Origin of the sequence: Faecalibacillus intestinalis (assembly GCF_015097455.1) — a bacterium.
Classification (GTDB): Bacteria; Bacillota_I; Bacilli_A; order Erysipelotrichales; family Coprobacillaceae; genus Faecalibacillus; species Faecalibacillus intestinalis.
Genome location: NZ_AP024085.1, coordinates 634,388 through 692,058, shown reverse-complemented (window position 1 = coordinate 692,058; position 57,671 = coordinate 634,388). Strand labels below are relative to the sequence as shown.

The window sequence follows — 57,671 nt, the reverse complement described above, 5'->3', positions numbered from 1 at the left end:
TCACTACAGTACTGATCATCGTACCGAGTTCTTTTATAAAATTAAAAGAACTTATTGCCTTTAGGTTATATTCCATCTTTAAAGGCAATACTTCTTTGACATATACTTCATTTGTTTCTCTTCCTTTTGATGTATATCTTTCAAGTATTTCATCTTCATCTTTGAATTCTATGCTTGCCAGGCTTGTTACTCCCGCTGGTAATAACAACGTTGCATACATTTCAGGTGTATATTGATTTACATATTTTTGAACTTCTGGTCTTGTTCCTACAAATGACATTTCTCCTATTAATACATTGAATAGCTGTGGTATCTCATCTATTCTGTATTTTCTTATCTTTTCTCCTACTTTTGTAATTCTTGAATCATTCTTTGATGTGACAAGATTTCCAATCTTGTCAGCATTATTGACCATTGTTCTGAACTTGAAGATTCTAAAGACTTTTCCATATTGCGTTATACGCTCTTGTCTATAGAACACTGGTCCCTTAGAATCTAATTTGATCCAAATAGAAAAGAGCAAAATAATTGGAGATAATAAAACAATCAACACTAAAGAAGCACATATATCAAAGATTCTCTTTAGTATCAATTGTCCTTTTTTCTTTCTTAATACTTTATAATAAGGTTTTACTTCTTCTACCTGCATGAATTCAGGTAATTCATTCCACTCTTTTACAAGCATGAAATGATTTCCTTAAAGTTATCAATGATATAATCTACATCTTCATCACTTAGTTTAGTATGAAGAGGTAAGGTAATTTCATTAATGAATTGATTATAAGCATTTGGATAATCTTTGATATCAAATCCTAGATTCTTATAAGCTGTAAGCATCGGTAATGGTTTGTAATGAACATTACAAGCTATTCCTCTTTCAGCCATTTTTATAATAATTTCATTTCTTTGATCACCTGTAATATTTGGCACTCTTGTAATATAAAGATGCCCACTTGATTGATGATTTTCATCATAATGATTCAATACTTCTATTCCTAATGGTTTAAATGCTTCATTGTATCTTTCAATGATTTCTTTTCTTCTTTTTAGCATTTCAGGGTATCTTCTCATTTGAGCAAGTCCAATACCTCCCATAATATCAGTCATATTGCATTTATAAAGTGGAGCAACGACATCATATTCCCATGCTCCTAGTTTTGTCTTAGCTAAAGCATCTTTAGATTGTCCATGTAATGATAATAATTGAAGTTGTTTATAGATATCTTCATCATCTATTCCTTCGATTGTTCTCCAAGTAAGTGCTCCACCTTCAGCTGTAGTCAAATTCTTGACTGCATGGAAACTAAATGAACTGAAATCAGCAATCGAACCACACATTTTTCCATGCCATGAAGCACCAAAAGCATGTGCTGTATCAGCATTAACTGAAATTCTTCCCATTGCTTCTTGAATCTTATTACTTGGTTTAAATAAGTGTTTTTTCTTTTCTATGATTTCATAAATTCTATCATAGTCACAAGGAACGCCACCTAAATCAACTGGAATAATAACTTTAGTTTTTTCAGTAATTGCCTTTTCTAAAGCATCATAATCCATTTCTAAGTTATCCTTTTGTACATCAATTAAAACAAGTTTGGCACCAACATGACATACAACGGATGCACTTGCTGTATAAGTATAAGCAGGAACAATAACTTCATCACCTTCACCTACACCTAATACTCTAAGCGCCATTTCTGCACAAGCAGTTTGTGAATTTAAACAAACTGCTTTATTGACACCAACAAATTCAGCAATTTGTCGTTCAAATTCTTTTACTTTTGGACCTGTTGTAATCCATCCATTTCTTAATGTATCTGCAACTTCATTTATTTCATCTTCACTCATGTCTGGTGGTGAAAATGGTATATTTTTATGTTTCATATTTTTCCTCCCCTAAATATATTTATATACTAAAAAAGGCATAACAAAGTTATGCATAAAAAGTGTATATAAAAAAGCACAGAAATGTGCTTTTTATGATTTACTAATAATTTCTAATCCTACTTGAACTCTTGTAAGCTTTCCAAGTAGTTCTACATCAACATAAGCAATACGTTTATGTCTGTCTATTTTTGTAATAAGTCCTTCTAAACCAATGAGAGGACCTTCATTAATAATGATTTTATCGTTTTCAATAATACCATTAGAAATATCAACAACATGATCTTTATTTGAAAATTTTGTTAGAAACATAGCTTCTTGTGGATAGATGGGATAGATTTCTTTCCCATCGTTTCCAAGGAGTTTTGTAAGATCTGGTACTTTTTTTAGTTGTGTATAAAGTTGTTCTACTTGATTGGTGATCATAAAGATATACCCTTTAAATAAAATATCATCAACAATATGCCATGTACCATGATACTTCTTTTTCTTTTTCGTGATAGGAATAAAACAATCAATTAAAATATCATGGTCTATATAGAATTGACATTTCTTCACAATTTCTTCTTCTTTTCCTGTTCTTACTTGAACTACATACCAATTATCAAACATAAAAAACCTCCATTTGAGTATGCTTCGCCTATCCAATAGATTTATTGGACTCTTTTCATATATGAGATAAAGTAAACGAACGCGACAAAGCGACGATTCGTTTAACTCTTTATCCTTTGTTTTTTTATACCATGTGTTGTATTTTCATCGTAATGGTAAGTATCTACCATATGTTGAACATCTTTTCTAATATCACTATCTTCATCAAAAGCACTTTGACGTAAATCTTCTAATTGATCAAAGAAATCATCAGGTAATTGAATTGGTTGTCCAATATGAATCATCTTATTAGGCGTTGTTTTCATTCCTTCTTCTTTCATCAACATTTCTTCATAAAGTTTTTCACCAGGTCTTAACCCAATGAATTCAATTTTAATATCAACATCTGGTTCTAAACCAGAAAGTTTAATTAAGTTTCTAGCCATATCTAAAATCTTAACCGGTTTTCCCATATCTAAAATAAAGATTTCTCCTCCTTTAGCATAGGCACCTGCTTGTAAGACAAGAGAGACAGCTTCAGGTATTGTCATAAAGTATCTGATGATATCTGGATGTGTAATGGTAATTGGTCCACCTTCTTTAATTTGTTTTTTAAATAAAGGAATAACGGATCCATTAGAACCTAATACGTTTCCAAAACGTACAGCAACAAATTCTGTTTTTGAAATCTTGTTATAAGATTGTACAACCATTTCACATAATCGTTTTGAAGCACCCATAATATTTGTCGGATTAACTGCTTTATCTGTAGATATCAAGATAAATTTCTTAACACCATATGTATGACTTGCTTTTACGACATTGTATGTACCAAAAACATTGTTTTTAATCGCTTCATGTGGCGCATCTTCCATTAATGGTACGTGCTTATGAGCTGCTGCATGATAAACAATATCTGGATGGTAATAAGCAAATAAATCATTGATTTTAACAGCATCTCTTACGGAAGCAATCATGGTTTCAAGATTTAAGTTTGGATATTTATGTTGTAATTCTAATTGAATGTTATAAGCATTATTTTCATAAATATCTACAATAATCAATTGTTTTGGATTACTTGCAGCAATTTGTCGACAAAGTTCAGATCCAATAGATCCTCCTCCACCAGTAACCATAACTACTTTATCTTTTACATAACCCATAATTTCTTTTAAGTTTACTTGGACAGGATCTCTTCCAAGTAAATCTTGAACTTCAACATCTTTTAGTTTTTCTAAAGTAATTTCATCGTTCAAGAATTGATACATACCAGGTAATTTTTTTATTTTACATTTGGTTTCTTTACAAATATTTAAAATCTTAGATGTTTCTTTATCATCTATTGATGGTAAAGCTACATAGATTTCATCAATTTTATATTTTTCAACTTGTGTAAGGATTTCATTTCTTCCCCCTACAATAGGAACATTGTGAATGCATCTATTGTGTTTTGTTGCATCATCATCAATGAAACAAACAACTTTTTTATGAAGTTTTGTCGAAACAAGTGTTTCTCTTAAAATCTTTTCACCTGCTGAACCAGCACCAACAATCATGACTTTGCTTTCATTATCATCACTTCTACCAAACAAGTAATGTCTTGAAGCATAAAGACGAACAAACCGATAACCAAATCGGCTTCCACCTATGAAAACAAGTAATAATAATAAATATAAAAATATTGTACTTATCGGCGGATGGACTGGAATGAGTAAACATAAAATACAGTATAAAATTGAACTGCACATTGAAGCAATAATAACATTTAATAATTCATTAATGGAAGCATAGCTCCATAAACTATCATAAAGCTTCATTATAATAAAGAAGAATAGACTTCCTATGAGTAAAATAGGTATAAAAAAATAAGTATATTTTAAAAAGCTTAATTCCATAGAACCGTCATATGCAATAAATGCTGATAAGAAGAAAGATAAAATAATACTTATTATATCTACTACTATCAAACATAGTCTTCTAAATAATAATTGACTCTTATTTTTGTACATATTTGTACCCCCCCCCCTCAATTTTTAAAGTTAATACGACGTATTTTGGAGTTCATCTATAATCAAACGTATTATACCGTGATTTTTTAAATTATCAATAAATAATTACTGAACGGTCGATTTTTATAACCAAACGATCAAATTTATGACTTTTCCTTTCCATATATAATAAGACTTCTATAAAAAAATCTAATTCTGTTGATTTTTAAAGGCTTTTGTTAGATAATGAGCCTCGACGTAGTATCTATAATTGTTTATAAAAATATGTATTAAAGGAGATTAAGTAATGGATAATCAAGAAATCCAAAATGAAGAGATTGAAATTAATTTAGCTGAATTGTTTCAAGTATTAAAAGAACATTTACATATCATTATTATTTCAACACTAATTTGTGCGATTTTAGTGGGAGCTTTTACTATTTTCTTTGTTAAAAAACAATATGCTTCTACAGCTAGAATCTTCCCAAAACCAGAAGTTAACGAGGGTGTTGTTGATTACTCACAAATTAACTCAAATAATTCGATGACTAAAAACTATGTAGCTTTACTTGGAGGAAACAATATTCAAAGTAAAGTTGCTAAAGAATTAAACGTTGATACAAATGTTGTTTCTTCTGCTTTATCTATTTCAAATGAAACAGATACCCAAATTATTTCTATTTCAGCAACAACAACTGATCCACAACTCAGTAAAAAAATTGTTGATACAACAGTTGATGTCTTCACAAATGAAGTAAAAGAAACTTTAAATATCAACAATATTACAACAGTTGATGATGCAAAACTTCAAACATCACCTGTTTCACCAAGTGTTCCTAAAAATATAGTTATTGGTGGTTTAGTAGGTGCTATTTTAAGTATTGGTATTATCTTTATTAGATTCATGTTAGATAATCGTTTACATACTAAAGAAGACGTTGAAAAATATTTAGAAATTCCAAATCTTGGCGTTATTCCTTATTTTGAGGATTAGTTATGGCTTTTATTGATATACATGGTCATTATGCATGGGATATAGATGATGGAATGCCATCACTTGAAGATGCTAAAAAGGCTTTAGAAAAAGCTAAAAATAATCGTATTTCTACGATTGTCGCAACACCTCATGTTGTTTCTGGAAAACATACTTTAAAAGATTTAGAAATTATTAAAGATAGAATTCATGATTTAAAAGAGCTTGCTAGAGTTTATAATATTGAAGTTTTAGAAGGGTGTGAACTCTTCTTAAATCATGATTATCTAGAAGCACTTGAACAAAACATCTTTATACCTATTGAAAATACCCATTATTTACTTGTAGAATTTGATGTTAGAAAAGAATTAGGAAATGAAAATGAAGTAGAAGATCGTCTTTATGAAATTCAATATAAAAAATATACTCCCGTTATTGCTCATGTTGAAAGATACTTTAAAGATTCTTTAGATATCGAAAGAATTCAAGATTTTATAGATAATGGTTATCTTATTCAAGTTAATGCAACAAGCTTTTTGGGATATCATGGTAAACATGCTCAAAAGTTTGCTTATCAATTATTAAATCAAGGATTACTTCATGTAATTGCAACGGATACTCATCGTTGTGACGGACATCGTTCTCCTTGTTTGCAAGAAGTCTTTGATTTACTTGTAAAGAAATATAGTTATGAAGATATTCATACATTAATGTATGAAAATCCTCTACATATCATCAACAATGAAGAAGTTGATCCTATTGAAGGAAAAACATCCTTCTTTAAAAAAATATTTAAAAGGAGATAATTATGGCAAAAAAAACAAGTAAAAGAAAAACATTAAATATTTTAGATAAAAATAAAAAACATAGCCAATTTGATTATACTGAAATCTTTCGTCATATTCGTACAAACATTGAATTTTCTACAGTAGACAAAGACATTAAATCAATTTGTATTACTTCATCACAAGCTGGTGAAGCAAAAACAACACTATCTATTAACCTTGCTTATATTTTTGCAACAAAATATAATAGAGTTTTATTAATTGATTGTGATTTAAGAAAAAATACTTTACATAAATATATGGGATTATCAAACAAACATGGTTTAACAGATGCTTTACTTGAATATCGTCAAACTAAAAAATTAAATGTTGAATACTTCCAAAGTGTAAAAGATCCTTCTTTTGCAGGTACTATGGCTGTTTTAACAAGTGGGATTCATATTCCTAATCCTTCTGAATTATTAGGATCACATGTATTTAAAGATTATATTAATGAATTAAAGAAATCCTTTGATTTCATTATTATTGACTGTGCTCCTGTTGGAATGATATCTGATGCCATTCCTATAGGAAATGCCGTTGACGGGACTATTTTTGCTATTTCTTCACAAGATACTAATAAAAAAGATGCTGCAAATTGTGTAAAACTACTTCAAAGAAATAATGTAAACGTTTTAGGAAGTGTTTTAACAAAAGCAAAATCTCTATCTGGTAGTCATTACTACTATTACTAATATGAAAAAAGTTACTTTTTCTATTACTGTTGTTATTTTACTTGCTATGATTGTTGGTTTAATTGGTTATGACCGTTTTTCAACAAGTCAAAACGCTAAAAAATACCAATCAGAAGAAAAAACAACAACTACAACAAAAGAAGAAACAACAAAAACAAAAACAAAAAAGAAAAAAAATAGTCAACGTATTTATTGTATCGGTGATAGCTTTACCTTGGGAAGTGAATTTGCTAGTTACCCACTTAATTTAGAATCACTTACAAATAGTGAAATTATTAAATTCGGTGGAAACCAAGATACAACTTTTGATTTATCTATTCGTGTAGGAAGAACAAAGATTTTCGCTAATAATATCACCATCCCTGGTGATAAAGAAGCTGTAGACCTTACTTTCTATAATGAAAAAGGTGAACAAGTAGAAGCTTTAAAAAATAGTGGATCAAACTTCGATGAAGTTACCATTCAAGGTATTAAAGGAACTTTAGCTTACGATTCATCTCGTAATATTCATACATTTACAAGAGACAAATCTGGAAAAGCTGTTACCCTAACAGCTCCTGCACAAATCGAAGCAACACTTCCTGAATTCAATGAAAATGATATCGTTATTATCTTTTCTGGAAACTATGATAAACAAAACAACCAAGATGTTTATCGTACAATCACTTATCAAAGAGCTATTTTAAACCAAATTAAAACACAAAAATATATTGTTGTATCAATGACATCAAAAAGACAAAACAACCTTGTAAGAGACGATAATAACATCTTAAAAGAAGAACATAAAGATCACTTCTTAGACTTTAGAACTTATCTTCTTACAAATGGCTTAAAAGATGCAAATATTACAGCTACTGAACAAGATCAAAAAGATCTTACAAATAGCTATATCCCATCAAGTCTTCTAAAAGAAGACAAATTCGCAGGTAATGATACATTCAATCAATTACTTGCAAACCAAATCTATCAAAAATTACAAGAACTACAATATATCAAATAGAAAATACCTCCACTGGAGGTATTTTTATATAAAATAAAAGCTCTAGTCTCCCTGAACCCTTATAACGAGAGGTTACTACTAAAGCTTAGTTAACAACTTGTGTACTCATTAAGTACACTTTTATATTATGCTCATTCTTATAGCTCGATATTATCAAAGAAATAATTCTTCATATATTCATCTTTTATTACAACAAATCTTGGACAATCTGTCCAATGATTTTTAGTTTACAACAATATATAATTTAACTAATTAAAATTATATTAAACATAAGGAAATGAATAATTTATGAAATTAGTACCTATAGGAATTGAAAAATTTAAAGAAATGATTGATAAAAATGCTTATTATGTAGATAAAACAAATCTTATTGAAAATGTATTAAACGAACAGAGTGTCTTTTTTACAAGACCTCGAAGATTTGGAAAGACTCTTAATATGTCGATGCTTTATTATTTCTTTTCTATTAAAGAAAAGGAGAATGCTTATTTATTTAATGGATTAAACATTTCTAAAAATAAAGAAGCTATAAAACATCAAAATCAATATCCAACACTTTTCATTACTTTAAAAGATATGAAAAATAGTTCCTATGAAAAACAAATGAATCGCTTTAAAGAAGTTATTTGTTTGTGTGCAAAAAGTCATCTTGAATTACTTAATAGTGAGAGATTATTAGCTTCTGAAAAGAAACTTTTTCAAAAATATGTTGATAATGAAACAGAAGATAATGAATTAGAAAAATCATTATTCAATATCTCATATTTTCTTTATAAACATTATCATCAAAAAGTCATCATTCTTATTGATGAATATGATGTTCCTTTACAAGCTGCTTATCAATATAACTACTATGATGAGATGGTAGAATTTCTAAGAAGTGTCTTTTCTTCAGCACTTAAAACCAATGATGCTTTAGAAAAAGGAATCATGGCAGGTTGTCTTCGTATTTCTAAAGAAAGTATCTTCACCGGTTTAAATAATTTTAAAGCCTATTCTATTCTTTATAAATCAAAAAATGAGTAAAAAGAAATCTTACAATTATTAAAAGATTATAATCTATCAGATTATGTAGATGAGGTTAAAGAATGGTATGATGGTTATTTATTTGGAAACATCGAAATCTATAATCCTTGGAGTACACTTATGTATGTTGACTGTAAATTAAATAGCTCAGATAACAAACCTATTTCCTTCTGGGCAAATACCAGTGGAAATGATCTTGTTGTCAACTATATTCAAAATGGCAGTGATGAACTTCATGAAGAATTTGAACAACTCATTCAAGGAAAGTCTTTAACGAAATATATCAAACCTGAACTTACTTATCGAGAAATGGATAATATTAATAATATCTATAGTTTTCTTTTACTTACAGGATATTTAAAGATAAAAGAAGATTTAGGAGAAAATAAGTATAAACTGATTATTCCCAATAAAGAAGTCTATGAAATCTATAAACAAACATTCATGTCTTATTTTGAAGACTATACTTTTGTAAGAAAAGAAAATCTTTATCAAAGTCTTGTTAAAGGAGACGTTGATCATGCAAATGAAATACTAGGAGATATCTTATCTAGAAGTATTAATTACTTTGATAATGAAGAATCTTTTTATCATGGTTTTCTATTAGGACTCTTTAGTGGTAAAAAGATCAAATCAAATCGAGAAGCGGTGCATGGAAGATTTGATCTATGTATCTTTCCTAAACAAATCTTTCAGACAGCACTCATCTTAGAATGTAAACATTCTAAGAGTGTTAAGGATTTAATTAAGGATTCCAGTGAAGGAGCCCAACAAATCATTGATAATAAATATGAAGAAGAAATCATCAATGAGGGATATCTTCATGTAAAAGGATATGGCATATCCTTTTATAAGAAATATTGTTATATTGTAAAAGTGCAAGCTTAAGCCTGCACTTTTATTTATTATGTAAAGATATTTCATTAATTACCTGTTTATATGTTTTTCCTTGTCGATCAACAAATAAAACAGAACCATCATCTAATAGCTTTTGAAAACAAACTTCTCCATAATCACCATATTCTACCCATTGATCTTTTAAATAAGAAATACTATTAGCGTATTCTAAAACCTTATGAAACTGATTTGTTTGATATAAATTATAATAAATCAACATAAATGTTTTCAGTCCAATAGCAAGTTTAGATATTTTATACTCTTTATGAGTAATTTGTTTCATTGATTGAAAATCTTCATTATTAACATTCAATCCTATTCCTACAATGACTCCTTTTAAATCAGGATCTAAGATCGTTTCTACTAAAATACCACAAATCTTTTTTCCATCGACATAAATGTCATTCGGCCATTTAATCGTTGCTTTAATACGATAACGATCAAGTAAACCAACAACACTACATGTTGTTAATTGTGTCATTTTCCAAGCATCTTCTATTTTATGAAAATCTTTAAATAAAAAACTCATAATCAAATTCTCATTTGCATGACTTTCCCAAACATGACCATTTCTACCTCTACCTTTTGTTTGATATTTGGCAGTGACACATGTTTGCATAGGTAAATTTTTATATTCTCTTTTTAAATAATCATTTGTTGAATCAACTTCTTCAAGTTCAATCAGTTTCATAATGTCACCTCTTTATCATGATAAAATAAAAAAATTTGCAATTCAAGATTATTGAATTGCAAATGTAAGTTCAGCTTTGCAAACAACTTTACCATTTACTTTTGCAATAGCTTCACCAATTCCTACGGGTCCTTTTTGTTTAGTAAGAACACATTCCATTTCTAAAACATCCCCTGGTGTTACTTGTCCTTTAAAACGACAATTTTTAATACCACCAAAAAAAGCAATTTTTCCTTTATTTTCTTCTTTTGATAAAATAGCAATACATCCTACTTGTGCCAAAGCTTCAACAATCAAAACTCCTGGCATGACATGATGACTTGGAAAATGTCCACAAAAATGCATTTCATTAACACTGACACATTTGATTCCTTTAGCATACTCACCTGGTTTATAATCTGTAATTCGATCTACTAAAGCAAAAGGATAACGATGAGGATTGATTTCTTGTATTTGATTACTATTAAGTTCCATTACTCTTCTCCATATTTCTTAAAAATAATTGAGGCATTATGCCCTCCAAAACCTAATGAATTTGACATTACATAATTTAATACTTGTTTTCTTCCATGATTTGCAACAATATCTAAATCGCATTCTTCATCAAAATTTTGATAATTAATAGTTGCTGGAATAAAGTTATCTTCTAATGCTTTAACACATAAAACAGCTTCAATTCCACCAGCAGCTCCTAAACAATGACCTGTATTTCCTTTTGTTGAAGATACAGCTACTTTATGAGCATGATTTTTAAAAGCTTTTTTGATTGCAGCCGTTTCTAACTTATCATTCATCGGTGTTGATGTTCCATGAGCATTAATATAATCAATTTGATTAGCTTCAAGAGAAGCATCTTGAAGTGCATTAATCATGGCTTTAGCACCTCCAATACCTTCAGGAGCTGGAGCTGTCATATGATAAGCATCACAACTAACACCATAACCTACCATTTCGCAATAAATATGTGCCCCTCTTGCTTTAGCATGTTCAAGTTCTTCTAAAACAAGCATTCCTGCTCCTTCACCCATGACAAAACCATTTCTTTCTTTATCAAAAGGAATGGAGGCACGTTTGGGATCATGTGATTCACTTAAAGCTTTCATTGATGTAAAACCACCAATACCAAGAGGTGTAATGCTTGCTTCACAACCTCCAGCAATGGTTACATCTAAATAACCATCACGAATATTTCTAAAGGCATCACCAATAGCATTTGTTCCTCCCGCACAAGCTGTTACAGGACATGTAGCAAGTCCTTGTGCTTTAAAGGCAATGGCAATTTGACCAGCTGCTAAATTAACAATGGTCATAGGAATAAAGTATGGAGAAACACGATCAAATCCTTTCTTTAAACCACGTTGATGATTTTCTTCAATAGATCCTAATCCTCCAATACCACTTGATACTACTACCCCAAAACGATCATGATTTATAGAATCTATCTCTAATTTAGAATCTTTAATAGCTTCTTTAGCTGCAATCAGTCCATATTGAATAAATTTATCCATTTTACGAACATCTTTTTTATCTAAGTATTCAGTAGCTTCAAAGTTCTTTAATTCACCTGCTACTTTTACTTTCATATTTGAAGTATCAAATGATTGAATCAAATCAATCCCACATTGATGATTTAAAATACCCTTCCATGTATCATTTACATTATTTCCAATAGGTGTTAAAGCACCTATTCCTGTTACGACAACTCTTCTTTTCATATGCTTCTCCTTTACATAGCCATGCCACCATCAACATGCAATGTTTGTCCAGTAATGTACTTTGCTTCATCACTTGCTAGAAAAACAACTGCATTTGCAATATCTTGAACACTTCCAAATGTTCCTAAAGGAATTTGACTTTTCATTTGTTCTTTAATTTCATCACTTAAAACATCTGTCATTGCTGTTTGAATAAAACCTGGTGCTACTGCATTAACAGTAATACCACGACTTCCAACTTCTCTAGCAAGAGACATTGTCATTCCAATAATTCCTGATTTACTAGCAGCATAATTGACTTGTCCTGCATTTCCCATAACACCTACAACAGATGACATGGAAACAATACGTCCATATTTTTGTTTCATCATTAATTTTGTCGCATGTTTCATACAATTCCATGTTCCTTTTAAATTGACATCAATAACTGTATCAAAATCATTTTCTTTCATGCGTAACATTAAGCCATCTTTTGTAATTCCTGCATTATTAATTAAAATATCCAATCTTCCATATTCATTTTTAATTGTTTTAAACATCTCTAATGTTTCATCATAACTTGCTACGTTTGCAGGTAAGATTTCACATTTTCCTCCAAGACTTTCAATTTCATTTTTTGTCATTTGAGCAATTTCTTGATTATTCCCTAAATCTATATAATTAATTAAAACAAAAGCACCATTTAAAGCTAATGTTTTAGCAATTTCTTTACCAATACCTTGTCCTCCACCTGTAACAAGAGCAATTTTATTTTCTAATCTCATTTTATTCTCCCTTCAAAGCTTTCACTGTTTTTTTCAATGATTCCATATCTTCTATTTGATAAAGCTGAATACTTCGATCTATCTTTCTAACAAAACCACTTAATACCTTTCCTGGTCCTACTTCAATGATCGTATCAACACCTTGATTTATCATATAGCGAATACTTTTTTCAAAGTAAACAGGTGACATCACTTGTTTTTCTAAAATTTCTGGTATTGATTGATCTTCGATTTCATGACCTAAAGTATTAAAAATAACAGGTATTTTCATTTCATGAAAAGTTTCTTTTTTAAATCTTTCTTTTAAAGCAAGTGACGCTTCTTTTAATAAAGACGTATGAAAAGGTCCTCTCGTATTTAAAGAAATCACTCTTCTTGCTTTATTTTCTAAAGCTAATTCTTTGACATTTTCCACAGCCTTCTTTTCACCAGCAACAACAAGTTGACCAGGACAATTATAATTAGAAATAGAAACAATTCCTAATGAACTTGCTTGATGACATAAATCTTGTAAAAGTTCTTCCTTCATTCCTAAAACAGCAATCATTTCACTTTCAATTCCTGATACTGCTTCTTGCATGACTTTTCCTCTAAAGCGTGCAAGATCAATAACTTGTTTCCTTTCAACAACACCTGCACAATATAATGCTGAATATTCCCCTAAAGAAAGACCAGCTGTATAGTCAGGAACAATCCCTTGTTCCTTTAATAAATCTGTAATGATTGTTGCAACCATCACCATACATGGTTGGGTATATGGTGTATAAGATAGTTTTTCAAGTGGTCCATTAAAACATAATTCCTTTAAATCTTCATTTTGATCAAAGATTTCACGAGGATAAAATGATTTTCCCATTCCCACAACTTGACTTCCTTGACCAGCATAAATAATTCCTAATTTCATTTGTCATCCTCCATTAATTCACGAATCACTTCATCAACATGTATCAAATGATCTTGCCTATAACCATGAGCTCCTGTAAAAATAAGACCATCTTCTAAATTTCCTTTAACAGCTTCTATTAAAGCTCTTGAAATACAATAAGGTGTATTTTTAACATCACAAGGAATTAAACATTGATAACATTTTTTAACAGGTATTTTTTCTTTCTTGGTTTTTTTAACAAAACTATTTTGCATTGCTCTTCCTGGCATTCCAACAGGAGAAGAAACAAAACCAATATCTTCCTTTATAGCTTTTAAGAAGGCTTCTTTATATTTGATAGAAGCATCACATTCATACGTTGTAATAAAGCGTGTTGCTACTTGAATACCATCGACACCTAGATCAAAGAAATGCTTAACATCACTTCTTTGACTGATTCCTCCTGCTACAAAAATAGGAATGTTCAATTTATTATTTTCTACAATTTCTTCAACATCTTTAAAAATTTCTTCTAAACTTTGGCATGTTTGATTTTCTAAGTCTTCTTTTTTAAATCCTAAATGTCCTCCTGCTTGACTTCCTTCAATAACAATAAAATCTGGTGTACGTTGATATTTTTTGAGCCAATGTTTTATGATTACCTTACAGGCTTTACCACTTGAAACAATTGGAGCAATTAAAACATCATGATCTTTTACCAATTCTGGTAAACGTAAAGGAAGCCCAGCTCCTGAAATAATAGCATCAACTTTACTCTCTAATGCTGCATTGATCAATTCCTCATAATCTTTTAAAGCAACCATCGCATTGATGGCTACTAAACCTTTTCCTTGAGAAAGCTTTTGTGCTTTTAAAATTTCTTTTTTTAAAGCACGAATATTTGCTTGACGATGATTACTTTCAAAATCATCTTCCTTGTATCCTGGATGCGCTGTAGAAATAACTCCCATCGCCCCACACTTAGCAACATGTCCTGCCAAATTTCCTAGAGAAACACCAACACCCATTCCTCCTTGAATTAAAGGGACAGTTAGGCTTTTTTGATTGATTTCTAACATTTTAAATCTCCAAATTTGAATAAGTTTCTTGTAACTCACTCATCATTTCTTCTAAAATTTGTTTAACGGGTTTAATTTCATGAATCATTCCTGCAACTTGTCCTGCCATCAAAGAACCTTCATCAACATTTCCCTCAAAAACAGCTTTTTTTAATGAACCTAAAGTATATTTTTCAAGTTCCATCATATCTGCTCCAGCTTTTTCTTTTTGAATATAAGCTTTTGCCATTTTATTTTTTAAGATTCTTACTGGTGTTCCATTAATTCTTCCTGTAACAGTTGTCGAAGTATCTTTCGCTTTTAAAATCGCTTGTTTATAATTTTCATGAATTGGACATTCTTTACTTGCGAGTAAAACTGTTCCAATTTGTACACCACAAGCACCTAAAGCATAAGCCGCTAACATTTGCTTGCCACTGGCAATTCCTCCTGCAGCAATAACAGGAATAGAAACATTACTTACAACTTGAGGAACAAGCGCCATAGTCGTTGCCTCACCAATATGTCCCCCTGCTTCACAACCCTCAACAATTAAACCATCCACGCCTGCACGTTCTAATCTTTTAGCAAGAGCCACACTAGGAACAACAGGTAAAATTTTAATTCCTGCTTCTTTCCACATTTTTATATATACACCTGGATTTCCAGCACCAGTTGTCACAACTGGGACATGTTCATCAATAACGATTTGTGCCATTTCTTTGGCATCTGGATTGAGTAACATAATATTGACACCAAAAGGTTGATTTGTTAATTTTTTACATGCTTGAATTTCTGCTTTTAACATTTTAGCATTCATTCCTCCAGCTCCAATCAAACCCAAACCTCCTGCATTAGAAACACTCGCAGCAAAGGCACCGGTAGCAATATTGGCCATTCCTCCTTGAATAATAGGATATTTAATATTTAATAACTCATTTAATTTCATTTTGTTCTCCTTACCATTCCATTAAAATTGCACCCCAAGTAAGTCCTCCACCAAAGCCAACGAGAATGATTTTCATTCCTTTTTGAAGTAACCCTTGTTCATTCATCTTCGCTAAAGCTAACGGAATACTCGCTGCTGAGGTGTTTCCATATTCTTGTAAGTTCATATAAAACTTTTCACTTGAACATTGATATTTTTTATAAACATGTTTAATAATTCTTTCATTTGCTTGATGACAAATTACATAATCAATATCATTTAATGTCATCTTTGCTTGGTTTAAGACATGATCAATACTTAAAGGAATTGCTTTAATAGCAAATTTAAAAACATCTTGACCTTTCATTTTTAAATAATCATTTCTTTTAGAAAATAGTACTTCTTCATTTCCATCACTATCTAAATAACTAAAAAAAAGCTTTTGACTTTTTTTAATCAGCGTAGCGGCTGCACCATCTCCAAATAAAATACACGTATTACGATCTTGATAATCTACAATAGAGCTTAATTGTTCACTTCCAATAACAAGTCCATATTGATTTTCTTCTAACAAGCTTTGAGCAACTTTTAAAGCATAAACATAACCACTACAAGCAACATTAATATCAAAACACATCATTGATTGATGATTTAAACCTAAAGCTTTTTGTACAAGACAGGCATTACTTGGCGTATTATTTTCTGGTGTCATCGTAGCTACAATAATTAAAGCAAGTTGACTTAAATCTTGATTTTGAGTTGCTTTTTTAGCAGCTTCAATAGCTAGAAAGGCACTTGATTTATCTGAAAGATGTCTTTTTAAAATACCCGTTCGTGAAACAATCCACTCATTAGATGTTTCTACCATTTGTTCAAGTTGTTGATTATCTAAAGTCTTTTCAATTTTGGCATAACCTGTAGAAACAATTTCAATTCCATTCATCTTTTTCTCCTTTAAAATACTTGTCCTATCTTTCTATATTTTTCATAACGTTTATTAATCAATTGAGATGTTGATAACTTTTGTAATTCTTTAAGATTTGTATTTAAATATTCTTTTATTTGTCGATAAACTTTATAACTTTCAACAGTAGCCCCTTTTAAATCTTCATCTATGATATGATCAATAATATGACGCTCATAAAGATCCTTAGCTGTTAATTTCATTAAGCTTGCAGCCTCTGCAACGCGCTTTCCTTCTTGATCTTTCCATAAAATAGAAGCAAATCCTTCAGGAGATAAAATCGAATAAACACTATTTTCTAACATGACTAAGCGATCACTCACACTTAAAGCCAAAGCTCCTCCAGAACCTCCCTCACCAATAACAATAGTAATAATAGGAACTTTTAAAAGAGACATTTCTAAAAGATTTCGAGCAATTGCTTCTCCAATTCCATGCATTTCTGCTTCCATTCCTGGATAAGCTCCTGGAGTATCGACAAAAGCAATAATAGGACGTTTAAATTTTTCTGCCTGTTTCATTAAGCGCATTGCCTTTCGATAGCCTTCTGGTGAAGACATTCCAAAATTACATTTTAAATTATCTTCTAAAGTTTTTCCTTTTAAATGACCGATAATTGTTACAGGTTGTTGATTAAATAACCCAATGCCTCCAACAATTGAACCATCATCTTTTGCTAAACGATCTCCATGTAATTCAATAAAATCATCAAAGAGATGATTGATATAATCTTTAATATTTGGTCGTGTACTTTTTCTAGCAAGATAAACATGATCATAAGGTGAAAGATGTTGATAATATTCTTCTTGTTTTTTGATTTGACTTTCGATTTCTTTTTTTCTTTCTTGATTGCAATCAAGAAGTTCTTTTTGTAACTTTTCAATTTCTTTTTCTACTTGACTTAAAGACATCTTTATGCCCCCTTACCATGCATTTTTAAAATTCTAATAAGTGTTGAACGCATTTCTTGACGTTTCACAATTAAATCAACAAATCCTTGTTCTTCCATAAATTCCGTTGTTTGAAAGTTTTCCGGTAATTTTTGTTTAAGCGTACTTTCAATGACACGTCTTCCTGCAAATCCAATCAATGCTTGAGGTTCACCAATAATAATATCTCCTAAGCTTGCAAATGAAGCTGTTACTCCTCCTGTTGTTGGATGGGTAATATAGGAAATATAAAGTAAACCTGCTTGATGATGTCTAGCAAGAGCGGCGGAGGTTTTTGTCATTTGCATTAAGGAATAAATTCCTTCTTGCATTCTAGCGCCTCCTGAAGCTGTAAAAATAATGAGTGGATACTTTCTTTTGGTTGCATGTTCAATAGCTTTCGTGATTTTATCACCTACAATAGAAGACATACTACCCATTAAAAAACGTGAATCCATCACACAAGTAATCACCTTTGTCCCATTTATTTTTCCACTTGCTACAACAACAGCTTCATTTAAACCTGTTTTTTGTTGTAGAAATTCTAATTTTTCATCGTATCCGGGAAATTCTAAAGGATTTACTCTTTGTGTACTTTTATAGAGTTCTTTATATTTTCCTTGATCATAAATCATTTCTAATCTTTCATAAGCAGTGATCTTTAAATGATTTCCACAATGAGGACAAACTGACATATTTTTTTTAAGTTTACTTGTAAGAATCAATTCTTTACACTTTGGACATTTTGTATAAAGTCCTTCAGGAACTTCTTTTCTTTCATTTTCTCTTTTTTTTCTTAATGACTTAAATAAATGAAGTTTTTCTTTTCTTTCCTTAAATAACTGTTCCATCATCTTTCATTCACCAACTCATCTAAATGTTTTTCAATAAAACTTGTATCAAAATTTCCTTTGACATAATCACTTTCATGTAAAATCAAATACTGTAATTCTTGATTCGTATCAATACCATCAATCACTAATTCACTTAAGACCCTACGCATTTTACGAATTGCTTCAATACGATTTCTTCCATGAACGATTACCTTAGCAATCATTGAATCATAATGAGAAGACACTTGATAACCTTGATATAAAGTTGTATCAATACGTACCCCAAAACCTCCTGGAATATGTAAACTACTAACAATCCCTGGTGAAGGTCTAAAACCTTCTTGAGGATTTTCAGCATTGATTCGACATTCAAGGGCATGTCCCTTTAATTCAATATCACTTTGTTTATAATTCAATTTTAAATGTGCAGCTATTCTAATTTGTTCACGAACCAAATCAACCCCCGTTACCATCTCTGTTACTGGATGCTCAACTTGAATACGCGTATTCATCTCAATAAAATAATATTTTCCATCCGGTGCTAAAACAAATTCAATCGTTCCTGCATTAACATATCCTACTTTTTTAGCTGCTTTGATAGCATCATTTCCCATCTTTTCTCGAAGCTCTTGACTTAAAGCTTTACTTGGAGATTCTTCCATCATCTTTTGGTTTCTTCTTTGAATTGAACAATCTCTTTCTCCTAAATGAATAACATTACCAAAATGATCAGCTAAAATTTGAAATTCAATATGTTTAGGATTTAAAATCAATTTTTCCATATACATATCATCATCACCAAAACAAGCCTTTGCCTCTGCTTTAGCTGTTAAATAAGCATTTTCAAAATCTTCTTCCTTAAAACATTTTCTCATACCTCTTCCACCACCACCGGCAGAAGCTTTAATTAAAACTGGATAACCAATCTTTCTAGCAATTTCTTTTCCTTGACTGACAGATTCAATACTGCCATCACTTCCAGGAACAACTGGAACTCCTGCTTCGATCATCATTTGTCGAGCAACGCTTTTATTCCCCATTTGATCAATCACATCGCCACTTGGACCAATAAAAGTCATACCACATTTTTCAACAAGTCTGGCAAACGTCGAATTTTCAGATAAATAACCAAATCCAGGATGAATTGCATCACACCCTGATAAAGTAGCTACTGATAAAATATTTTCCATATTTAAATAACTATCACTACTTTTAGCAGGTCCAATACAGTAAGCTTCATCTGCTAATTGAACATGTAAAGAAGTGGCATCTGCTGAAGAATAAACAGCAACGGCTTCAATTCCCATTTCTTTACAACAACGAATAATTCTAACGGCTATTTCACCGCGATTAGCAATCAATATCTTTTTAAACATTTTCTTCAATAACCATTAAAGCTTGATCATATTCTACAAGCGCTTCATTTTCTACAAGAATTGATGTAACCGTTCCATCACATGGTGCCTTAATTTCATTCATCACCTTCATTGCTTCAATAATACAAACAATATCTCCTTTTTTAACTGTCTTTCCAACAGTAACATACGGATCACTTTCAGGTGAACTTGCACCATAGAAAACACCTACAATTGGTGATTTTACAGGCGTACCTGTAGGCTCTTTAGTGTTTACTTCTGCAACCATTTTATTTTCTTTTTCTAATGGTTTTACATATTCAACTTTTTCACTTTCTTTTTCTAATTCTATTTTTAAATCATCTATTTCTACTTTCATTTTAGTGACATTTGATTGATCAAACTCACTCATAATTTGTTTAATAAAATCTAATTTCATAGCATTCTCCTTTATTTGAAGTTCAAAGTATATAGTAAAATAATAAGCTTTGAAATTCAAAGCTTATTATAAAATATATAGTCGCCTCAGCGACACCTCTTTACTATTTGTTTGCTTCAATATAATCTACGATATCTTTAACAGTTTTCATGTTAGAAGCAACTTCATCTGGAATTTCTACTTCAAATTCTTCTTCAATTTGCATAATTAATTCAACAGCATCTAAAGAATCAGCTTCTAAATCATCTTTTAAATTTGCTTCCATTGTAACTTGACTTTCATCACAACTTAATGAATCAACAATGATCTCTTTTACTTTTTCAAAATCCATTTTACTTTCCTCCTTGAATACGATTTGTATTATACACGAAGAAAGCAAAATGTAAATACTTTGAAGTTCAAATTTATTTATTTTTTCATTTTATCTTGATTTTATCAGTGCTTTTTATTCAAAAAAAAAGAAGAACATCCATATATTCTTCTTTATTCTTTAGAAAAAACCCACTTCATTTGTACATTATAACTTAATAAAAATAATAATAAATCACCTACAGGTTTAGCAAGCTTTTCAGACATAATACCTAATGTAGAAAAAACATAAACAAAAAGTGTAGACAAAATTGTAATGACTACTGTTAAAATCAAAAATCTAATTGCCGTTTGTTTAGTTTCAGTTCTTTCTTTAAAAACAATCTTTTTATTGTAAATGTAATTTTCAACAGTTGAAATAACACGGGCTACAAGACTAGCAATAGCAATACGCCAAAAATCACTTGTCATCCATATTTTTAATACATCTAATAAAAGCCAAGCAAGTAATACATCTATGACAGAACTAATTACTGAAGATGAAATAAAACGGAATAGATGTAAGAAGATAACGTAAAGGATGTTACGATTATTATTTTTTAGATGAAAACATTCTTTATTTTGATCAACAACTATTTCCTTAACTGTTATTTCTTTTTGAACACAATCAATCAATACTTGTACTTCATAACAATTTTCATCTACTTTCAACATTTGATCTAAATATTTCATAGAAAAACCAATAATTCTACTATCAACATTTTTAAATTCTTGATGATAAATCATAGAAAATATCTTTGAAAATATTCTTTTACCTTTTGTATGAATAAAAAAGATTTTTTCTTGTTTAAATAATTCATTTAATTGAGTCATTTTATCTATTGGATAATCTTCTTCTAAAATAAGAATACCTTTTCTATCTTGATTATTTTCCTTAATAAAATTTAAACCCTTTTTAATAGCATTTCCTTTTCCTTTAGAAACAGGATAGTTAATAATTGTACAATCATCAACAAGACTTTCAAAAATAGAATGATATTTTTCATCAGAACCATCATTTACAACAACAATAGAATATCTTTCTTTTTTCAATTCTTTGATATAGTTTATAATTTCCTCCCTAGGATTATAAACTGGCATTAAAATTACTATTTCACTATTCATATTCATCCCTCATTTAATAATGATACATGAATCTACTTTGAATGACAAAGGAATGAGAAAAAATTATTCTTAACAATTCTTAATTCTAATTTAAATAAAAGTATGATAAACTACTTTTGTTTAAAAGGGAGAGAGTTTATGAATTTTAAAAAGAATTATAAAGGAATGTTATTATGTTTGATTATTGCGATTCCTTGTTGGTTTTTAGGAAAGAAGTTTCCTATTGTAGGTGGTCCTGTCTTTGGAATTATTCTTGGAATGATCATTACTTTATTTATTAAAGATAAAAAAGAATTACAATCAGGCATCACTTTTACATCCAAAAAAATCTTACAGTATGCGGTTATCTTGTTAGGATTTGGAATGAACCTATCTGTTGTATTACAAACAGGTAAACAATCATTACCTATCATTCTAGCAACGATTTCTACATCACTTATTGTTTCTTATGTATTACATAAAGCAATGAAGATACCAAGTAAGATATCCACACTTATTGGTGTAGGATCTTCGATTTGTGGTGGTTCAGCCATTGCAGCAACAGCACCCGTGATTGAAGCGAGCGATGAAGAAGTAGCTCAAAGTATTTCTGTTATCTTTTTATTTAATATGATTGCTGCATTATTGTTTCCTACTTTTGGAACAGTTCTTGGTTTTTCTACAAAGAGTGGTGAAGCATTTGGTATTTTTGCTGGAACAGCCATTAATGATACATCTTCAGTTACTGCTGCAGCTTCTACATGGGATTCAATGTACCATCTACAAAGTGCTACTTTAGATAAAGCTGTTACTGTAAAACTTACAAGAACACTGGCTATTATTCCTATTACTTTAGTTTTATCTTTTTTTAAGTTAAGAAAGAATAAAGATGGTCAAAAGGTTAATTTAAAGAAAGTTTTTCCTTTCTTTATTATTTATTTTGTTTTAGCTTCACTTATTACAACAATATCCATTCATATGGGTGTATCTGCTAATTTCTTTACACCATTTAAAGAATTAAGTAAATTTTTTATTGTTCTAGCAATGGTAGCTATAGGACTGAATACAAATGTTATTCAATTAATTAAAAAAGGTGGAAAACCTATATTATTAGGATTTATTTGTTGGATCAGTATTACCTGTATGAGTTTATTTATGCAACATATATTAGGAATTTGGTAAAAGCTCTTAGGAGCTTTTTTTGTTAAGAATATGTTAAGTTTATATACATTACCTTAAGAAAGTGTTAATCTACTAACGGATTGTGAGGGATTATATATGAAACTAACAAATATTTTTTCTATGTTAGGTGGTTTAGCGCTTTTCCTTTATGGAATGAATATGATGTCTAATGGATTAGAGCTAGCTGCTGGAAATAAAATGAAAACGATTCTAGAAAAATTAACATCGAATCGTATTTTAGGCGTTTTAGTAGGTGCTTTAGTAACTGCTATTATTCAATCTTCATCAGCAACTACAGTAATGGTTGTAGGTTTTGTTAATTCTGGGTTAATGTCTTTAACAAGTGCTGTGTGGGTAATTATGGGTGCTAATATTGGAACAACCATTACTGGTCAATTGATTGCAATTGATATTACAGCAATTGCACCTTTAATTGCTTTTATTGGTGTAGCAATGATTGTCTTCTTTAAAAGTAAAAAATTAGATGCTTTTGGAAGTGTTATTGGTGGTTTAGGTATTTTATTTATAGGAATGGAAACTATGTCTAACGCTATGGTTCCGCTTCGTACTATGCCAGAGTTTGTAGGATTAATTTCTAAATTTCAAAATCCATTTATTGGTATTTTAGTAGGAGCGTTATTTACTGCACTTATTCAAAGTTCTTCTGCTTCTGTAGGTATTTTACAAGCTTTAGCTAAAAGTGGCGTTATGACTTTATCATCATCTATTTATGTTTTATTTGGTCAAAATATTGGAACTTGTATTACTTCTGTTTTAGCTTCTATTGGGACAAGTAAAAATGCTAAAAGAACAACTATTATTCATTTAACTTTTAATATTATTGGAACTGTTATATTTGTAAGTATTAGTATGTTATTTCCTTTTGCTCATTTGGTTGAAAGTATAACACCAAATAATGTTGCTGCTCAAATAGCTAATGTACATACAATATTTAATGTTGCTACAACATTATTATTACTTCCAATTGGAACAAAATTAGTTGATCTTGCTAAGATGATTTTACCTGATGATCCAGAAGATCATCAACATATGTCACTTAAATATTTAGATTTTAGTATTTTTAATAATGATTATCATATTGGAACAAGTGCTATTGCAAATACTCAATTATTTAATGAAACTCAACATATGTTAAATGTAGCTAATCATAATGTTAAACGTGCATTTGAGTTATTAGATCATTTTGATCAAGAAAAATATGAACGTTTATTAAAGGATGAAGAATATATTAATTATTTAAATCAACAAATTATTGATTTTACTACAGAAGTTATTTCAAATGAGTTTCCTACAGAAGGTTCTCAAACAATTGTATTATTTTTAAAACTATCTTCTGATTTAGAAAGAATCGGTGATCATGCTATTAATATTGCTTCAAGAGCACAAAAATTAGCTGAAGATGAAACGCATTTTTCTCAAGATGCTTTAAAAGAAATAAGTATTATGGAAAGTTTATGTAATAATATTTTAGATGAATTAATTATTTTAGATTATGATGAATTTAAAAATATTGTCGATAAAGTAGATATCATGGAAGATAATATTGATAAAACTCAACATCAATTCACTGTTAATCAATTAATTCGTTTAAAAGAAAAGAAATGTTCGACTGAAAATAGTATTATTTATACTAAGATTTTAACTGATTTTGAAAGAATTGGTGATCATGGTTTAAACATTGCTGAAAGCTTATATCATATTCGTAAAATCATGAAACAAATGAAAATGATTAAACCAGAAATAGAAGAATAAAGAAAAAAGATTTCTTATATTATATGCATAATATTTGAAATCTTTTTTTATAAATGACATGGAAATGTAATAATTAAAATAAATGAATCCATTAAATCTTGAATGAAGCATTGTCCTTGATGTATTTCTATAATCTTTTTAACACTTTTTAATCCAATCTTATTACTTTCAACTTCATGATTTATTTCTTTCTTTTCATTTTCAAAAACTATTTTTAAATTTCCTTTTTCAATACTTATTTGTAAATAAATGGGTTGCTCTTTTCTTGCATATTTTTGGATATTAGAACATATATTATCCATCATTCTTTTCATCATTGATAAATCTAATTGTAATTGTACTGATGAAATTGTTATCTCTTTTTCAATCTTAAACCCTTCTAATTCTAAATACTCTAAATGTTCTTCAATATATTGAATAAATGATTCACTACTTATTGTTTCTAAACTTGGAATTAAATCATCATTATAAACCAAAGAATATTCAAATGTCTTATTAGATAAATCTTTAATTTGTTCAGTCTTTTCAATACAACTATTTAAATAATGATCCATTTGTTTTTCATCTTTATAACAATGTAAACATAAAATATCTAAATAGCCTCTTAAAGCGGTTAAAGGTGTTCGCAAATCATGTGATAAACAAGTAATCATTTCTTGATGCGATTCTTTTATCCTTGCTTCATTTTGATAATTAGAAGCTAATGTTATTCTTAAAGTATCCATCTCTTGAGCTAAAATAGCTAATTCATCATGGCTCATAATCGTCATAGCATGACTCAAATCCCCTTGTGACATATTTAATACTTCTTGTTTTAAAATATTAATATATTTAACTTTTCTTTTAATAAAAATAAAAGTTGGTAAAAAGAAAATAAGTAAACTAACAAACAAAGCAACATAAAAATAGTATTTTACATACTTTAATAAATGCATAGAACTAACATAAACAATTCCCTCGCCATCTTTAAATTTCACTGATCCACTTATCAATCTATTAAAAGAATACTGTTCAAAATCATTTTGTAAACTATATAACGGTGTAATTCCTACAGGTTCATCCAATACTTTACCAAAATCTCCTCCTAGAAAATTATCTTCTGCATCATCATAAATATAAACATTGGTATAAATATCATGTTTTTTTAATAATTTTTTTAATGCTTTTTTATCTTCTTTATTTTTAGAATAAAGATTGATTTCTTGTGCTTCTTGTTCAAATCTTTTAAAAAATTTATCCTCATTAAAGGGTTTTTCTATAGAATCAATATAATCATAAAATTCTGTCACATTTTCTCGAAAAGCTGCATAACACAAAACAGCAAGCATAGCTGAAGAAAGAAGTAGTAAAACAATTTTCATTGATAAATTCAAGTTCTTTTTAATCAATATAATACCCCTTTCCCCAGACAGTTTTTATAATTCGAGGATTTTGAGGATCTTCTTCAATCTTCTTTCTTAAATTACGTATATGTACCATAATTGTATTATTAGCCCCATAATAATAGTTTTCATGCCAAATAGTTTCAAACAACTGACTTGCTGAAATAACTTGTTTACGATTTAAAACTAAATAATCTAATATCTCATACTCTATATCTGTTAAAGATAACTTATTTTTATTTAAATAGACTTCTTTATGTTCTTGATCAATTTCTAAATCATTTAATCTAATAATTGCTTTTGCTTCCTCTTTTTTACCTTGATATACATGATATCTTCTAAGTAAAGCTTTTACCCTTACATTTAATTCATTATAAGAAAAAGGCTTAGTTAAATAATCATCTCCTCCACTAGAAAACCCTAATGTCTTATCACTTTCTTGCCCTTTAGCTGTTAAAAATAAAATAGGAGCATTTGTCTTTTCTCTCATTAATAAACAAACCTGATATCCATTCATCTCTGGCATCATCACATCTAAAATAATTAAATCAATAGAATCATCTAATAATTCTAAAGCCTCTTTTCCATTTTTAGCTTCTATAATTTGATATCCTTCGTTTGTAAGTAAAACGTGTATCACTTCTCTAATATCATCATGATCATCTACTACCATTATCTTTTCATTCATAAACTTCTCCAATCCTTAGCCTTTACCCAATTTTCATATTTCATCATATGATTTAAATGTCTCATTACTTTCTTTTGTGATGTATAATTATTGATTAATTTCATTTTAGCATCATATTGATTTATTTTCTTTAAATTTTCAGGTACATGATTTTTTTTATAATACTTACCAAAATAATATAAATTTTGTTGAGAACACTTTATACTGACTATCTGTGAAGTTAAACGGTGATGTATATGTCCATACTCTCCTAAAGGATTATGACTTACAACACATTTCCACTTCTTTTTATGACTCAAATAAGCAACATCCTTTTCTATACTTCCTTTTACATGCACCCATGAATCTCTTTTACCATTTGTCTTATCAGGATAATCAAAGATTAAACCTTGATTATGTGTTTTTTTCATTATTTTCATAAATTCTTTTCTTCTCGTTGGATTATTTCCATTCGTTAAACAAACAACTAAATAGTGTCCTTTTAATAAATGATTACCACCCCATATCGTTTCATCATCAGGATGAGCAACAATCATTAACTTTTGACAATCATTTAAATCGATTTGATCTATTTCATTTTGATGTCTACAAGATTCATGATCTATAAAAAAACATCCTAAAACAACTAATATACAAATTAATATTCTCTTCATTTCTATCACCTCTTATACCTTATCACTTCTTTCTTAATAACAATTCATAAGAATTCTTAAGACTTTCTAAAAAGAATAACCACAATTTATAAAGTTGTTTAGGATTTCTTTAGAATTAATTAAGGCGATTATTAAGAATTCATTGATACAATTCTTTTTGAGGTAAAAAAAGATGAAAAGAAAAGATTATTTATATATATTCCTTTTAATAATGATTCCCTTGTTATTTTTATTTATTATCACAAGTCAAAACTTATTATTTGGAAATAAAGTTGATTGGTTTAATCAACATATTACAATTGCTGATGCATTAAGACATGCGATAAGAGAAGAAGGAACTATTTTTCCTACTTATCTTTCTCATTTAATGTCAGGAGTTAATATTTATTATTTTTCTTATTATGGTTCTTTAAGATTTGATGTTTTATTAGGAGCACTATTTATCAATGTTAAGATGATTGATCTTTTTATTGGTTATCAAGTATTTCTTTTAATTCTAACAAATTTAACTTGTTATTTTTTCCTAAAAAGACATTTAAAAAGAAATGATTTATGTTTTTTATTAAGTTTATTTGTTTTATTATCTTCTATCTTTTTTCAATTTCACAAACAAGTCATGTTTGTGAATTATATGCCTTTTTTATTTTTGATGTTAAGAAGTATTGATCATTATTTTATTAATCATCATTTTACAGGCATTATTATTTGGGGAAGTTGTATTGTTTTACATAGTTATTTTTATTGTATTGCTTGTTTTATTGTTTGTTTTATTTATTTCGTTATGCAATGTGCCAATCATAAAGAATATAAGAAACCTTTATTTCATTTATTAATAGCTTATGTAGGTATTGTATTACTAACTGCTATTTATACAATTCCTACTTTATATGTTATTGTTGATGGTAGTAAAAGTGTAAGTTCAACACATCTATTAGATTTATTAATGCCTACCTTTTCTTTAAAAGGTTTACTTTATAACAACTATGGTTGTGGATTTACATATCTTATTTGGATTTTAATTGTATGTGGTCTATATAAAAAGAAAACACGTTTACTATCATTAATTATTATAATTTCTATGTTTTGTCCTTTAATTTGTTTTATAATGAATGGTTTTTTATATGCTAGAAGTAAAATACTCATTGTATTTATACCTCTCATTATTTTACAAGCAGGTTTAGTTTTAGAAGATTTCACTTTTAGAATCAATTATTCTATGCTTATTTTAATTATTTTACCATTATTTTTTATCACTCAACCTTATCTTGTATGTATTGATTTAATCGTCAGCTTAATCATTCTTTATTTTTATAAGCACCATCAACAAATAGTTTTTATCTATTTATTGATTCCTTTACTTGTTGTTTATTTTAATAATCCAACAACAAGTTTTATATCAACAAAACAATATCAAAACTATTCAAATAAAGAAGCAGAAACACTCATTCAAAGAAATAAAATCAACACTTTAGTTAATTTAAACCAAAGCAAACAAAATATGAATCAAACATATCAAAATCAAATAACACGTATTTCTGGTTATACATCAACAAACCATAAATTATATAATTCATATTTATATGATACATTGAAATTGCCTATTTCAATTAATAATCGTGTTGCCCAAATAGATCAAAATCATCTCTTTTATTTAAAACTGATGTCTGTTGATTCTATTGTTTCTAAAAAGAAAATTGAAGGATATCAAAAAGTTGATGAAATAAATGATTTAAAGCTTTATCAAAGTCAAGATGTTAAACCTATCGCTTATGCGACAAATCAGCTTTATAGTCAAAACCAATTTCAAAAACTGGAATACCCTTATACTTTAGATACACTATATCATCAAGCAATTGTAAAAGATGGAAATAATGATTATCAAAGTCAATTTATTAAAGAAGATATGGGTTTAAAAAAAGAATATCAAATTAAAAATAATAAAAAAACACATATTAATTATCAACTAAATAGAAAAACAAATAATGAAATCATTGTAATTGAAGGAGATGTTATTAATCATCTACCTTTACAAAGTGTTTCTATTACTATTAATGGTATAAAAAATAAATTATCAAAAAGTACTTCACCTTATTATAATCAAAATACACATTTTACTTATTTATTAACAGCTCAACAATTATCTATTTCATTATCTAAAGGACACTATGACTTAAAGAATATTCAAACTTATTCTTTAAATAAAAATGCTCTTAAAAATATAAAAGTTGATCCTCTATCTATAAATAAAGGAAAAGATATTTTAAATGGAACAATAAATGTAAGTAATGATGGTTATTTTATTACACGTATTCCTTATGATCGTGGATATCAAATTTTAGTTGATCATCAAGAAGTTAAAAGTGAAGTTGTTAACGAAGCTTTTTTAGGATGTAAAATCAAAAAAGGAAAACATCAAATTCAAATTAAGTTTACTCCTTATGGTTATAGATTAGGTTTTATTTTATCTTATTTTGGATTTATGGTTGTTTTTATACATTATTTAATTGAAAGGAAAATAAAAGATGAAAGAAAATACTAAAGAGATTATTAGTTATGTTTTTGTAGGTATTATGACTACACTTGTTAATTATATTGTTTATTTTGTTTTATTGATGATCCATTGTCATTGGTTAGTCGCTAATAGTATCTCCTGGTTTTTTGCTGTTATATTTGCTTATTATGCGAATAAAAAATATGTATTTGAAAGTCAAAATGATATCAAAAAAGAATTGAGTTCTTTTGTTTTGTTAAGATTTTTAACTTTAATAGTTGAAAATGGTTGTTTATATATTTTTATTACTTTAATGCATATACAACCCATGTTTTCTAAGTTATTAGTAAATTTTGTAACTATTTTATCAAATTATGTTTTATGTAAGTTTAAAATTTTTAAAAAAGAAGGTGTTTATAATGGATAAAATAAGTGTCATTGTTCCATGTTTTAACGAAGAAGAAGTTTTACCCCTTTTCTATAAAGAAGTTGTACATACTTTAGAGAAAATTCAAAATATTGATTATGAAATTCTTTTTATTAATGATGGTAGTCAAGATCATAGTGAAGATATACTCAAACTATTAGCACATAAAAATAAACATTGTTTCTATTATTCATTTTCACGTAATTTTGGAAAAGAAGCCGCTATGTATGCTGGTTTAGAAAATGCGAGTGGTGATTATGTAGTCATCATGGATGCAGATCTACAACATCCACCTTATTTATTAGAATCTATGTATCAAGCATTAAAATATGAAGACTATGATTGTTGTGCTGGTAAAAGAATTGATCGTATTGGTGAAAATAAATTAAGAAATTTTTTATCACATAGTTTTTATAAAGTGATTCAATATCTTACGAAAATGGATATGGATGATGGAGCAGGTGATTTTAGAATGATGACAAGACAAATGGTAGATGCGATTTTAGAATTAAAAGAATATAATCGTTATATGAAAGGCATGTTTTCTTTTGTTGGTTTTAATACTAAATGGTTAGAATTTCATAATGTAGAACGTCCTGCAGGTAAGACAAAATGGAGTTTTAAAAGTTTATTTTCTTATGCATTTAAAGGTATCTTTTCTTTTTCTTCTACACCCATTACAATGGCTGGAGTTATTGGCGGAATATTGATATCAATAGCATGTTTTATATCTTTATACTCTATTTTTATTCATCATCTATCCTACTTAACAAGTTTAGTTTTATTTTTAAGTGGTATCCAACTTGTTTTTGTAGCTATTTTAGGCCAATATTGTTCCTCTTGTTATTTTGAATCTAAACAACGACCTATTTATATTATTAAAAACACAAATAAAAAAATGTAGTCTTTTAAAAAGGATAGCTAAACTGCTATCCTTTTATGTTAAGCTTGAAAATATTTTTTAATTTCTTTTCTTTCTTCATCTGTTAATTTTAAAATATCCATTGCCTTTTCTAATGAACATTGAAGCTCATGCATTACATTTTGTAAATGTTCTATATTCTTTGCTTGTTTTGCTTCTCTTTCAATCATTTCTCCTAAGTTACACATCTTTTCTATCTCCTTATCTATTACATTAAATCCATATTCTTTCATGATTTTTCTTTTTTCTTGATAACTTAATACATTATTTAAAAAAGCAACAAGTGGTGTTAGTATGTTATCATAAATTATATACTTTTCATTAGTATCATGTTCTTTGTTTAAGTATATCATAATAAGTACACCTTTGTCATAGGTTTCTATTCTTTCTATTGTTGTTCCATTGATATTTATTTCATCTATCTTATATGCATTGATATGACCATCATTCTTTTTGGCAGATTGTGGTAATATCCAAATTGAATAGACTTTCTTTATATGATTATAATCATAGTCATAATATTCATTTTTCCATTGTGTGGTCATGATTCTTGAGATATAAGTAAGACCTCGTGTAATCAGAGAATAACCTGGATTGGGGTCATTTTGTATTTCAACATTTAGATAGATTCTTTGTGATAAATCAATCGTACAAAGGAAATCATAATTCGTTTTACCACTATAGGGAATAAAGTTTTCTTTATCTAAATGATGAAAAGATTTCTTTTCTTTGATCAATCTTTCAATTTCATTCAGAGTTAAATGATTTGCTTCATCAATAAAACATTTAACTATTCTACTTAATATTTCTTCATGACAAATAATCAACTTACAATAGTTATCTAATACTAGTTTATGATTAGATGAACTTTTTTCAATTATACCTTCCATAAAATATACCTCCTACTATATATATCGTCTCTTTTTTTGCTTTTTTCTTTAAAAAAATAAAAAAAATTACGAAATGTTCGTAATCTCTATAAATCATTTAATCTTGCTTTAATAAACATGAATATATATAAATATTTTTTTGCCTCTTTTTTTGTGTTAAATGAAAGATCCTTTTGATTAATATACTTGATAGCATTATTCCATTCATCTAAAGAATAATCATCTATTGAAAAAAATAGAATCTTATTTACTTGCACATAAGTAAAAGCAATATTATTTCGTAAATCTGAAATATAATTTTTATCAGCAGAAATTCTTATTTTTTTAACAGTTCTATTTTTTCGTTCATCATTAAATCCTTTCTAAATAGTGGAAAACTATATTAAAGAGTTAGTATCTTTAATATAGTTTGGGAAGAAGATATAAAAATATCTAAATGTTGATGTCTAACACATCACATGATTAATATACACTCATTAAGAGCTTAAATAAAGAGATTAGCTAAAGGCTGTCACAGGTTTCATTTAATGTTACATAATGCCTAATAAAAAGAAAAGTGAGGTCTTTATCCTCACTTTAAGGCTATGCCTTTTGTTTCTTTAATAAATACAATCCAATAATAGCTAAAACGCAAATTCCTAAATATAAACCAATATTTGTATTATCTCCAGTTAATATTTTAGATAACTTATGTTGAGTTGTATCATTTTTAACTGTTGTTATAACTGGTACATAAGTATTAGTAATATTCATACCATCAATAGATGTATTATATCCTTTAACATAATCTTCACTGGTTGTATAATTGATTTCTTTTCCTTCTTTATATTTTGAAAGATTTCCAAAGTCATATGTCCAATCTTGTGATTTTGAAACATCTAGAAATGCAATTTCTTTTCCATCAGCATATAGACGTACTCTAATAGTATCAGGTCTTTGATGTGCTTGATCATGATTATCAATCCAAGTCTTAGTTCCTTTAAGATGAACAGTTTCAACATCATGACTATTTGTAATAATATAACCATCCTTTTGATTTCCAGTAATACCTACTTTATATCCTTTAACTTCATCTTCTTGAACTGTATAAACAATTTCTTTTCCATCTTTATATTGATTTAAATCATCAAATGAACTAATCCATTGATTATCATCACTTAAAGTTAATGTTTTTCCAGTATCTTTACCATTAGCGTATAAATGAACAATAACTTGTTTAGCACGTTTACCATCTTGATTATCTTGATCATTCCATTCTTTTGTTACATTTACACTTGTTTTTAAGATTTTATGTGTATTTGTAATATCATAATTATTAATTTCTGTAGTATAACCTGCTACTTCATCTTCATCTACTGTATAATTGATTTCTTTTCCTTTTTTATATTTTGAAAGTTTTCCAAAATCATATGTCCAATTAGAATCTTTATCAACTACTTTTGAGGCAATTTCTACACCATCAGCATATAATCTAACAGTAATATTTTCAGGACGTTTTCCATCCTGATCGTGATTATCATTCCATGTTTTAGTTCCTTTAACTTCTACTGTTTCAACATCATGTGTATTGGTAATAATATAGCCTTTATCTTGACTACCTGTATATCCTATTTCATATCCATTCACTTTTTCTTCTTTTACAGTATAATTAATTTTATTTCCATTGCTGTATTGATCTAAATTAACAAATGAATCTTTCCAATGATTAGTATCACTTAATGTTAGTGTCTTTCCAGTATCTTTACCATCAGCATATAAATGAACAATAACTTGTTTTGTACGTTTACCATCATTATTGTTATTATCATTCCATACTTTTTCAACTGGTATCGTAATTTTTTCAACCTTATGTTTATTCGTTATTTGATAACTCTTTGTATCTTCATCATAATTAATTGTTTTATTATAATGAGCAACATCTACTTCATCTATTGTATATTGAATTACTTGTCCTTGATTATCATATTTTGGCATATCAACAGACCATTTCCAATTATTATCTTTTGTTACAGTAATTGTTTTAACAACTGCATCACCATTTTTAATTTGTATTCCAATAGAATTTGGACGTAATCCATCGTAATCATTACTATCATCCCAAATTTTTTCACCACTAATATGAATAATTGGTTCAATTAAACCTAAGTTTTGATTTGGTAAGTTATATTCATATTGCCCGTTATTAATCATTTCTTCTTTAGAAGGCATTGTTAGATTAGGAATTGATCCTGTTACAATTCTTTGATCTGTTTCACTTTTTGTAACTATATTATCAGATGTAACTTTTGAACTTTCTTTATCACTACCTTGATTGGCAATTGTTGCTTCATATTTTTCTAAAGTTGTTTGATCAGATGATTCAAAAACAACTGTATATTCACCTTCAGGTAAACCTTCAAATTTGTAATGTCCGTTTTTATCTGTTGTAATTGTTGTTGGATGTGTAATTGTTTTATAAATATCTCCATCTTGTACAACTTCTTCATAAGCTTCAAATGATTCATAGCAATCACCATTTTTCTTAAGAATAATCACCTTAACATTTTCTACTCTTTTTTCACCATCTTCCAATTTACCATCTTTATCTTTATCAATCCAAACAGTTCCTTCTAATGAACGTTTAACAACATCTATAGATGCATCATCACTAAGCAAAGTATCTTGATGTAATGTAGAAATTGAATTAAGTAAATGATCTCCTTCTGCAGCAATAGCAGCATATTCCATTTTTAATTTAAAAGAGCAATTTCCTTTTAATTTTTTATCTTTATAAGCAATAACTGTTGGCCATGCACCAATCAAGTCCTTACCTTTAATTATTACTTTTCCATTTTCTTCAACTATTTCAGCCTTTTTCCAACTATTTTCTTCTGTAACATCAGATGCTTTTATTTCATCTGCTTTTTTTCTTCCGTATTTTTCAGCATTATTTGTATACCAAATTTCAACATCATTTATTTCATCACCAATAGCTGCTTTATCCAATGTTAATCCTGTTAATTTATAAATTCCTTTCATAATTGTTCCATCATAACCATCTTGAGGCATTGTATCAACTGCAAAAACATCATCTCTTGCATTAGAATTTACATTACTTAATAATAAATTAAAATCTCCTTTATCTTCTAGTTCTAATATTGACTTACCTGTTTTACCTAAATAAAATTCATTATTTTTATTAACTGTAATTGATGTTGTAACTTCATTATTATTATAAGTTGTAAACGGTCTTTTATCTTCGTCTGTCTGTATATTAATTGTATTTTGTAAAACATCATTATTATTTACATCTTGATTAAGATCTGTTGTATTACCAATTTTACATGAATAATAAAGTGATGGTAAAGTTCCATTAACTAAATTAACTTTTTTAATTTTCCATTTTAAAACAGTTTTTCCATTTTCATTTGTACTTATTGTAGGTTCAATCGCTTTTCCACCTTCTACCTTACCTTGTTTAGGAAATTGTGATTTATAGTTTCCACCCCAATATGCACTATTAGGTATATAAGTAAGACCATCTGGTAAAGTATCTTCTAAATAAACTGTTGTTGTAGAACCCTCCGGAATAGTTACATTATCCCAAAAACTCATTTTACTATCAATTTTATAATCTACATATCTTTCATTAGAAGAAACATTATAAAATTTTCTTGATTCTCCATTACTCTTTTGAGCTACTTGTTTTGTGATACTTGTTGTATATGGGACAACATAAATACCATCAGCAAAAGTAATATTATTATTTGGAGTTACTTTATCTGAATAAACTCCATTTTCATAAGTTGGAACAGTATATTCATTTCTATAGTCAAGTGTAGCATTTGAAGGATTTATATTTTTAAATAGTTCATCTGGTTTTTTCCCTTGTTCAGTTTTATGCCAAATCCATTGTTTCCAATCTTCTGAATTTAATTTTTCACCATTTGTTTTTCCTCTATATTCTCGAACATCTTGTTCATATGCTTGCATATCACTAATACTCCATGTGTTAGTAACAGCGGTAACCATGTATACTTGATCTGCTATATTTGGATTTTTCTTTAAATTTGATGTAAATTGCGTAAGTAAATTGACATCAGGTTTACCTTTTTTTGTTGGACAACCTCTATATTGCACATAAACAACATCACAACACGTTTGTTTACGACCATTATTCTTCAAATCATCCTTCATATCTTCAAGACTATCATAAAATTTAAAATCACTTAAATTTTTAGTTCTCATAGATTCATTAGTTAAAGCTTCTCCATCATTAGAAATACCATATGATATTTTACATTTGTAGCCAGTATCTTCTCTTGAAAAATTTTTCATCTTTACTTCATCAAAAGCATTTCTATTAAATAAAACAAGTTGATCTATAGCTACTGGATAATTATTAATATTACCATCTTCAGAAATAATATTCGTTTGATCATAGCCTACTGTAAATCCTAAATCAGTTGCTCCAACAGCAGCAATATCCCCATCTACGTTAGTAAATTTCTTTCCAGGAGTATATTCATCAGTCCATGTTTTTTTATTTGATGTAGAACTGTAAAAAATACTTTGATTTCTACTACCTGGACTTGTATTATCCCAATTTGATGTTTGTTTATTATCATCTATTTTAGTTTCTTTTGTGGTTACATTACCATCAACTTCAGAATATGCATGCATATTGATGACTTTAGCTGTTGCACTTATATTAGTTTTTCCTGTTGTATCAGGATTGTATGATGATAAAGATGTTGTTTCATTGTTATTAGGATATACTACTTGAAATTGTTGTGTAGAGAAAACACCTTCTAAAATTGAATTAATATCCCCATTTGAATAACCAGTAGGCATATTTTCATAGCCAGTTGGGAAATGATTAAAATCAGTATCATATCCAGTAACTTCAAAATGTAAAGTCGTACCCTCTTGTGTAACTACGTAATTTCCACTATTACTACAATAAATACGATCATTAGCATTACCAGAAGCATTTTTATTTGAATATGCTATATCAGTTACTGCATCGCCATCTCTTTTATTTTCACACACTCTATATAATAAAGGCGTAAAATCACTAGATGCATTTATACCATTTACAGTAAATTCACTTAAATCAACATCAAATTTAAATGGTTTTGTTGGATCAGGTAATTCAACTCCTCTCATTCCATTACCTGGTTTTCTTACTTCTAAAGCAACACCATAATTAATTTTGTATCCTTTAATATCTTTATCTTTTCCTTTTAATAAAGGATTATCATAATAACCTGTATGATCACTATCAAAATCATATTCAGCAAGTTTTATTGTTTCAGTTTTATTTTTTAAAACGATATTGTACATTGGGGCAGTTGTAACAATAACTGGCTTCATATTATCAACAGTAGACATATGATTTTTATCATTATCTACATAAACATTAATTGTTGGTTCAATTGTATCATCTTGATGTTTATTTTTAATTTGTAAACCAAATCCTACACCAATAGCTCCACCATTATACTCATTTACATTTAATTCTTTTGAAATCGTATAGATTTTATTATTACCATCAATGACTGGTTCAGGTATTTTATCCGATGTTACAGTTTGTGTTGATAAAACTAATTCATCATCATTTGGAATAATAAATTCATAAGTAATTGTATGATTAACATTACCTAAATTTTGAAGAGTCGTATTGACCCTATATGTAACAGTATCAAAAGAACATACGATATCATTTGCTTGAGAATTATCATAGCCTCTATTTTCTCCTGTCTCTTTGTTATAACATAATTGATTTAACTCAGGCGTTCCATTATCTCCTAAACCACTTAGTATTCCATTACCATAAACAGTACCATCATTATTTTGTAATAACTTTGAATTAACAATGACACCTGATTCCTCGGCAAATACACCTACTTGGAATGTTGCGACTGCAATACATAAACATATCGTAAAACAAAATATTCCTTTAAACTTTTTAAATATTTTTTTCATCTTTTACACCTTCCCTTAATTTAAAATACAAAAAGCCATTTACAAATCCTATTGCAACTGGCTAGCATTTTAAAGCCCCTTTAGCTTTGCGTCATAACCTTTCGATTACTTTGCTGAATATATCTAACTACGCCTATAATATAAAATATATTTTAATAAAAATGAATACTATTCATTTTCCTTGTCACAATTTACATTTCTTGTAACAAAAAAGGAGTATTGCTACTCCTTATGCATTAATATAGAACATATATATTTTTTAGCATCTAAACTATTATTAAATTCTTTATTTTGATTACTCACATATTTTGCTGCATCGTTCCATTCTTTTAAAGAATAATCATCAATATTAATTTCTTCAATTTCATGAAATTGATAGAAAGTTAAATAACGATTACATGCTAAATCTGAAATATAGTCGCTATTAGTAATAAATCTTATTCTTTCTAATAATTCCATCCCTAAATCCTCTCATATTTACATGTTTTGTATAGAAGGTGTTAAAAATTTTAATTATGATTTGTAAATATTTTAATATTCATTTTTATTTTTTAATAAGAATATGCCCATTAATGATGTAATCATCATTAATATAAAGAACATATAAGATGTTTGATCATCTGTTTGAACAGATTTTCTTTCTATATTTGATGATAATTGTTTATTTGTCTGATCATCTCCTTGTATCACATCATGATGAAATTGATCTTCTATGTATCTATCTTCTTCAATAGAAGATGGATCTTTGCTTCCATCTAAATAAGGTAATGTATAATGAAGTGGATTTCCACATTCATTTCTATATACATTTCCTAAATCTGTAAGTACACCTAATTGATTTTGATTTGATGTATCTTTAGTATTATAGAATAAAGCACTTGATGCACTTTGTAACTGCGTAGCATCAAAACTGAACCAAGCATATCTTTCTACAAAAGAAAGATCATCTAGTCCTTGAATATCATCAAAACCATTAATAACATATTTCATAAATTCTTGAACAGCTTTATTATGTTGTTCATCATTTCCATCATATGGATGCCAATATTCATTTGAATCCCAAGCTGCTACTGCAAATTCTGTTACCCAAATAGGTTTTTGATAACAATCATAAATATCATTCATATATTTCAAAAAGCTTTTTGCTGCTTTTTTAGGTGTATATTCTTCACTATCTAATCCAACATATCCTGGATAATTATGAACAGCAATAAAATCATCTTTTATTTCTAGCCGATTCCAATAGTTTTCAAACCAGCCATTTTTTTTAACTGTAGATTCACTTACTGCTGGAGAACCAACTCTTAATCCACTTGAATGGAAATCTTGATTATAACTAGAAGCTAAGTCAACCGACATATTTGCTTCTTGATCATAATCAGGTTCATTGAAACTTAACACCTTATCATACCCCTTTTCTTTTAATGATTTTAAGCGTTCACTAACATTTCCTGCATCATTCCATATCATCGGTACAAATTCTAACTCGCTATTTACTTCATCTTGATTATCATAAGCTTCTTCACCCCAGTTATAATACCAAGAAACCCCCATATTTTGTACATAGCTTAATGAATTAATACCTTGATCATCCTCATATAACCCTATTCCTTTTTTTGAAATATAAAATGTACGCTCACTTACATTTATTTCATCATTATTTTCTAAAACAGCAACAACTCTTATTGTATGTCTTGCTACTGCTGTTGAATAAATAGTTGTTTGTGTTATATTTGCTTCTACACTTTTTTCATATTTCCCATCAAAATAAATATCATAATGTTGAACTTTTTCTAAAGGACTCCATGAAATCTTGATATCTCCAGCTGCTACAAGTTGTCCTTTAGATGGAGATTTTAAAGCTGTTGTTTTCCAAGTATCATAAGGATTATCTTGTGCATTGATAGAAGTCATACAAGGTATAAGGAGGAGGGTTGCACTTAAAAGTGCAACGCCCAATTTTTTAAATCTTTTCATTTTTAATTTTCCTTATTTCTTCTACAAACAGTAACATATCCACCTGCTGCAGCCATCATTAATAATGCATATGGTACAACTTTCATATTATCACCTGTTTTTACTTTAGACTTATTTCTATTTATTGCATTTCTTTCTTGAGTTGTTTGCCCTTTTTGATTATCTCCTTGTCCATTTGTATTTTCTAATTTATCCCCTTTAGTTTCTTCTTCACTAGGAGTTGTTGTTTTAGTTTTTAATGCATCAGTAGCTTCTTTTAAGGCACCATAAGCTTGATTGACTTCTTCTTGAGTGGCATTTTCATTATTAAGAACTTCTTGAGCTTTTAACAATGCATCTTTAAATACTTTCCATGAATCAGCGGTATAGCTTTCTTCTTTAAAATCTTTTTTATCTGTATAAAGTTTATCTAATTCATCTTTATTAACTTTTATTTCTAATTGAGCTTGTGCATCTTTTAATTTTTTCACCGCTTCATCTACATCTTTTTGTATACTATATTTTAATCCATCGGTTGTTAAAATTTTTGATGCATCAGCATAAATGTCTGCATATTTTTTATAACTATCTTCTGTATATAAATTTTCATTCTTTTTATTGTTAACAAGTTCTTTTAATTCATCTAAATCTAAATCATCATCTCCTAATTGTTTAATATTTTCTATTGTATTCACACCAATATATTTACCTTTTTGATCACTATTATTAGCTTTACCAACAACAGCAGTACCATTTCTATAATTTAATAAGAATTTTCTAGACCATCCTTCTCCTGTAATACCACTGCTTACACCTGAACCAACACCATTAATAATAGAATTAAATTTTTGTAAAGCTCCATCTTCATTAGCAAATGTTTGAATACAAGCATTTTCAATTAATACATCTTTATTATTAGGAACTTCAATTGCATTATCCATTGAAATAGAAACAGTTTTACCATCACCTAAAGTTCCTGGTTGCCCATTTTCTCCTAAAGTTCCACCTGTATAAATAAATACATTATAAATACCTAATCCAACTGCATAATGTTTTTTTACATTATTATCTACTTTATAAGCTGCATAACCATTTACCGAACCATTATGAGACATCCAACTTTCTTGAGAAATAGGATCATAACATTTTTCATTTTGATAGAAATATGTTGAACCATTTTCACCATTCCATAATGTATCATATTTGTTGAAATGTTCATTAAATAAAGCGTAACATGTTACATCATCACCATTAACAATTAATCCATGATTTGAAACATTTCCATCCCAAGCAACACCAGTTCCATGATCTGCACGCCAAATCCAGAAGTGATCACATAAAACATTATGACTATTAATCTCTAAAGCATTATCTGCTGTTGTCAATGTATCTGTTGTTCCACCAACTCTAAAGAATAAATCTTGTAAAATTGTTGGATCATCTTTATGACCATTTTTACTTCCTGTTTTCCCTACTTTTAATAAATATTTTGAATGACTACCTGCATCAAAAATAATTCCAGCAACTCTTACTCCGTCAACATCATCAACTAACATAGCTGCATCATCATTATCAGGAATAATTGAAGTCATTCCACTACCTAAGACAATTGTATCAGCTTTTTTTACATGAATTATTTCCTTAGCATGATATGTTCCTGGAGTAAAGTAAATATTTTTACCTTCATCTAAAGCTTTGTTAATATCGCTTGCAGAATCTGTTGGTTTAGCAACATAGAATTCATCTAAAGAAATAGATTTTCCAGCTCCCATACCATTATTATCTTTACCTTCTCCCCAACTAATACCTTTTGTATTCTTTTGAACTGAAGGAACAAATACTTTATATTCACCATCATCATCCATATATAGGAATGGTTTTTCTGCTAATTCTTTTGTTTGATCAATATGCGTGAATACTTGTTGTCCTCCATCACTTGCTGGAATATTCCAGTTAGAAGCACCTTGTCCACTTAATAATTCTTCACCACTTGTTCCATCTGCTTTTGGTAAATTACTTGCATCTACGCCTTGGAAGAAATTATTTAAAGTAGTTCCATAAGCATTTCCTTTTAATTTTGAGTTTCTTGTATAAAATTGTTGCCCAGAGAAAGTACCTGCACTCAATTCATTTCCATTATCATTAAATGAAGCATTAATCCATGAATCTGCAACATATCCTCCACTTGCCCATCCATAATTCCAATCATAAGCAATTGGTCTTTCAGAATAAATTCTTCTAAGTGGAGCAGCTTGTGCCACTGCCCAGTTTAATTGATCTGCTCGATATGAACCATATCCTGCTTTTCCTAGTTCATTTCCTGTATTATAAACTGCTAGATTTTCAGCAGATCTCCAGAAATTACAAGTTGCATTGTCGCCATTTCCACCTAAAGCTCCTGCTGGAAGATAAGCTGGAATAGCAATATTATTTAATTTAACATCTGTTGGTACTTTTCCTAAACCACTTAATGTTGTATAGAATCCCAAATACATACATGATGTATTTGTATAATCACCTTTTTTGAAATAAACTTGATATTGATTTCCTTTAAATTGTGCATCATTTGTATAATCATTTTGTTGTTTAAATAATTTATTCAATAATTCATCAATTTTTGTTGTATCATCATTTGGTGAGAAAACAAAAGTATTTCTACCAAATAATTCAGTTTCTAAAGAAACATATTCAGATTCATCTGCTTCTTCCGCATTACTAAAATCTAGATCTCCAAAATTACCATTATTTAATGCTACAACCTTATAATAGTTGTTATATTTATTTTTAGAATCTAGTGCATTTACTTTAGCGCTGTTTGTATTAACAGTAGCAACTTCAGTATATTGACCAAACATACTTGTTGCTCCTAAAATACGATAATGTGTCGCATTTTTTGCTTTATCAAAATTAATAGTAAATTGATTATTAGATTGTTGTAATTTTAAATTTGTTACTGTTTGTGGTTTTTCACCAATTCTTGTAGAAGCCTTGATTTTTTTAGTTTCATAAACCGGATTATCAGATAATTCTAAGTTACCATTACCACTAATAAATTTTAAATAGAATTCATATTGAGTTCCTTCTTTTAAATCATTAACAGTATAATGATCGACATTTGTAATAGTTGTAACTTTATTAAATACAACTTCATTTGAAGCTTTTGCATATACTTCAATATCAGTATATAAATTCAATGGTTTATCCCATGATAAATCTATACTTGTTTTTGTTCTTGTACTCTTATCAAAAGTAAAGTGAGAAACTTCACTTAATTCTTGACTTGTATGGATAATAAATCTTTCATTATCAGGAATTTCATCAGTTGCTTCACATCCTGCTTCTAAAATATTATCATCATTTACTTTTACATAAGTCCCCTTTGCTGCATCTCTTAAAACAAATTGTCCATTACCAAGTGGTTCAATAGCAATTGATTCCCAACCACCATTTCTGTTAATAGAACCAACTAATGGTGTAGCACCATCAATCCATTTAGCTGAGGCAATTTGATATCCTGGTTTACTTACTGATTGAAATGCTACAACATCTTTAATACCATCACCATTTGTACCATAACCTACATTAAACTTTTCATTATCTGTAATATTTTCTTTATCACCCGTAACAGAAATTGGTGCATATTCTTCATCACTTTGATTTTTAAATGTTACTAATTTACCAGTAGCGACACTTTCAATATATGCTGTATTATCAATAAGTTGTGGATTTTCAACAAATGTAAATTCTGTTGCTTGGCTTGCATCATCACTTAATTTTCGAATTTCACCTTGTTCATTGACTGTTAGATAATATCCTCTTGTCATATCTCTAATAGTTCCTACACCATCATCGGTTTTAGTAATAATATAAGAACATAAATCATTTCTAAGATTTGGATCAGCAAAAATAAAATCATTTCCTTCTGAACGCATTGGATATAATTTTCCATCTACTGTTTGATATTCAATATTTACTTTTACTTCACCCTTAGAAGAATCCGCTCCACTTTGATCATCTAATGGCGTTATTTTAAAAATAGAATTTGGTAATACTTTTCCAGATTTCGTATAATCACCATCTGCCTTTGTATCATTATTTCCCCAGTTTATGTTATGTACATAAATTGCTTTATTATTTGTTTTTGAAATCACTGCATACGTCTTACTTTTATTAAATTCAATAGGCGATTGCATAGCTTGAATAGTTGCAATACTTGCCATCGACAATGTCATTGCAAAAGTGAGTACCATCGCAATGAGCTTTTTTATATAACTCATATTTTAATCCTCCCTTAATATTTACATTCATCTTGTGATATTTATAAAAGTTGGCCAAGTTTTTATAAGCTATGCACTGAACATGAATGCATATTTATCACACAAAATAAAATAGCATATAAGCCAAAAATAAGATAGCGCTTTCAAATTTAATGTAACAGGTTACATTCTTTGTAACAAAATGACTTTTTGTCATAAAATAAAAAAAGTGCCTTTATATGCACTTTTATTCTAATATTTCTAAGTTCTTTTGAGTTTGTAATTTTCGACAAATACGTTCAATAATATAAACAACAGGTACTTGAGATGAAATATTTTTAGTATTTGGTAAAATAACTTTTTTAATGAAATACGGTATTGTTAAATCTGACATTTTAGCAATTGTGCTATTTGAATCATTTGTGATTGAAATAATTTTAGATTGAACACCTCGATAAAGTCTTAATTGATCAATAACTTCTTTTGTTTCTCCACTATTTGAAAAAGCAATTAATAAACATTTTTCAAATTGATCTGTTGGTGCAGGATAAAATGGATCATCGATATATTGACTATAATAACCAACATTAGAAAAAAAACGTGCTGCATATCTTGCCATACTTCCACTTTGTCCAATTCCTAAACAAACAATAAAGTTACTATCTGTAATATACTCAACAGCTTGATTTATATGCTCATTAAATTCTTTTCCCTTAGAATAATCAAAAAACTGATTGAGCATAGTAATTTCATCATCAATTTCAGGCATCTTATTAATTTCATTAAATCTTTTTAATTCTATTTTAAATTCAACAAAGCCATCACAATCTAATTTATGACAAAAACGCGTAATTGTTGCTGTTGATACATGACTTTGTGCTGCTAATTCCCTAATATTCATTTTTAAGACTAGTCCAACATTTTTTACAATGTAATTATAAACAATAAGTTCAGTATCATTGAGTTTTGAAATTTGTTCATATGTAAAAATCATTATATCACCTTCCCAAAGTATATATTATCATAAATCTTCATTGATAAAAATATCATAGTTTTTAGGCATTAAAAATGATTGAAATCAAGTATTAGACAAATCAAATTTGAATTCTATAATATAGATAAGAGGTGATAAATTTGAAATATACAACATTAGGACAAACAAATATAAAAGTATCTAAAGTATGTTTAGGATGTATGAGCTTTGGAAAAGCAGGAACGATGCATGATTGGACTTTAGATGAAAAACAAACTGAAGAGATGGTAAAGCACGTCCTTGATTTAGGTATTAATTTTTTTGATACTGCTAATACATATTCAAATGGTACAAGTGAAGAATAGTTAGGAAAAGCTTTAAAGAATTTAAATGTTAAAAGAGAGGATGTCGTTATTGCTTCAAAGGTTTATTTTAATGAAGGTAGATTATCTAAAGAAGCTATTTTTAGAGAAATAGATAGTACTTTAAAGAGACTACAAACTGATTATTTAGATTTATATATTATTCATCGTTTTGACTATGATACACCAATGGAAGAAACGATGGAAGCATTAAATGAACTTGTTAAATGTGGAAAAGTACGAGCAATTGGTGTTTCTGCAATGTATGGATATCAATTTCATAACATGCAAATCATTGCTAGGGACAATCATTGGACTCCTTTTTCAACTATGGAAAATCATTACAACTTACTTTATCGTGAAGATGAAAAAGAATTAATTCCTATTTGTCAACAAATGAATGTCTCCTTAATGCCTTATAGTCCTTTAGCAGGTGGACATCTTGCTAGAAACACTTGGGAGTCAAATACCTTAAGAGGGAAAACTGATCGGGTTGTTCATGGTAAATATGACCATTTTGAAAAGCAAGATATGGAAATTGTTAAATGTGTTGATGAATTAGCACATAAATATCATTGCAAGATGTCTCAAATTGCTCTTGCTTGGCAATGGGCTAAAGGTGTTTCTTCTCCTATTATTGGTGCTACTAAAATGCAATACATTGATGATGCAGTAATGGCATTAGAGATTTCTCTTACAAATGAAGATTTAACTTATCTTGAAGAGATGTATGTTCCTCATCCTATTGTAGGAGCTATTAATGAAAACCCACCACAAGGAACTGTTTTATTAGATAAAAAATAAGAAGGAGTTTTACGACTCCTTCTTTAGTTTTGTAAATAGGATTAATAATATTGTTCCTACTAGTGTTGAACAAACAATTAAACTTAAATAAGAAATTGGATTTTGAACCATCCATATTAAGAATAATCCACCATGAGGTGAAGCAATAGAACAATTAAAGTACATAGATAATGCTCCTGCAAGTCCTGCTGAAAGGCAACAAGCTGGTAAAATTACTTGAGATTCTTTTTGAATAAATGGAATAGCTCCTTCAGATATAAAAGATATACCATTAATATAATTCATTAATGCATCTTTTCGATTAGAAAATCTATTTTTAGATAATGTTGCTGTTAAAGCAATTACAAATGGTGGAATCATTCCTCCAGCCATGACTGCAGCCATTGGATAATAATCATAACTTATAAGCATTCCTATTCCAAAAACATAGGCTGTTTTATTAATAGGACCACCATTATCAATAGCCATCATCATTCCTAAAACAAATCCAAATAAGATTTTTGTTGACATTTGAGATTCAACAAGTGAAACATATTGTAAAATATAGCTATGTGCTATATATAAATAACCATTTAAATAAATCATCACAAGTAAAACAATAACAGTTGATAAAATAGGATGGAATAATGATGCTTCTATTCCTTTTAAACATTGTGGTAAATAAGAAAATAACTTTCTTAACATCAAAGATACAAATCCTGCTAAAAAACCTGCAATAATTCCAGCAAGTAAAGAAGGTGAACTTGTAGAAATTGATGTGATTGAAATTCCTTGACAAACAATTAATCCCCCAGCAAATCCAGAAACCATTGCAGGTCGATCAGCAATACTATCAGCAATATAGGCTGATACAATTGGAATAATCATGATTGTTATTAATTGTTGAACATAATTTATAAGTGTCAATAATTGATTTGATAATACCTGATCTTTAACAAAATATAAAATACCATATAGAACTCCACTTGCAACAAGGAATGGTAAAGCATGTGAAATACCATTCATTAAATGTTTGTAAAATAAACGTATGATATTTTGTTTTTCTTTTTTAGTATCATGATGATATATTTCACCATCGCCATTATTTGCTTTTTGAACAAGCTCTTCAGCTTTTGAAATTCCATCTCTTACAGGAACTTGAATTACTTTTTTCCCTTCAAATCTTTGCATTTCTACTTTTTTATCAGCAGCTACTATAATACAAGTACAATGATCAATATCATCTTGTGTTAATTGATTTTTAACCCCTTCTTGCCCATTCGTTTCTACTTTAATAGAAATATTTAATTTTTCTCCCGCTTGTTGTAAAGCTTTAGCCGCCATAAAAGTATGAGCAATTCCTGTAGGACACGCAGTTACTGCTAAAACAGCAGGATGAACAATTTCTTTCACTTCTTCTTTTTTATTTTCCTTAGCATCTATTAATTGTAAAAATTCTTCTTTAGAAGATGCATTAATTAAAGCATTTCTAAAATCTTCTTCCATTAATAAAGTAGATAACTGTGCAAGAGCTTGTAAATGAGCACCTTCCGAATCTTTAGGAGCACCAATCATAAAAAATAAATAAGTAGGTTGTCCATCAAGAGATTTAAAATCTAATCCTTCTTTAACAACCATTGCTGAAAGTCCAGCTGTTTTCACACCTTCACTTTGTCCATGAGGGATGGCTACGCCATCTCCTATACCTGTGGTACTTTGTTTCTCTCTATTTAAAACACTTTCTTTATAAATTTCTTTATCATTTAATTTTCCACTTTGATCTAATAAATTAACCAAATGATCAATTGCTTCTTCTTTATTAGAAATTTGTGGATTTAAATCTATCGAATTTATATCTAATAATTCTGTAATTTTCATTTCTAACAACCTTTCTTTTTTTGTTTATCATAAAGCAAAAAAGTTGTTCAATCAAGAACAACTAATCATACTGACATAACTTATAAATATCTTTGATGCAAGTTCCTACATCTACTGGTTTATGTGCATCACTCGCTGTAATAATATCCACATGATGTTCTTTAAAAATATCTAATAATTCTTTAGAAAGACCTTTATCTTGATGATGATAACGATAATAACATCCTGTATTACATTCTCCTTTAACATGATGTTTTACTAGTAACTTGGCTAATTCATGATATGTTGGTTTTAAATCATATGTTGGATAATAGTTAAACATTTTAATTGTATCTGGATGAGCTAATTGCGTGAATAAACCACTTTTAACTAAATCAAAAATCAATTCATAATATCGATGATAAATATCATCTACATTATATTTATCCCATAAGATTTCTTTAGACCAAGGCATATCATATAAAAGTCCATCAATAGAATGAATAGCTCCTACTAAAAAATCAAATTGATAGGATTCTAAAATACGTCTTATTTCTTCTTTATATTCAGGAACATAACATACTTCTAATCCAAATAAAACTTCTATTGGAAGTTCTTCCTCTTTTACCTCATTAATTAAACGCACATAACTAGAAAGTGTATCTTTAAATTTCATTTTCTTATTAGCAAGCCATTCTCTTTGTTGATCACTTGCTTCTTTAACACCTTGATAAATAACTTCAAATTCTTTAAAACGATGTGTATGATCTAAAATTTGAATACGATCAAATCCTTGTTTATAAGCTTCATTAATAAATTCCATTACATATTCTTTAGTAAGTGGTCCGTTTTCTAAATGCATATGTCCATCTACTAGCATAGGCAATCCTCCATTCATGTTGTATACAATTATAGACTTTTTAATAAAAAAAACAATCAATTTGATAAAACATCTTGTGACAAAAAAGTAACAAAAACAGTAGATTATTTCCTCTCTATATTTTACTAATATTTGACTATTAAATTTATCATTAGATTTAAAATTTAAATTAGTAGCATATAAATATTTTAGCATACTTAGTATTTGTTAAGAACGGTCGTTCAGTTTTGAATAGTGTCGTTAGGTATTTAAAATTGAAAACAACGAAAAAGCCTTTAAGCATCAACTTAAAGACTTTTTCTATTTCTCTATTAATTTTCTTTTTTTCTTACAAATACCATCACAAACATACTGCTTACTAGTAGCATCATTAATCCTATAATATTTGCATTATCTCCCGTTTTAACCTTCTTCACTTCTTTCTTACTTTCAGATTTAACAGTTTCTTTATTCGTTACTGTTGGTGTTACTGCTTCTTTTTCTTTCGTATCTTTATAAAGAATTGCATAGTCACTGAACTTATCTGTTTCAAATGTTAAACTGTTTGTCTTTTCATTATATTTTGTTTCTAAGATATCTACTTTTCCATTATGACTTCTTGCGATATAGTATTCTCTCTTAGTTTTACTATCTTTATTGATTAGTTCTTCTGGAACTTTGATTGTTACTTTCATGACTTTTGTAAGTTCATGTATACTTTTATTTGTTCCATCTATATTCTTATATAATGTAATATCTAAGTATTTTCCTACTTTATATCCTTTTGTATTTGTTTCAATAAGTTCATTTGTTTGTGCTTCTTTTACCTCTAATACGATTTCTATTTTCTTACCTTCTGCTACTTCACTTAATTCATTTGCTGTTATTTCTTTGTTTTCAATAAGGAGATCTATAATTTCATCTCTACTTATTTCTACATCTCCTGTTGTTTTAACAGTAAATGAGCCTGTTCCTATCTTATCATTTTCTTTTGGTAAGATTGCATAGCTATATTTAAAGGATCCTGTATGGTTATTTCCTTTAGCTTTGATTGTTAGAACATGTTTTCCTTCTTTCGTTGCTTGATTATCTAATACTTCATAATCTTCTTTATTTAATGCTTTTCCATTGACTAAAACTTGTTCTACTTCTTGTGTTTGTTTTTCTCCTGTATATTTTAAGACATTTCCTAATACAACTGTTCCTTTATCAATCGATAATGGATTAATTGTATATGTTCCATCTTTAAAAGTAATATCATAATTTGGATTTGATCCTTCTTTTTGACTTACTTTTATCTTATATGTTCCTACATCTTCTCCTTCTTCTCTTGTAAGAATGATACTTGTTAATTTATCATTACCAATAAGTTTATCATTTACATATGTAAATTCAGAGTCTTCATCTCCATATGTCTTTGATGCATCATTTACAGTAACTGTAATCTTTTTAGCTTTAACAGTAAGATTTATTTCTTTAGATATTTTTTTATAATTCTTACTTTCTTTTTGACTTACTGTAATGATTGCTTTACCTGCACCTTTAATAACTACATTACCTTCACTATCTACTGTAGCTACTTTTTCATCACTACTTGCATATTCAATAGCTGATTCATGATCTTTACTTTGAGCATGAATTGTAAATGCTTCATCACCATAAGTCTTTTCAACATCTTTTTGATCAACTGTTAATTCACGATTGATTTTATTAACAGTTAATGTCACTTCTTTATTATCACTATCATAGTTATGATCAACTCCTAATGTAACTTTTAATTTTGTTGTACCAGCATTATGAATTGTTACATTACCTTGATCATCTACTGTAGCTACATCCTCATTACTACTTGAATAAGATAATTTTCCATTTCCTTTATGAGATACTTCTAATTTAAATCCTTGATCACCATATTTTTTATCATTCACTTCTTTTACTTTTAATCCAGCATCTGCACCTTTTACTACAAATTCAGCTGTATTTGTACCAATTAAATTATAGTTTTTGTCATCGATACTTGCTGTAACAGTATATTTACCTGCATGACTAGGAACTTCTGTTCCATTAACTGTTGTTCCATCATACCCTGTTCCTGTGTAAGTTAAGGTTACTTCTGGATGATCGCCATTTTCTACATCATTTAACTTAGCTGTAGCACCTGTAATTTTTTCACCATAAGTACCACCATTAGGTGTTATTGTAACAGTTATATCTTTTGGTTTAATTGTATAACTTGTTGTGACATCTTCAGGTAACTTATAATTTTGATTACTTACTTTTGTAGCTGTAGCTTCATAAGTACCTGCATTTCTATTTGCACCTGCAACAGTAACTTCACATTTATCGCCATCTGCTAAGTTATTAACTGTAGCTGTTGGTAATTGTTCTTTACCATTGTAAGTTAACTCTTTATTCCAGTTTAAATCAATTGTTCTAGGATTGATTTTATTTGTGATTTCTTGTACATCTACATCTTTAAAGTTTTTATTTCCTTCTACTTTGTAGTAAACTGTATATTCTTTGGCAGCTTTCCCTGTTGGAATTGATGTTGACCAGTTTTTGTTGTCTAAAGAATATTTTACTGTTCCTCCATTAGTAGATGCTGCATTTACTAATTCTTGTTCACTTCCATTATATGTTAGTGTTTTTGTTGTTGGTTTCGTAACAACTGGTGTTGCTTTAGTAATATTGAATTTTACTGTTGTATCAACAGTACCGTCTTCCCATCTATAATTTATAGGATCTTTTAAAGTTAATTGAACAACATATTCATTTACATCAATACCACCATTATTTTCTTTAACTGTGTATAAACCATTTTCTGAAATATTTGCAGTTAATGTTTGTCCTGTATATACTTTGCTTTCTACGGTTGGTTTTTTAACTTTTTCCCAGTTAACTGTAATCTTATTTAATGTTGTTTTATTTCCTGTTTTATCTGTTACTTCGATTGTATATGTTCCTTTTTTTGGAACCAATGTATAACTACCATTAGTAGGTTCAACTGTTTTCCCATCTACTTTTACTGTATCTAAATTATTATCAGTTACTGTAAATGTTTGTGTTTTCGTATATGTTTGATTGCTTTCTACACCTGATACTTGTGGTGCAATCGTATCAATTACGATACCATCTGTTGAAACATATTTAATATTTCCTGCTTTGTCTGTTACCTTGGCATAAATAACATAATTACTATCTTCACTAAATGTAACAGATGTTCCTTCTTTCCAATCTACTGCTTGTAATTGTTTTTCTGTTAGTGATTCTTCACTACCTGATTTATCAACATAATAATAGTATTTATTAACTCCACTACCTTCATCTGTAGCTGTAATTTCTGCTTTTTGTGTTTCTTTAAAGAATAAACCGAATGTGATTTTATTTAAAATACTTTTCCATGTTTTATTGGATACCTTTATTTCTGTATCAGGTGCTGTTATATCAGCTACTCCTTCAACTGTAATATCTGTATCTTTTTGAATATTTTTAATTGTGTATTGATTATTGTTATTTAATTGAACTGTTTCACCATTGACCTTAACAGCGAAATCTTTTGTTTTTGAATAGCCTTTATTTAATTTAAATGTTAAAGTGCTTGATTCATTATAATCAACAACTGTATTACTAACACTTAAAGTATATCCAACTTGACTACCTGGAACATTTACTTTGATTTCTTGTCCATTGGCAATATATACTTCTTTTTCAGATGATTCATAATAGTTTTTACTATCTTTATATCTTACATAATACTTACCAGTAGATAATCCTTCTACAGTATCTCCAGTAATACTATGCCATTCATTTTCACCATCTTTTCTATATTCCATTGATGAATCAACATTATTTAATTTACCATCTGTTCCACCCTTATATGTTGTTCCTGTGGCTGTTACAGATGTTGGTGCTTCTCTTTGGGCTTTGACAATTTCGAACGTTACTGTTTTTTGTGCAGGTAATTTATAATTAGAATTACTCAATCCAGTTGCAGTTGCAGTATATGTACCTACATCAGTTTGTTCACCAGAAACAGTCACGTTACATTTGTCATCTCCAACTGTATTAATGACAGTTGCTGTTGGAACATGTGGTTTACCATCATATGGAATTTTAAATGTATTTGTACCATCTAGTTCCCATGATAAAGTTGCTGTTCTTTGGGTAATAGTAATAAATTTTTGAGGAGCCCAGCCAGGCTTATAAAGATCGGATCCCGAATTATATATACTTAAATAATATTTTCCTACGTCTGGATATTCTTTATCTACCTCAACATCTGTATCTCGATAATAGTATTTAAATGAATATTGACAATTATTTAACTTACTTTCAGGGACAAGTTCTGGTTGCTCTCCATATTCCCATGTATATTTAACAATGCTAGGTGGAGTAGGTTTTGCTTTAGTCACAGTAAATTTAAGTGATTCTGTTGTTAAACGCAAATAATGATTTGTTTCAGAAACTACTCCTCTAATAAAATAAGTACCAGGTTTTAGACTATTTAACTCAGCTAATAGCTTATCTGAACTTATTGGTTTATATGTACTGTCGTCATCATCACATTTCTTGTATTCATAAGAAACAACTGCATTTGAATCTACATAATTTGGATCCATAAGATGACCATACCCATCATTGACTTTTACATATGGACCAAATTCTGATTGATATCCTTGATAAGTATATTCACAATTATCTTGTTCTTTCCAGTTCTTATCTTTGAAATATATTTTATTTGTATAATATTCTGCTTTCGTAATTGTGAATTCTCCAGAAACTGAAACTTGATTCATTGTTAGAGTTACTGAATAATCTCCTGGTTCTGTTGGTCTTTGTGATAATTGTTGTCCATTTTGATAATATGTTAATTTGTATGAATCTCCTGATATTGGAAAACTAGAGGTATTCTTGCCATTGGCATTTTCAACCCAAGCATTGTCTCCTTTCTTATACCCTCCATCTTTTGTTTTTAATACTATTTTCGCTGTTGTAGTATCTGGATCCTGATAATCACATTCACTCTTTCTATCTTCTTCACTACAATAACCTTTTATTGTTTTTCCACTTTCATCGCTGTTATCAAGTACATAGTTCCATTTGTGAACATGTTTTGCTAAATAAATATATTGACCTTCACCATCATATTTAAGATCAACCTTGTATAATTTACCACTATTTTTTACAAACTTGATTTTATTCAAATCAGCTTTACTTACTCCTCTAGGAGAAATTCTATGTTTCTTTCCATCGTTTATTTCATAATCAATATCAATTGTAATAGCATTTCCATTATATTCTGAAAGATCAATGGTACCATTACTACCAAGTTTAACGTCTGTTCCACAATTTTCAAACGTGATATTTTTAAGTTTAAGTACTGCCTCTTTAAGTTCTGTCCCTTTATTGTAAATACCTATACTATTTGCTTTAATTGTTGCATCATTAACATTCAAAACTCCCTCTATAGAGTTAAGTCCAACTTCATCAGATACAATCGTTCCACCACTACCATTGATTGTCATTGTTCCTGAATTTCCAACAAATCCGCATAGACTGTAAACATCATTTCCACTATAAGTAAATGTATGACCATTCATATTAATAGTTACATCAGTATTACTGTCAGCCCTAATAAAATCAAACCTTCCACTTTTTTCAGGATTATTAACAACATCGCCTAATATATTTAAAGCTATCGTTCCTTTTTTAGAGCTATCATATTGTATATAAACTTTTGTACCTGCATCAGCCCATGTAGAATATTTCTTAGTATAATACGTACCTCCAGGTAAATTATATGTTCCTGGTGTACTTGTACGATACGTATTTCCATCATTTGAAATATTAGTATCTGCCGCAAATACATTTACAGGCACTTGTGTAAAGACCATCATAAATGTAAGTATGCTTGCTATTATTTTCTTTATTTTTATCTTCATAACTTTCTTTTCCTCCCCTTATTAAAAATTATTATGTTTAAAACTACTTATTTATTTGTTAATAAAAAACCTCCCTTGTCTATTCATATTTTACTATTTATGATACTTTATTTTTTCATTTGTCGCGAAATGTCGTTTTTAGGGTGTGAAATGCAAAAAGACCTCTTTCGAGATCTCCTAATAAATAATTTTTAATATTTTAAAAGAAGTCCACTAGGGACTTCTAAGTAGTCTATTTTCTCCATTGAGATGGAGCAAATAATAATAACATTGGGAATATTTCAAGTCGTCCTGCTAACATATCAAAAGATAAAACAAGTTTTGATACATCCGATAATGATGAGAAATTTCCTACTGGACCAACAACATTCATTCCTGGACCAACGTTATTTAAACACGTTGCTACAGCTGAAAAAGCACTTGTAAAATCTATTTTATAACAAGATAATATAAGTAAATAATTAAAATGTTCTGTTACTTTAAATTCAACAGCTTCTACTTCACCATCAACAATTTTATAAAGTGTTTTAACAGCTGAATCATGATCTTTAGTCATTTTAGCACGTACATATCTAATAATTTGACTAGCAACAATTTTCTTTGGTGCAACAATACTATCAACCTTTAACACATCTGATAACCCTGTGTAATTCATTCTTGTTACTTTCGCAATTGTCTTTTTATGATATAAGCTTTTTGCGGATAATGATAAAACAATATTTTCTTCATCTAATCCTGTAAGTGCCAGAACTGCATCTGTATTTTCAATACCTTCTTCATTTAATAATTCATCATCACTACCATCACCATGAATAATTGTGACATATGGTAATTTTTCAGCTAAAATTTGACAACGATTTTTATCCTTTTCAATAATTTTAACTTTAATTCCTTGAGTAGATAATTGTTTAGATAAATAATAGGCAATCTTACCGCCACCAATAATAACATTTTTAATACGATTTGTGATAACACCGATATCTAAATAAAATCTTGATAAATCTCGATGTGTCCCTGTAATATATAAATGATTGCCTGGTTTAATGGCATAATTACCATCAGGAATAATTACATCTTCATTATGACTTACAGCACATATTAAAATATTTGTTTTTGTAATTTTATGTAATTGATTTAATTCAACTCCATTTAAACGACTATGATCTTCCACAAAGAATTCAGCAAGCTCAACTTTTCCTCTTGAAAAAGTATCCACTTTAACAGCTGAAGGAAAAGATAAAACACGACAAATTTCACTTGCTGCTTCAAGTTCAGGATTAACGATCATTGAAAAGCCTAATTGATTTCTCATAAAATCACGTTGTGATGAATCATCAGGATTTCTAACACGTGCAATAGTGTGTCTTGTTCCTATTTTTTTAGCCATTAATCCTGCTAAAATATTTAATTCATCTGAAGTAGTTACACAAATAATAAGGTTAGCATCTTCTGCTCCTGCTTCCATTAATATATCATATGAACCGCCATTACCTACAACACCTATAACATCATATTGGTTTACAACTTCTTCTACTTTAGTTGCATTTTGATCAACAACAATAATATCATGATCTTCATTTGACATATGTTTAATAAGTGTTTTTCCGACTTTACCGGCTCCCAAAACAATGATTTTCATAAAAAATGAAATCCCCTTAATACAGATAGATATTTTTACCCTTTTTCTTTAATTACTCAACCTATTTTACATTAACCAAACTAAATATCAATGAAAAAATTATTTTTATACAGTATAATAAAAAACTCCACTATATCGTGGAATTTTCATTATTTTTCAACTGCATTATTTACAATAATACGGCTTGCTTGCATACGAGATAAATCTCTTTTGAATCCTTCTAAATCAATTTTTTCTAAAACTTGTTCTTTAGTCATTTGATTAGCTTGTGCAACCATATTTAATTGTTCTTCTAATACTTCTTCAGTAACAACAATATTTTCAACAGCAATAATTTCATCAATTAAAGCTTCTAATTTAGCTTGTTGAGTAGCAGATGGTTTCATTTGTTCTCTTAATTTTTCTTCATCCATACCTGTCATTTGTAAGTATTGATCTAATTGAATTCCTTGAGCCATCATTTGATTTGCCATATAAGACATTTGTCTATCTAATGCCTCATCAATTGCATCATCATCTAATTCAACTTCACTATCTGCCATGAAAGCATCAAAAATTGTATTTTCTTTTTGTGCTTCATATTGTTGATCATGTTGTTGTTGTAAACCTTCATTAATATAAGCTTTTAAATCTTCAACTGTTTTAATTTCAGGTACACCTAAACCTTCAACAAAATCATCATTTAATTCAGCTTCTTTTTTTACAGATAATTTTTTAACTGTTACTTTGAAAACAACATCTTGTCCAGCTAAATCTTCTGCTTGATAATTTTCTGGGAAAGTTAAGTTTAAATCTCTT

43 protein-coding genes, 1 pseudogene and 1 riboswitch (2 of these 45 running past the window's edge) are annotated in these 57,671 nt (G+C 28.8%); of the genes and pseudogenes, 12 read left to right on the top strand and 32 right to left on the bottom strand.

Annotated elements, in window-relative coordinates:
• The 4 genes from Fi14EGH31_RS03575 to Fi14EGH31_RS03560 all read right to left on the bottom strand — a co-directional run.
• Positions 1 to 685 carry the 5' portion of a sugar transferase gene (locus Fi14EGH31_RS03575; RefSeq protein WP_139938910.1) on the bottom strand. The gene continues 8 nt to the left of window position 1, outside the view, so 685 of the gene's 693 nt are visible here — the first part of the coding sequence; it begins with the start codon at positions 683 to 685; its stop codon lies beyond the left edge, outside the window.
• A complete protein-coding gene (locus Fi14EGH31_RS03570) occupies positions 676 to 1,884 on the bottom strand; it encodes a DegT/DnrJ/EryC1/StrS family aminotransferase (RefSeq protein ID WP_139938908.1) in 1,209 nt (402 codons plus the stop codon). The genes Fi14EGH31_RS03575 and Fi14EGH31_RS03570 overlap by 10 nt, the downstream gene beginning before the upstream one ends.
• Positions 1,885 to 1,977: 93 nt before the next feature.
• Positions 1,978 to 2,496: an antiterminator LoaP gene (loaP, locus tag Fi14EGH31_RS03565; RefSeq protein WP_200765144.1), complete on the bottom strand. Its 519-nt coding sequence runs from the start codon at positions 2,494 to 2,496 to the stop codon at positions 1,978 to 1,980.
• A gap of 101 nt (positions 2,497 to 2,597) precedes the next feature.
• Positions 2,598 to 4,484, bottom strand: a complete 1,887-nt coding sequence (locus tag Fi14EGH31_RS03560; RefSeq protein WP_200765143.1) for a polysaccharide biosynthesis protein — start codon at positions 4,482 to 4,484, stop codon at positions 2,598 to 2,600.
• Between the two features lie 286 nt (positions 4,485 to 4,770).
• Between Fi14EGH31_RS03560 and Fi14EGH31_RS03555 the strand changes: the two genes are divergently transcribed.
• The 6 genes from Fi14EGH31_RS03555 (at position 4,771) to Fi14EGH31_RS15225 (ending at position 9,869) form a co-directional block, all read left to right on the top strand.
• Complete coding sequence (locus Fi14EGH31_RS03555) at positions 4,771 to 5,457, top strand: YveK family protein (RefSeq protein ID WP_200765142.1); 687 nt, start codon at positions 4,771 to 4,773, stop codon at positions 5,455 to 5,457.
• Between the two features lie 2 nt (positions 5,458 to 5,459).
• Positions 5,460 to 6,242 (top strand): tyrosine-protein phosphatase, encoded by a 783-nt coding sequence (locus Fi14EGH31_RS03550; RefSeq protein WP_117481211.1) that lies wholly within the window; start codon positions 5,460 to 5,462, stop codon positions 6,240 to 6,242.
• A 2-nt stretch (positions 6,243 to 6,244) separates the two neighbouring features.
• The gene (locus Fi14EGH31_RS03545; protein WP_117481209.1) at positions 6,245 to 6,955 is read left to right on the top strand and encodes a CpsD/CapB family tyrosine-protein kinase; all 711 of its coding nucleotides are present in this window, start codon (positions 6,245 to 6,247) and stop codon (positions 6,953 to 6,955) included.
• 1 nt (position 6,956) lies between these two features.
• Positions 6,957 to 7,955, top strand: a complete 999-nt coding sequence (locus tag Fi14EGH31_RS03540; RefSeq protein WP_117481208.1) for a hypothetical protein — start codon at positions 6,957 to 6,959, stop codon at positions 7,953 to 7,955.
• 288 nt (positions 7,956 to 8,243) lie between these two features.
• Positions 8,244 to 8,981 carry an AAA family ATPase gene (locus Fi14EGH31_RS15230; protein WP_195941199.1) on the top strand — a complete coding sequence of 246 codons (738 nt, stop codon included), beginning with the start codon at positions 8,244 to 8,246 and terminating at the stop codon, positions 8,979 to 8,981.
• Between the two features lie 120 nt (positions 8,982 to 9,101).
• On the top strand, positions 9,102 to 9,869 hold the full coding sequence (locus Fi14EGH31_RS15225) for a PD-(D/E)XK nuclease domain-containing protein (RefSeq protein WP_230312805.1): 768 nt from the start codon (positions 9,102 to 9,104) through the stop codon (positions 9,867 to 9,869).
• A gap of 10 nt (positions 9,870 to 9,879) precedes the next feature.
• Here Fi14EGH31_RS15225 and Fi14EGH31_RS03530 read toward each other — a convergent pair whose 3' ends face one another.
• The 14 genes from Fi14EGH31_RS03530 to Fi14EGH31_RS03465 all read right to left on the bottom strand — a co-directional run bounded on the left by Fi14EGH31_RS03530 (position 9,880) and on the right by Fi14EGH31_RS03465 (position 21,892).
• Entirely contained in the window at positions 9,880 to 10,569 is a 690-nt protein-coding gene (locus Fi14EGH31_RS03530; protein ID WP_117481207.1) for a biotin--[acetyl-CoA-carboxylase] ligase, read from the bottom strand.
• A 48-nt stretch (positions 10,570 to 10,617) separates the two neighbouring features.
• Positions 10,618 to 11,043 (bottom strand): 3-hydroxyacyl-ACP dehydratase FabZ, encoded by a 426-nt coding sequence (fabZ, locus tag Fi14EGH31_RS03525; protein ID WP_022000687.1) that lies wholly within the window; start codon positions 11,041 to 11,043, stop codon positions 10,618 to 10,620.
• On the bottom strand, positions 11,043 to 12,284 hold the full coding sequence (gene fabF / locus Fi14EGH31_RS03520) for a beta-ketoacyl-ACP synthase II (protein WP_117832328.1): 1,242 nt from the start codon (positions 12,282 to 12,284) through the stop codon (positions 11,043 to 11,045). Before fabF ends, fabZ begins: the two co-directional genes overlap by 1 nt.
• Before the next feature lie 11 nt (positions 12,285 to 12,295).
• Entirely contained in the window at positions 12,296 to 13,048 is a 753-nt protein-coding gene (gene fabG / locus Fi14EGH31_RS03515; RefSeq protein ID WP_117347365.1) for a 3-oxoacyl-[acyl-carrier-protein] reductase, read from the bottom strand.
• A gap of 1 nt (position 13,049) precedes the next feature.
• Entirely contained in the window at positions 13,050 to 13,952 is a 903-nt protein-coding gene (locus tag Fi14EGH31_RS03510; RefSeq protein ID WP_200765141.1) for an ACP S-malonyltransferase, read from the bottom strand.
• Positions 13,949 to 14,992: an NAD(P)H-dependent flavin oxidoreductase gene (locus Fi14EGH31_RS03505; RefSeq protein WP_200765140.1), complete on the bottom strand. Its 1,044-nt coding sequence runs from the start codon at positions 14,990 to 14,992 to the stop codon at positions 13,949 to 13,951. Before Fi14EGH31_RS03505 ends, Fi14EGH31_RS03510 begins: the two co-directional genes overlap by 4 nt.
• A gap of 1 nt (position 14,993) precedes the next feature.
• Positions 14,994 to 15,920, bottom strand: a complete 927-nt coding sequence (locus Fi14EGH31_RS03500) for a DUF561 domain-containing protein (protein ID WP_107030020.1) — start codon at positions 15,918 to 15,920, stop codon at positions 14,994 to 14,996.
• Positions 15,921 to 15,930: 10 nt separating this feature from the next.
• Entirely contained in the window at positions 15,931 to 16,842 is a 912-nt protein-coding gene (locus tag Fi14EGH31_RS03495; protein ID WP_107030019.1) for a beta-ketoacyl-ACP synthase III, read from the bottom strand.
• 11 nt (positions 16,843 to 16,853) lie between these two features.
• Positions 16,854 to 17,774, bottom strand: coding sequence for an acetyl-CoA carboxylase carboxyltransferase subunit alpha (locus tag Fi14EGH31_RS03490; RefSeq protein ID WP_200765139.1), 921 nt, complete (start codon positions 17,772 to 17,774; stop codon positions 16,854 to 16,856).
• A 2-nt stretch (positions 17,775 to 17,776) separates the two neighbouring features.
• Positions 17,777 to 18,643 carry an acetyl-CoA carboxylase, carboxyltransferase subunit beta gene (accD, locus tag Fi14EGH31_RS03485; protein WP_117347876.1) on the bottom strand — a complete coding sequence of 289 codons (867 nt, stop codon included), beginning with the start codon at positions 18,641 to 18,643 and terminating at the stop codon, positions 17,777 to 17,779.
• Complete coding sequence (locus tag Fi14EGH31_RS03480) at positions 18,643 to 20,001, bottom strand: acetyl-CoA carboxylase biotin carboxylase subunit (protein WP_195933165.1); 1,359 nt, start codon at positions 19,999 to 20,001, stop codon at positions 18,643 to 18,645. The genes accD and Fi14EGH31_RS03480 overlap by 1 nt, the downstream gene beginning before the upstream one ends.
• A complete protein-coding gene (locus Fi14EGH31_RS03475) occupies positions 19,994 to 20,419 on the bottom strand; it encodes an acetyl-CoA carboxylase biotin carboxyl carrier protein (RefSeq protein WP_022000697.1) in 426 nt (141 codons plus the stop codon). Before Fi14EGH31_RS03475 ends, Fi14EGH31_RS03480 begins: the two co-directional genes overlap by 8 nt.
• A 103-nt stretch (positions 20,420 to 20,522) precedes the next feature.
• Positions 20,523 to 20,750, bottom strand: coding sequence for an acyl carrier protein (gene acpP, locus Fi14EGH31_RS03470; RefSeq protein WP_022000698.1), 228 nt, complete (start codon positions 20,748 to 20,750; stop codon positions 20,523 to 20,525).
• 152 nt (positions 20,751 to 20,902) lie between these two features.
• On the bottom strand, positions 20,903 to 21,892 hold the full coding sequence (locus tag Fi14EGH31_RS03465) for a GtrA family protein (protein WP_158577617.1): 990 nt from the start codon (positions 21,890 to 21,892) through the stop codon (positions 20,903 to 20,905).
• Positions 21,893 to 22,030: 138 nt separating this feature from the next.
• Between Fi14EGH31_RS03465 and Fi14EGH31_RS03460 the strand changes: the two genes are divergently transcribed.
• Complete coding sequence (locus Fi14EGH31_RS03460) at positions 22,031 to 23,053, top strand: YeiH family protein (RefSeq protein ID WP_117481191.1); 1,023 nt, start codon at positions 22,031 to 22,033, stop codon at positions 23,051 to 23,053.
• 96 nt (positions 23,054 to 23,149) lie between these two features.
• Positions 23,150 to 24,826: a Na/Pi cotransporter family protein gene (locus Fi14EGH31_RS03455; RefSeq protein ID WP_117788688.1), complete on the top strand. Its 1,677-nt coding sequence runs from the start codon at positions 23,150 to 23,152 to the stop codon at positions 24,824 to 24,826.
• 47 nt (positions 24,827 to 24,873) lie between these two features.
• Here the strand turns inward: Fi14EGH31_RS03455 and Fi14EGH31_RS03450 are convergent, their stop codons facing one another.
• The 3 genes from Fi14EGH31_RS03450 to Fi14EGH31_RS03440 are packed head-to-tail and all read right to left on the bottom strand — an operon-like array spanning position 24,874 to position 27,549.
• Positions 24,874 to 26,214 carry a HAMP domain-containing sensor histidine kinase gene (locus Fi14EGH31_RS03450; protein ID WP_118473732.1) on the bottom strand — a complete coding sequence of 447 codons (1,341 nt, stop codon included), beginning with the start codon at positions 26,212 to 26,214 and terminating at the stop codon, positions 24,874 to 24,876.
• Positions 26,207 to 26,896: a response regulator transcription factor gene (locus Fi14EGH31_RS03445; protein ID WP_117481185.1), complete on the bottom strand. Its 690-nt coding sequence runs from the start codon at positions 26,894 to 26,896 to the stop codon at positions 26,207 to 26,209. The genes Fi14EGH31_RS03450 and Fi14EGH31_RS03445 overlap by 8 nt, the downstream gene beginning before the upstream one ends.
• On the bottom strand, positions 26,893 to 27,549 hold the full coding sequence (locus tag Fi14EGH31_RS03440; RefSeq protein WP_118347747.1) for a PIG-L family deacetylase: 657 nt from the start codon (positions 27,547 to 27,549) through the stop codon (positions 26,893 to 26,895). Before Fi14EGH31_RS03440 ends, Fi14EGH31_RS03445 begins: the two co-directional genes overlap by 4 nt.
• Before the next feature lie 172 nt (positions 27,550 to 27,721).
• Here Fi14EGH31_RS03440 and Fi14EGH31_RS03435 point away from each other — a divergent pair, with 172 nt between their 5' ends.
• Genes Fi14EGH31_RS03435 through Fi14EGH31_RS03425 form a run of 3 tightly spaced genes read left to right on the top strand, consistent with a single transcriptional unit; the run spans position 27,722 to position 31,371 of the window.
• Positions 27,722 to 30,088 (top strand): YfhO family protein, encoded by a 2,367-nt coding sequence (locus Fi14EGH31_RS03435; RefSeq protein WP_200765138.1) that lies wholly within the window; start codon positions 27,722 to 27,724, stop codon positions 30,086 to 30,088.
• Positions 30,072 to 30,467, top strand: a complete 396-nt coding sequence (locus Fi14EGH31_RS03430; protein WP_200765137.1) for a GtrA family protein — start codon at positions 30,072 to 30,074, stop codon at positions 30,465 to 30,467. The genes Fi14EGH31_RS03435 and Fi14EGH31_RS03430 overlap by 17 nt, the downstream gene beginning before the upstream one ends.
• Positions 30,460 to 31,371: a glycosyltransferase family 2 protein gene (locus tag Fi14EGH31_RS03425; protein ID WP_117481180.1), complete on the top strand. Its 912-nt coding sequence runs from the start codon at positions 30,460 to 30,462 to the stop codon at positions 31,369 to 31,371. The genes Fi14EGH31_RS03430 and Fi14EGH31_RS03425 overlap by 8 nt, the downstream gene beginning before the upstream one ends.
• 38 nt (positions 31,372 to 31,409) lie before the next feature.
• On the opposite strand, the gene Fi14EGH31_RS03420 is transcribed toward Fi14EGH31_RS03425, so the two are convergent.
• From Fi14EGH31_RS03420 to Fi14EGH31_RS03395, 6 genes are all read right to left on the bottom strand, one after another.
• Positions 31,410 to 32,279 carry a hypothetical protein gene (locus Fi14EGH31_RS03420; RefSeq protein WP_139938861.1) on the bottom strand — a complete coding sequence of 290 codons (870 nt, stop codon included), beginning with the start codon at positions 32,277 to 32,279 and terminating at the stop codon, positions 31,410 to 31,412.
• A 582-nt stretch (positions 32,280 to 32,861) separates the two neighbouring features.
• Complete coding sequence (locus Fi14EGH31_RS03415) at positions 32,862 to 38,246, bottom strand: Cna B-type domain-containing protein (RefSeq protein ID WP_200765136.1); 5,385 nt, start codon at positions 38,244 to 38,246, stop codon at positions 32,862 to 32,864.
• Positions 38,247 to 38,295: 49 nt separating this feature from the next.
• A riboswitch (cyclic di-GMP riboswitch) is annotated at positions 38,296 to 38,371 on the bottom strand.
• Between the two features lie 97 nt (positions 38,372 to 38,468).
• Positions 38,469 to 38,705, bottom strand: coding sequence for a hypothetical protein (locus tag Fi14EGH31_RS03410; protein WP_107030005.1), 237 nt, complete (start codon positions 38,703 to 38,705; stop codon positions 38,469 to 38,471).
• A 72-nt stretch (positions 38,706 to 38,777) separates the two neighbouring features.
• The gene (locus Fi14EGH31_RS03405; protein ID WP_117829319.1) at positions 38,778 to 40,223 is read right to left on the bottom strand and encodes a glycosyl hydrolase; all 1,446 of its coding nucleotides are present in this window, start codon (positions 40,221 to 40,223) and stop codon (positions 38,778 to 38,780) included.
• A 2-nt stretch (positions 40,224 to 40,225) separates the two neighbouring features.
• The gene (locus Fi14EGH31_RS03400) at positions 40,226 to 44,479 is read right to left on the bottom strand and encodes a fibronectin type III domain-containing protein (protein WP_200765135.1); all 4,254 of its coding nucleotides are present in this window, start codon (positions 44,477 to 44,479) and stop codon (positions 40,226 to 40,228) included.
• A 226-nt stretch (positions 44,480 to 44,705) separates the two neighbouring features.
• Entirely contained in the window at positions 44,706 to 45,452 is a 747-nt protein-coding gene (locus Fi14EGH31_RS03395; protein WP_107030002.1) for a MurR/RpiR family transcriptional regulator, read from the bottom strand.
• Positions 45,453 to 45,583: 131 nt separating this feature from the next.
• Here Fi14EGH31_RS03395 and Fi14EGH31_RS03390 point away from each other — a divergent pair.
• Positions 45,584 to 46,597, top strand: a pseudogene (locus tag Fi14EGH31_RS03390) (aldo/keto reductase).
• A gap of 9 nt (positions 46,598 to 46,606) precedes the next feature.
• Here Fi14EGH31_RS03390 and Fi14EGH31_RS03385 read toward each other — a convergent pair.
• From Fi14EGH31_RS03385 to tig, 5 genes are all read right to left on the bottom strand, one after another.
• Positions 46,607 to 48,454 (bottom strand): PTS fructose transporter subunit IIABC, encoded by a 1,848-nt coding sequence (locus tag Fi14EGH31_RS03385; RefSeq protein WP_200765134.1) that lies wholly within the window; start codon positions 48,452 to 48,454, stop codon positions 46,607 to 46,609.
• Between the two features lie 61 nt (positions 48,455 to 48,515).
• On the bottom strand, positions 48,516 to 49,313 hold the full coding sequence (locus Fi14EGH31_RS03380) for a histidinol-phosphatase HisJ family protein (protein ID WP_234697821.1): 798 nt from the start codon (positions 49,311 to 49,313) through the stop codon (positions 48,516 to 48,518).
• Positions 49,314 to 49,624: 311 nt separating this feature from the next.
• Positions 49,625 to 55,234 (bottom strand): MBG domain-containing protein, encoded by a 5,610-nt coding sequence (locus Fi14EGH31_RS03375; protein WP_200765133.1) that lies wholly within the window; start codon positions 55,232 to 55,234, stop codon positions 49,625 to 49,627.
• 232 nt (positions 55,235 to 55,466) lie between these two features.
• Complete coding sequence (trkA, locus tag Fi14EGH31_RS03370) at positions 55,467 to 56,873, bottom strand: Trk system potassium transporter TrkA (RefSeq protein WP_117865390.1); 1,407 nt, start codon at positions 56,871 to 56,873, stop codon at positions 55,467 to 55,469.
• 149 nt (positions 56,874 to 57,022) lie between these two features.
• A protein-coding gene (gene tig / locus Fi14EGH31_RS03365) for a trigger factor (protein WP_117481651.1) crosses the window boundary here: on the bottom strand, positions 57,023 to 57,671 show its 3' portion. Its footprint extends 302 nt past the window's final position; 649 of the gene's 951 nt are visible here — the last part of the coding sequence; its start codon lies off the right edge, out of view — the gene reads right to left on this strand; it ends in the stop codon at positions 57,023 to 57,025.

Coding starts and splice junctions, on each gene's coding strand:
- Fi14EGH31_RS03570 (WP_139938908.1), bottom strand. CDS start 1,884: ATGAAACATAAAAATATACCATTTTCACCACCAGACATGAGTGAAGAT.
- loaP (WP_200765144.1), bottom strand. CDS start 2,496: ATGTTTGATAATTGGTATGTAGTTCAAGTAAGAACAGGAAAAGAAGAA.
- Fi14EGH31_RS03560 (WP_200765143.1), bottom strand. CDS start 4,484: ATGTACAAAAATAAGAGTCAATTATTATTTAGAAGACTATGTTTGATA.
- Fi14EGH31_RS03555 (WP_200765142.1), top strand. CDS start 4,771: ATGGATAATCAAGAAATCCAAAATGAAGAGATTGAAATTAATTTAGCT.
- Fi14EGH31_RS03550 (WP_117481211.1), top strand. CDS start 5,460: ATGGCTTTTATTGATATACATGGTCATTATGCATGGGATATAGATGAT.
- Fi14EGH31_RS03545 (WP_117481209.1), top strand. CDS start 6,245: ATGGCAAAAAAAACAAGTAAAAGAAAAACATTAAATATTTTAGATAAA.
- Fi14EGH31_RS03540 (WP_117481208.1), top strand. CDS start 6,957: ATGAAAAAAGTTACTTTTTCTATTACTGTTGTTATTTTACTTGCTATG.
- Fi14EGH31_RS15230 (WP_195941199.1), top strand. CDS start 8,244: ATGAAATTAGTACCTATAGGAATTGAAAAATTTAAAGAAATGATTGAT.
- Fi14EGH31_RS15225 (WP_230312805.1), top strand. CDS start 9,102: ATGTATGTTGACTGTAAATTAAATAGCTCAGATAACAAACCTATTTCC.
- Fi14EGH31_RS03530 (WP_117481207.1), bottom strand. CDS start 10,569: ATGAAACTGATTGAACTTGAAGAAGTTGATTCAACAAATGATTATTTA.
- fabZ (WP_022000687.1), bottom strand. CDS start 11,043: ATGGAACTTAATAGTAATCAAATACAAGAAATCAATCCTCATCGTTAT.
- fabF (WP_117832328.1), bottom strand. CDS start 12,284: ATGAAAAGAAGAGTTGTCGTAACAGGAATAGGTGCTTTAACACCTATT.
- fabG (WP_117347365.1), bottom strand. CDS start 13,048: ATGAGATTAGAAAATAAAATTGCTCTTGTTACAGGTGGAGGACAAGGT.
- Fi14EGH31_RS03510 (WP_200765141.1), bottom strand. CDS start 13,952: ATGAAATTAGGAATTATTTATGCTGGTCAAGGAAGTCAAGTTGTGGGA.
- Fi14EGH31_RS03505 (WP_200765140.1), bottom strand. CDS start 14,992: ATGTTAGAAATCAATCAAAAAAGCCTAACTGTCCCTTTAATTCAAGGA.
- Fi14EGH31_RS03500 (WP_107030020.1), bottom strand. CDS start 15,920: ATGAAATTAAATGAGTTATTAAATATTAAATATCCTATTATTCAAGGA.
- Fi14EGH31_RS03495 (WP_107030019.1), bottom strand. CDS start 16,842: ATGAATGGAATTGAAATTGTTTCTACAGGTTATGCCAAAATTGAAAAG.
- Fi14EGH31_RS03490 (WP_200765139.1), bottom strand. CDS start 17,774: ATGTCTTTAAGTCAAGTAGAAAAAGAAATTGAAAAGTTACAAAAAGAA.
- accD (WP_117347876.1), bottom strand. CDS start 18,643: ATGGAACAGTTATTTAAGGAAAGAAAAGAAAAACTTCATTTATTTAAG.
- Fi14EGH31_RS03480 (WP_195933165.1), bottom strand. CDS start 20,001: ATGTTTAAAAAGATATTGATTGCTAATCGCGGTGAAATAGCCGTTAGA.
- Fi14EGH31_RS03475 (WP_022000697.1), bottom strand. CDS start 20,419: ATGAAATTAGATTTTATTAAACAAATTATGAGTGAGTTTGATCAATCA.
- acpP (WP_022000698.1), bottom strand. CDS start 20,750: ATGGATTTTGAAAAAGTAAAAGAGATCATTGTTGATTCATTAAGTTGT.
- Fi14EGH31_RS03465 (WP_158577617.1), bottom strand. CDS start 21,892: ATGAATAGTGAAATAGTAATTTTAATGCCAGTTTATAATCCTAGGGAG.
- Fi14EGH31_RS03460 (WP_117481191.1), top strand. CDS start 22,031: ATGAATTTTAAAAAGAATTATAAAGGAATGTTATTATGTTTGATTATT.
- Fi14EGH31_RS03455 (WP_117788688.1), top strand. CDS start 23,150: ATGAAACTAACAAATATTTTTTCTATGTTAGGTGGTTTAGCGCTTTTC.
- Fi14EGH31_RS03445 (WP_117481185.1), bottom strand. CDS start 26,896: ATGAATGAAAAGATAATGGTAGTAGATGATCATGATGATATTAGAGAA.
- Fi14EGH31_RS03440 (WP_118347747.1), bottom strand. CDS start 27,549: ATGAAGAGAATATTAATTTGTATATTAGTTGTTTTAGGATGTTTTTTT.
- Fi14EGH31_RS03435 (WP_200765138.1), top strand. CDS start 27,722: ATGAAAAGAAAAGATTATTTATATATATTCCTTTTAATAATGATTCCC.
- Fi14EGH31_RS03430 (WP_200765137.1), top strand. CDS start 30,072: ATGAAAGAAAATACTAAAGAGATTATTAGTTATGTTTTTGTAGGTATT.
- Fi14EGH31_RS03425 (WP_117481180.1), top strand. CDS start 30,460: ATGGATAAAATAAGTGTCATTGTTCCATGTTTTAACGAAGAAGAAGTT.
- Fi14EGH31_RS03420 (WP_139938861.1), bottom strand. CDS start 32,279: ATGGAAGGTATAATTGAAAAAAGTTCATCTAATCATAAACTAGTATTA.
- Fi14EGH31_RS03415 (WP_200765136.1), bottom strand. CDS start 38,246: ATGAAAAAAATATTTAAAAAGTTTAAAGGAATATTTTGTTTTACGATA.
- Fi14EGH31_RS03410 (WP_107030005.1), bottom strand. CDS start 38,705: ATGGAATTATTAGAAAGAATAAGATTTATTACTAATAGCGACTATATT.
- Fi14EGH31_RS03405 (WP_117829319.1), bottom strand. CDS start 40,223: ATGAAAAGATTTAAAAAATTGGGCGTTGCACTTTTAAGTGCAACCCTC.
- Fi14EGH31_RS03400 (WP_200765135.1), bottom strand. CDS start 44,479: ATGAGTTATATAAAAAAGCTCATTGCGATGGTACTCACTTTTGCAATG.
- Fi14EGH31_RS03395 (WP_107030002.1), bottom strand. CDS start 45,452: ATGATTTTTACATATGAACAAATTTCAAAACTCAATGATACTGAACTT.
- Fi14EGH31_RS03385 (WP_200765134.1), bottom strand. CDS start 48,454: ATGAAAATTACAGAATTATTAGATATAAATTCGATAGATTTAAATCCA.
- Fi14EGH31_RS03380 (WP_234697821.1), bottom strand. CDS start 49,313: ATGCTAGTAGATGGACATATGCATTTAGAAAACGGACCACTTACTAAA.
- Fi14EGH31_RS03375 (WP_200765133.1), bottom strand. CDS start 55,234: ATGAAGATAAAAATAAAGAAAATAATAGCAAGCATACTTACATTTATG.
- trkA (WP_117865390.1), bottom strand. CDS start 56,873: ATGAAAATCATTGTTTTGGGAGCCGGTAAAGTCGGAAAAACACTTATT.